Source organism: Methylobacterium currus, assembly GCF_003058325.1.
GTDB lineage: Bacteria > Pseudomonadota > Alphaproteobacteria > Rhizobiales > Beijerinckiaceae > Methylobacterium > Methylobacterium currus.
This window is the reverse complement of the sequence record NZ_CP028843.1, coordinates 4,928,312-4,984,709: the sequence shown is the minus strand read 5'-3', so window position 1 is coordinate 4,984,709 and position 56,398 is coordinate 4,928,312. Positions and strand designations below refer to the sequence as shown.

The following is a 56,398-nucleotide window of genomic DNA, read 5'->3' as shown; positions in this document are numbered from 1 at the left end:
GGCCGGATCGACCTCCATCTGCAGGAGCAGCGAGGTGGCCCGGGCGAGATCGGCATCCGTGATCTGGTCCGCCCGCGCCTGTCCGTTGGCACCCAATGCGACCGCGATGCGGTTGCGGCCGGCTGCGTCGATCCAGATCGAGGCGCAGCCCGTTGACGCCGCCACCGGGCGGACCCGCGTGATGTCGGCGCCCGCCTCGCGCAGGCCCGAGAGCGCCACCTCGGCCAGCGCATCGGCCCCGACCGCGCCGGCCATCGCGACCTCGGCCCCGTCGCGGGCCGCGGCCACCGCCTGGTTCGCCCCCTTGCCGCCCGCCTGCACCGCGAGGTCGTCGGCGAGCCGCGTCTGGCCCGAGCGCGGGATCTCGGGCAGGCGAAAGATCAGGTCGGCGTTGAGGGAGCCGAAGCAGACGATCACCGGGGCCTCCGCTCACACGGCGTCGCCGGGCAGGATCTCGCTTGGCAACGTCTTTCCCGGCAAGTCCTTGCCCGGCAAGACCTTGCCCGGATTCAGCATCCCGTCCGGGTCGAGGGCCGCCTTGAGGCGCCGCATCAGGGCGATCTCGGCCTCGGAGCGGACATGGCCGAGCCAGGGCTTCTTGGTCAGCCCGATGCCGTGCTCGGCCGAGACCGTGCCGCCGAACTCGCGCACGAGGCCGTAGACCACCTCCTGGATCACGTCCTTCGGCTGCGGGTGGGCGCCCTTCACCCCCGCCACGATGTGCAGGTTGCCGTCGCCGATATGGCCGTAGAACAGGGCGGTGATGCCGGGCAGGCGCTGGCCGAGTGCCGCCTTGCAGGCCCGCACGTAGTCGTCCATCCCCGCCACCGGCAGGCCGATATCGAAGGATTCGTGGGTACCCAGCACCTGCGGGAATTCCGAGCAGGCGTCGCGCACGCCCCAGAACGCCTTCACGTCCGCCACCGAGCGGGACAGGACCGCGTCGGCGAGCAGGCCCGCCTCGGTTTGCGCCTCGAGCCAGGCCTCGAAGCGCGGCCCGTCGAAGGCCTCGTCGGTGCCCTGCGCCTCGATCAGGCAATAGGCGGCGTGGCCCTGGGCTAACGGCACCCGCACGCCCGGCATCGAACTGACCGTCTCCCAGTAATCCGGCCACATCACCTCGAAGGCCGAGAGCATCGGGCCCAAGCCCCGGCGGGCCGCCGTCAGGAGGCCGACCACGGAGGCGTAGTCCGGCAGGGCGCAGAGCGCCGCGAAGGTGCAGGCGGGCTTCGGAAACAGCCGCAGCACCAGCCGGGTGATGATGCCGAGCGTGCCCTCCGAGCCGATGAACAGGTGCTTGAGGTCGTAGCCGGCGTTGTTCTTGATCATCCGGTTGAGGTTGGTGACCACGCTGCCGTCGGGCAGCACCACCTCCAGGCCGAGGATCATCTCGCGGGTCATGCCGTAGCGGATGACCCGGTTGCCGCCGGCATTGGTGGAGGCGTTGCCGCCGATGGCGCAGGAGCCCCGCGCCCCGAGATCGAGCGGGACCAGGAAGCCGGCCGCGTCGGCGGCCTCCTGCACCACCTGGAGCGGCGTGCCGGCCCGCACCGTCATGGTGGCGGAGGCCGGGTCGATCGCCTCGATCCCGGTCATCCGTTCGAGCGACAGGGCGACCGAGCCGGGGAGCGGCCGGGCGCCTCCGCACAGGCCGGTGAGGCCGCCCTGCGGCACCACCGGCACGCCGTGCCGGGCGCAGATCCGCATCGCGGCAGCGACCGCCTCGGTGGTGGCGGGTCGGATCACCGCGAGGGGGGCCTGCGGCCCGAGCGTGCTCCAGTCGGAAGCGTTGCGGGCCGGCCGCTCGGCGCCGCTGAGCACCGTCTTCTCGCCCAACTCCGCCACGAGGGCGGCCACCACCGCCTCGCCGCGGGACACGTCCGGCATCGCCGTCATCCGATGTCTCCTCCCGAAGGCGGCGTGAATCGCCGCTCGTCGCGGTGATCTACCAGAGATTACGCCGCCGCGGCGCGCGAGAGGCCGGCGAGATCGGCCGCGATGCGCTGGCCGGTCGCGGGATCCGCCGCGACCAGCGGCGGGCGCACCCGGCCGAAGGCGGGTTCGCCGGTCATCGCCGCCATGGCGGATTTCAGAACCGGCACGAAGGGCCCGCGGATCAGGCCGATCGCCGCCCGCATCGGCTCGGCGGCGGCGGGATCGGTGAACATCGCCCGCACGAGGTCGGGGACGAGGTTGGCCATGCCGCAGATCGTCCCGGTCCCGCCCTCGGCCAGCGCCCGGCCGATATCCGCCTCGTTGCCGACGCAGACCGCCACCTCGGGGGCCGCCGCCCGGAAGGCCTGGAACTGGGCGAAGTCGCCCGAGCTGTCCTTCACCCCGGCGACGAGCCGGCCGTAGCGCGCCCGCAAGGTGGCCACCGCGCCCGGGGGCAGGCCGACGCCGGAGGTCTGCGGGATGTGATAGAGCGTCGCCCGCAGGCGGTCGTCGCCGACGCCGTCGAGGAACGCCGCGAAGGCGTCGACGATCCCGGCCTCGGTCACGTCGCGGTAGAAGTAGGGCGGCAGCACCAGGACATGGGTGAGGCCGAGGCCCAGCGCCGCCTTGGACAGCGCCACCGCGTCGGGAATCGCCGGGGTGCCAGCGCCGAGCCCGATCCGCTCCGCCGGGATGCCGGCCGCGAGCAGCGCCTCGACCGCCGCGAGGCGCTCAGGCGCGGAGAACGAGGTGCCCTCGCCGGTGGTCCCGAACGGCACCACGCCGTCGCAGCCCCGCTCCATCAGGAACCGGACGTGGCGCACGAGGGCGCCGTGATCGACCGCGCCGGTCGCGTCGAGCGGCGTGGCGAGGGCGACCCACAGGCCGGTGATGGCGTTGGTCATGCGATCCTCCGAAGGGGCATCATGCTTGTGGCCCGGTTGAAACAGGGGTGGCGGACGCGTCGCGCCGATCGGCCTCCCGGCCGGTATCGAGGCCCAGCGCCCGGCGGCGCGAGGTGTCGAGGTGCCGGCGCAGGGCCGCCACCGCACCCTCCGCGTCGCGGTTCTCGACCGCCGCCAGGATGGCGGCGTGCTCGGCGAAGGCGGGGGGCAGCACCTCGGGCGAGAGTGCCACGCGGCTCTGCATGATGACCCGGATGCGGATGAGGTTCACCCGATGGATCTCCGCGACGAGGCCGTTGCCGAGATGGCCGACGATCGCATCGTGCAACCCCCAGTCGGTCGCTTGGGCCTCGGCGATCAGCGCCTCGGTGACGCCCTCCGCGGCTTGCGCGCTGATCCGCGCATGCGCGGCCCGCAAGGTCCCCACCAGGGAGGCGGGCGCGGTGCGGGCGAAATGCGCCACCGCCGCGGCCTCGATGATCTCCCGGAGCTGGAACGCCTCGTGCACCAGCCGCAGGTCGACCGACGCCACCTGGAGCCCGCGCTGCGGCAGGGTCGTGATCAGCCCGTCGGCCTCGAGCCGCGGGATCATCTCGCGCACCGCCCCGAGCGGCAGGCCGGTGAGGGCCACCAATTCGCGCTGCGTCACGAAGGAGCCCGGCGCGAGGCGACCGTCCAGCAATTGCTGGACGAAGGCGTCGTAGGCCTGGTCGCGCTGTTTCATGTCAGTGATCTCTCACTGACATGTCAGCTTGTCAATCGATGAAAGCTCGGAACGTCCGCGCCAAGGCCGCAGCGGCTCCGCCGCGGCGGCGAGCGGTCACGGGGCTTCGAGGCGGCTCGACCGCAGGGCGCCCCGGCTCTCCAGGATCGGGTAGGCGGCGCCGGCGACGAGGTGATCGTTGACCCGCTTCAGGTCGCGCACGAGGTCGGGATAGAGGGCGGCGGCCTCGGCCGGGACGGGGCCCGCAGCCGCGCCGGCCTCGCGCAGGCGGCGGAAATGCGCCTCGGTCGCGCGCGCCTCGAGATCGCGAAACACCGCCTTCTCGTCGGCGAGGCGCCGGGCGGCGCGGGGATCCTCGGTCAGGAAGGCGGCGCCCGCCGCGCTCAGGTTGGCCGAGAGCCGGCCCAGCAGCGCCTGCACCTCCGCCTTGCCCTCGGCCGAGAAGGTCAGCCCGCGCTTCAGGCGCTTGGCGGCGTGGGTCATCACGTTGCGCGAGAGGATGTCGCCGGCATGTTCCAGGTTGGTGGTGAAGGCCAGCAAGGCCGCGACCCGGCGCTCGTCGTCCTCGCTCAAGGAATCCGGATCGAGGCGGACGAGGTAGGCCTTGATGGCGGCGTTGAGCCGGTCGAGCGTGTCGTCCATGCGACGGATCTGCGCCACCCGGGTGCGGTCGCCGCCGGTCAGCGCCTCGCCGGCGCCGTTCGTCATCTCGGCGAGCACGTCGGCCATGCGCAGGGCCTCGCGGCCGGCGGCACCCAACGCCACCGGCGGCGTCTCCAGCGCCGCCTCGTCGAGATGGATCGGCCGGCCGGGATCATGGGCATCGATCCGCTCTGGCACCAGCCGGCGCAGCAGGGCCGCGAAGGGATCGAGGAGCGGCAGGACGATCAGCGCGAGGACGAGGTTGAAGGCGGTGTGGAAATCGGCCACGGCCCGCGACAGGTCGGGCTGCCAGGTCACCAGGAGCGGCCCGATCAGACCCAGGCAGGGCAGGGCGACGGCGCAGCCGAGCGCCCGGGTGATGAGGTTGCCGAGCGCCACCCGCCGCCCGGCGGCCTCGCCGTCCCGGGCGCCCTCCAGCACCGGGTTGAGGGCCGAGCCGAGATTGGCTCCGAGCACCAGGGCCATCCCGGCTTCCAGCGGCAGCACGCCGGCTTGGGTGAAGGACATCACCAGGAGAACGATCGCCACGCTCGCATGCGCCGCCCAGGTGAGCACCGCGCCGAGCAGGAGGGCGATCAGCCGGTCGGTCGCGACGGCCCCGAGCAGCACCCGCAGGGCCGGCACGTCCTCGTAGGGGGTGATGACCTCGACGAGGCGCGACAGCGCCATCAGCATCAGCCCGAGGCCGATCGCCGCCCGGCCGATGTCACGGGTGCGCGGCGCGGAGCCGCGGCGAAACAGGATCACGCCGACCAGCACCAGGACGGGGGCCGCCCGGGCGACGTCGAAGGACAGGATCTGCACGATCAGGGTGGTGCCGATATTCGCACCGAGCATCACGGCCAGCGCCGGCACCACCGCCACCAGCCCGGCGCCCGCGAAGGAGGCCACCATCAGGCCGGTGGCGGTGCTGCTCTGGAGGAGCGCCGTGACGCCGAGACCCGCCGCCAGCGCCTTCGCCCGGTTGCCGAGCGCCACCCCGAGCAGGCGGCGCAGATGCGGCCCGAGGGCGCGCTGCACCCCCGTCTGCACCATGTGGATGCCCCAGAGCAGCAGCGCCACGGCGCCGCACAGATCGAGCAGGGTGAGGGTTGTGTCCATGCGCTTGGGGCAGCCTCCGTCCGGTCCGGGTTCAGCATACAGATCCGGAGCATCCGGGTTCCGGGTCCCGATGCAAGTCTGCTGCCCATCGGCGCGGAGTGTTAGGGCTTCGGGCAGGCTGGATCGGCCGGGCGGGCGGCGCGGGTGAAGTCCAGGACCGCGCGCGTATAGGTCTCGACCACTTCCGAGAAGGGCTGCCGCTCGCCCGTGAACAGCACCGCGCGATGGCTGAACAGGTGCTCGGGCACGTCGAGCGTGCCGCAGGACGGGGCCGGGGGTGCCGCCTGGTCCCAGCCCTCGGGCAGGGGCTGCCAATGCGGCTCGGCGCCGACGGTCTGGCGGGTGGTGCCCAGCGCCGAGACCGCCCGGCCGAACGGCGTGTCCGTGGTCTCCAGCACCCGGTTCATCTCCGGGGTCAGGCGGGCGGGCACGTACCAGTTGTCGGCCTCCGACAGCACGTGATCGCCGCAGGCGAGCCGCACCCGGCGGTAGCGCAGGGGCTCGTCGGGCCCGACGGCGAGGCGCTTGCGGGTCTCAGGGCTCGCCGGCTTGTCGACGCCGCGCTCCAGCCGGGCGACGAGGCGCGGCGTCTCGGCCATGCGGTGGGCGGCGCACCAGCCTTCGAGGGTCGCGGTGGCGCTGCGGCTCGCCAGGAGAGCGGCGTTGAGGCTCTGCATCACCGCCGTCGCCTCGACGCGGGAGAGGTAGGTGTCGGGCCAGTCCGGCCCCGCGGCCCGGGCGGGAAGGGCGGCCGCCAGGCAAGCGAGGAGCGGTGCGAGGAAACGGGCGAGGAAACGGGCTTGCGACATGGTGGGGCGTCTCTCAGGACCGGCCCGTGAGCGGGGCCGTCGCGCAGGACTGCCCGGTCGGGCCCTGGGCCGCAAGCGGGGGCTGGCGCGGCCCTGCGGCCCGGCTATGAAGGCGCGGGTGCCGCCGATTCGCCGCTCGCGCGCGGCGCGGCTGGTCTTCGTCCTGTCGCAGGGTTTCGCCAGACCGGGCGCGCGGCGCGCCTGTCATGGCCGGTTGAGGGGAGACGACGATGTCGGGTGGTCACGGGGCGGTCGACGCCTCCAACAAGAAGGTCGCGCTGCTGATCTCGGTCCTGGCGCTCTTCCTCGCCCTCGGCGAGACCCTGGCGAAGAGCGCGCAGACCGACGCGCTCGGCGCCAACGTCGAATCCGCCAACCAATGGGCCTATTTCCAGGCCCGTACGATCCGCGCCACGGTGCTGAAGACCGCGACCGAGCAGGCCGCCCTCGATCCCGGCGCCGCCCCGGACGCCGTGAAGAAGCAGACCGAGGAGTGGGCCAAGACCATGGCGCGCTGGGAATCCGATCCAGCCTCCGGCGACGGCCGCAAGGAACTCGCCGCCAAGGCCAAGGCGGCCGAGGCCAAGCGCGACCTCTCGCTCGCCCGCTACCACCATTACGAACTCGGCTCCGCCGCCTTCCAGATCGGCATCGTGCTGGCCTCCGCCCAGGTCATCACCGGCATCGCGGCGCTCGCCTTCGCGGGCGGGGCGCTGGGGATTGCGGGGATCGCCATGCTGGCGGTCGGGCTCTTCGCGCCGCACGCGATCCATCTGGTGTGAGCACCGGCTGCGACAGCCGCCGGTCCCCCGGACATCGTCCGGTTCGTCCGACATCTCTTGCGTCGTCCCGGCCCCGCGCGAGCGGAGTCCGGGATCGGGACGTCATGCTCACTGTTGCAGGCGATGAAGAACGAGGCGAGATGTTTTCGGCCCGATCCTGAATAGCCGGAGGTTCCGGATCCCAGGCTCCGCTTCGCGGCGCGCAAGTGACGGGATGGGTGGAAATACGCTGCTCACGATCCGATCGTCTCTTCTTGCGTCGTGGGGAGATGCGATGATGTCGATCCATCTCCGCAATTTATGGATGTATCGCAACGTGGACACTTCGCCCTCGCGATGTTGCGCTTTTGTGTCGCAGAAACCAACGCTTGCCAGCCCAGCGGGCCGCACGCCTAACTGAACCCGTCAGTTCAGTTAGGCCTTCATGAGCGACGCCGTCCGCCAAGCCGATCGTCCCGAGGCCGATCGCCCTTCCATCGGTCGTGCCGCCGACCGTCCGCTCGATCCTAGACGCCGTCGCCGCATCCTCGAAGCCGGGATGGGGCTGTTCTCAGGGCTGCCCTACGCGGCCGTGCACATGGATGCGGTCGCGGCGGAGGCCGGTGTCGCCAAGCCCACGCTGTACCGCTACTTCCCCACCAAGGAAGCCCTGTTCATCGCCGGCCTCGCCTGGACGCTCGCCGAGCTGCGCGACGCGATCGGGGCGATCCGGGCGGTCGACGCGCCCGCGCGCCTGCGCGCCGCCGTCGGGCTGGTGCTGGAGCGGGTCAGTGCCCTCTCGCCGGCACTGACCGCGATCGAGGGAAGCGGCGCCGAGTTCGGCGAGCGCAGCCGGCGGGTCCTGCGCGAGGGCTTCGACGGGTTGCGCGGGGCGCTGGCCGACCTGTTGCGCGCCGGCGTCGACGCGGGCGAGCTGCACGTGCCCGACATCGACCTCGCCGTGCTGATGATCCTCGGCGGCATCCGCATGGCGGTGCACGGCACCGGCCGGCGCCCGCCGGCCTCGGCCGCGGTCACCGATTTCTTCCTCAACGGCCTCGGCGCGCGACCGGCGCCCCGCACTGGAGCCAAGCGATGATCCGCCTCCTCCTCGTCCTCCTGGTCGCCGTCGCGGCCGGGGCGGGATGGCTCGTGCAGCGCCACGGCGGCGACACCCGCGCCGCCTGGAGCACGGCCCGGGGGGCGCTGCCGGCCGATCTCGCCCGGTACCTGCCGGAGCACCTGCCGGTCGCCTACGCGCCGCCGGCGCCGCCGCTGCCCGCGAACCCCGCCGCGTCCCGTCCCGTCGTGACCACGGTCGCGGCCGGCATCACCGACCTCGCGCTCACCCGCTCGGCGGTGGGCTGGGTCGAGCCGATGGCGAGCGTCGTGGTGCGCCCGCGCATCGACGGGGTCATCACCGAGCAGCTCGCCCGCGACGGCCAGGTGGTGAAGGCGGGCGACGTGCTCTACCGCCTCGACGACCGCGAGATCCGGGCCCAGCTCGCCCGCGACGAGGCGGCGCTCGCCCGCGACCAGGCGACCCAGGTCCGCACCCAGAACGACGTCCGCCGCGTCGGCGAACTCCTGTCCCGCTCTTCCGCCTCGCAGGCGCAGTTCGACGTCGCCACCGCCGAGGCCAAGGTGGCGGCGGCGAACGTCGCGGCATCCCAGGCCGCCATCGAGGCCGACAAGGTCCGGCTCGACTACACCACCGTGCGGGCGCCGATCGCCGGCCGCCTCGGCACGGTGCGGGTCACCACCGGCAACCTCGTCAAGGGCAACGAATCGGCCGGCACCGGCCTCGTGACGATCACGCAGATGCGGCCCCTGCGCGCCACCTTCTCGCTGCCTGAGCGCGACCTCGACGGATTGCGGGCGGCGCTGGCGCGCCCCGGCACCGCGCCGGTGCGGGTCTATCCGAGCGGCGGCGAGGCGGTGCTGGCGACCGGCCGGCTCTCCTTCGTCGATTCGAGCGTCGACCAGGCCTCGGGCACCGTCACCGCCTGGGCGCTCTTTCCGAACGAGGACGATCGCCTGTGGCCCGGCCAGTATGTCCGGATCGAGGTCGATCTCGGCTCGCGGCCCGGCACCGTGACGGTGCCGCAGGCCGCGGTGCAGCCGGGCCAGGAGGGCAGCTTCGTCTGGGTGGTGCGGCCCGACCGCACGGCGGAGCGCCGCATCGTCGAGGTGCTGGCCTCCCGCGACGGCCGCGCCGCCCTGGCGCAGGGGCTGAAGGCCGGCGAGCGGGTGGTAGTCGAAGGCCAGTTCCGGGTCCGGCCGGGCCAGCCCGTCAGCGAGCGCCCGCAGGACGCGACCGAGGCGCAAGTTTCCGGCGAGCAAGCCGCGGGCCGCACGCCCCCCACCCGGATCGAGTGACCGCATGAACCTCTCGGCCCCGTTCATCCGCCGGCCCGTCGCCACGATCCTGCTCTCGATCGCGCTGACGCTGTCGGGGCTGTTCGCCTACCGCTTCCTGCCGGTGGCGGCGCTGCCGACCGTGGATTTCCCGACCATCTCGGTCACCGCGCAGCTTCCCGGCGCCTCGCCCGAATCGATGGCGTCCTCCGTGGCGACGCCCCTGATCAAGGAGTTCTCCACGATCCCGTCGATCGCCACGATCTCGGCGACGAACTACCAGGGCTTCACCTCGATCACCGTCGAGTTCGAGCTGTCGCGCAACATCGACCAGGCCGCCGCCGACGTGCAGGCGGCGATCACCCGGACCCTGCGCCGGCTGCCGATCGAGCTCACCATCCCGCCGAGCTTCCGCAAGCTCAACCCCGCCGACGCGCCGGTGATCCTCCTCGCCCTGTCGAGCGAGACCACCCCCCTGCCGACGCTCGACGCCTTCGCCCAGACGGTGATCTCGCCCTCGCTCTCCACCATCACCGGCGTCGGGCAGGTGCTGGTCTTCGGCAGCCAGAAATTCGCCGTCCGGGTGCAGCTCGATCCCAACGTGCTCGCGGCCCGCGGCATCGGCGTCGACGAGGTGCAGGCCGCGATCCAGAACGCCAACACCTCGACCCCGGTCGGCGTGGTCGAGGGCAGGGGCCAGAACCTCACCATCCAGACCAACACCCAGCTGATGAACGCCGACGGGTTCCGCGACGTGATCGTGGCGGTGCGCAACGGCCGGCCGGTGCGCCTCGGCGAGGTCGCCCGGGTCATCGACTCGGTCGAGAACAACCGCATCGCCTCGTGGAAGGACGGCACCCGCGGACTGGTCCTCGCCGTCCAGCGCCAGCCCGACGCCAACACGGTCGACGTGGTCGACCGCGTCCGCGCCATGCTGCCGAAGTTCCAGGAGCAACTGGGGGGCAGCGGTACCATCGACGTCGTCAACGACCGCTCGGTCTCGATCCGCGAGGCGGTGCACGACGTGCAGTTCACCCTCGTGCTCACCATCGTCCTCGTCGTCGCGGTGATCTACCTCTTCCTCGGGCGGCTGGCCGCGACGCTGATCCCGTCGGTCGCGGTGCCGATCTCGATCATCGCCACCTTCGGGGCGATGTACCTGCTCGGCTACTCGATCGACAACATATCGCTCCTCGGCCTCACGCTCGCGGTCGGCCTCGTCGTCGACGACGCGATCGTCATGCTGGAAAACATCGTCCGGCACGTCGAGGAGGGGATGAAGCCGTTCGAGGCGGCGCTGAAGGGGGCGGGCGAGATCGGCTTCACCATCCTGTCGATCACCATCTCGCTCATCGCGGTATTCATCCCTGTCCTGCTGATGGGCGGCGTCGTCGGGCGCATCTTCAACGAGTTCGCCATCGTGGTGACGATCGCCATCGTCGCCTCGGCGGTGATCTCCATCACGCTGACCCCGATGCTCGCCGCCCGCCTGCCGGCGGACGCCGCCGGCCACGGCCAGAAGAAGAACCTGTTCGAGCGCGGCTTCGCGCGGATGCAGGCAGGTTACGAGCGCGGCGTCGATCTCTGCCTGCGTTGGCCCTTCGCGGTGCTGATGGTGTTCTTCGCGAGCGTCGCGCTCACCGCCTGGATGTTCGTGGCGATCCCGAAGGGCTTCTTCCCGGCGGAGGATATCGGCCAGCTCCAGATCGCGACGGAGGCCGGGCAGGACGTGTCCTTCGACGCGATGAGCGCCCTCCAGCACGAGGCCGAGGTGATCCTCGCCCGCCATCCGGCCGTGGCCCATGTGGTGAGCCGGGCGGGCTCGAACGGCTTCTCCGGCACGCTCAACCAGGGCTCGTTCTTCGTCGAGCTGAAGGACCGCGACCAGCGTCCCCCCTTGAGCCGCACCATCACGGAGCTGCGCCGGGACCTCGCCACGGTGCCGGGCCTGACCTCGTTCATCACGCCGGTGCAGAACCTGCGCCTCGGCGGGCGCCAGTCGAAGAGCCAGTACCAGTACGTGGTGCAGGGGCTGAACCGCCCCGAGCTCGAGCGCTGGTCCGAGCGGCTCACCGAGGCCCTGGCCAAGGACCGTGCCACCTTCGCGGGCGTCACCAGCGACCTCCAGAACGCCGCGCTCCAGGCCAGGGTCACGGTCGATACCGACAAGGCGCAGGCGCTCGGCATCACCTCCGACCAGATCCGCCAGACGCTCTATACCGGCTTCGGCACGCGCCAGGTCTCGACGATCTACGGCACCGCCGACAGCTACCAGGTCATCACCGAGTTCGATCCGCGCCTGAACTGGACCGCCGACCGGCTCGACGAGATCCGCCTGCGCTCGTCCGGCGGCAAGCTGGTGCCGCTCTCGGCGGTGGCGAGCGTCACCCGTGTGCCGGGCCCGCTCTCGATCAACCAGCTCGGCCTCCTGCCGGCGGTGACGATCTCGTTCGACCTCGCCCCCGGCGTGGCTCTGGGCCAGGCGGTGAACCGCATCGCCGAGATCAAGGAATCGCTCGGGGTGCCGGGCACCATCACCACGACCTTCGCCGGCACCGCCCAGGTGTTCCAGGACGCGCTGGCCAACCAGGGCCTGCTCCTGGCGGCGGCGGTCATCACCATCTACCTCGTCCTCGGTATCCTCTACGAGAGCTTCATCCACCCGCTCACCATCCTCACCGGCCTGCCGGCGGCGGCGATCGGGGCGTTGGGTGCCCTCCAGCTCTACGGGATGGACCTGTCGGTCATCGCGATCATCGGCGTCCTGATGCTGATCGGCATCGTGAAGAAGAACGCCATCATGATGATCGACGTCGCCCTGGTGCTGCAGCGCGAGCAGAACTGGTCGCCCGCGGCGGCGATCCGCGAAGCCTGCGCCCTGCGGTTCCGCCCGATCATGATGACGACGGCGGCGGCCGTGATGGGCACCCTACCGATCGCCATCGGGCATGGCGCGAGCGCCGAGCTGCGCCAGCCTCTCGGCGTCGCGGTGGTGGGCGGGCTCCTGGTCTCGCAGCTCCTCACCCTGTTCATCACCCCCGTGCTCTACCTCTACATGGACCGCCTCGGCACCGGCGTGACCCGCCTCGTCCTGTCGCTGCGTCGCGGCCGCCTGCCGGCGAGCCGTCCGGACGGGGAGGCGGGCCGGCACATGCCGGCGGAGTGAGGGGAGGGGGCGCCGGTCCGGCGGATTTCCGTCTTCCCCGCTCCGAAGTCTGCGGGCCGGTCCGGGGATTTTCCGAGGCGAGAATGGCGCGGGTCTTTCCCCACACCCCGCGAGAGGTCGGTCTTGCCCGACTGCGTCCGTTGCTTGCAGATCCCGGGCAGGCCCGGGATCTGTCGGGGAGAGGAGGAACCCGCGCCTCTTGTCCTGGAGAGCCCTGCCACTGACGGGAGGTGAAACCCCTCACCGCTCGGCGCGCAGCATCCGCGCCAGCGCGTCCGACAGCCCGACGCTCTCGGTCGGCGGCAGCGTCGGGCGCGCCCCGGCGAGCCCCGCGGCGGCCATGACCGCCCGCGCTCCGGCCTCGACCGAGCAGATCACCGGCACATCGACCTGAGGCTGCACGCGCTCGGCCAGGCCCGCGAGCGCAGCGCCGCCGAGCACCACCACGTCGGCGCCGTCGATCTCGGCGCAGTCGCGGCAGGCGGCGGCCAGGCGGCCCAGAGCGGCGTCGGGGTCGCGGGCGATCTCGCCGCCGGTCGGCGCCACGGTGCGGATGCCGGCGAGGCGCTCGGTGAGGCCGAGCATCGCCACGAACTCGGTCAGCATCGGCTTCCACAGCACGCCGCCGGTGACGATGCCGATCCGGCGTCCCCTTGTGCAGGCGAGATGCAGCGCCCCCTCCGCCATGCCGACCACCGGCACGGGCGAGACCTCCTTGAGGGCAAGCAGGCCCGGATCGCCGAAGCAGGCGAGGTAGACCGCGTCGCATCCCGAGACGTTCGCTGCCAGCGCGTCCAGGGCGGCGTGGCCGGCGATCGCCGCGGCGGCACGGCTCGCGATGTAGCGGGCGCCGAACCGGCCGGTGGCCGGCACGATCTCGGCCGGGATCAGGCGCCGGACATGCGCCGCCGCCTGTTCGGTGACGGCTTGCGTGGTGTTGGGGTTGATGAGCAGGATGCGCATGCGGTCGGTCTCCCGGCGCATCCCGCCTATCACGCCGCTACTTCTCGACGAAGGCCTTCTCGATCACGTAGTGGCCGGCCTCGCCGTGGTTGCCCTCGATATAGCCGGCGCCCGCGAGCAGGTCGCGGGTGTCGCGGATCATGTCGGGGCTGCCGCACAGCATGAAGCGGTCGGCCTCCTTCGTCATCATCGGCAGGCCGATATCGGCGAAGAGCTTGCCCGACGTCATCAGGTCGGTGATGCGGCCGCGGTTGCGGAACGGCTCGCGGGTCACGGTCGGGTAGTAGATCAGCTGGTCGCGGACCATGTCGCCGATCAGCTCGTGGTTCGGCAGCGTCTCGGTGATCGTCTCGCCGTAGGCCAGCTCCTGGACCTGGCGGCAGCCATGGACCAGGATCACCTTCTCGAAGCGCTCGTAGGTCTCCGGATCCTTGATGATCGCCAGGAACGGCGCGAGGCCGGTGCCGGTGCCGAGCAGGTAGAGGTGCCGGCCGGGCAGCAGGTTGTCGAGCACCAGGGTACCGGTGGCCTTGCGGCTGACCACGATCGGGTCGCCGACCTTCAGGTGCTGCAGCTTCGAGGTGAGCGGGCCGTTGGCCACCTTGATGGAGAAGAACTCCAGCTCGTCCTCGTAATTGGCGCTGACCACGCTGTAGGCGCGCAGGAGCGGCTTCGCTCCCTCGCCCTTGAGGCCGATCATGGTGAACTCGCCGTTGCGGAAGCGGAACGACGGGTCGCGGGTGGTGCGGAAGCTGAAGAGCGAATCCGTCCAGTGATGGACGGACAGGACGCGCTCCTCGTTGAAGTTGCTCATCGTGCCAGGAATCCTGAAGGCGTTCGACGGGTCGACGGTTCTCGATTTGGGAGAGGTCATCTCGCAGGTGCGGCATCGCCGTCAAGGCGTCGCCGCACAAGCGGGGTCTGCGTGGCGGTCAAGCCGCAGGGACAACCGGCTGTTCTTCGGAATGCTTCCAGTGTGCTCGCGCCCCGGGCAGGCTCACGCCATCCCGGTGACGTCCGCCACGAGGTGCAGGGTGGCGCGCAGGCCCGTCATCAGCCCGGCCTCGTCGACGGTGAAGCGCGGCGAGTGGTTGGGCGCCGCATTCGCCGGATCGGTCCCCGGCGGGGTGATGCCGACGAGGTAGTAGAAGCCCGGCACCTCGCGGGAGAAGTAGGAGAAATCCTCGCTCGCCATCACCGGGTCGACCCGCACCGCCCGGTCGCCGACGAGCCGCGCCAGGGTCTGGGCCGAGCGGGCCGTCAGGCCGGCATCGTTCCGCACGGAGGGGTAGCCGTGTTTACCCCAGGTGACCTCGGCCTTGCCGTTCATGCCGGCCGCGATCGACTCGGCGATCTCGCCGACCCGGCGCCGGATGCGCTGACGCTGCGCCTCGTCGAAGGTGCGCAGGGTGCCCTCCATCTCGGCCTGCTGCGGGATGATGTTGTTGCGCACCCCGCCCCGGAACACGCCGACGGTGAGCACCGCGGGGCTGCGCACGATGTCGGTCTCGCGGCTCACCACGGTCTGGAGCGCGGTGACGATCGCCGCGCCGATGACGATCGGGTCGACGCCGTTCCACGGCATCGCGCCGTGGGTCTGGCGCCCGGTGACCCGCAGGGTGAAGCGGTCGCTCGCCGCCAGCGTCGGGCCCGGCCGGTAGCCGATCGAGCCGACCGGCAGGGCGCTCATGACGTGGAGGGCAAGGACCATGTCGGGCTTCGGGTCGCGCAGGGCGCCTTCCTCCACCATCAGCTGCGCCCCCGAGACCCCGTCCCGGGGTACCCCCTCCTCGGCGGGCTGGAACAGGAGCTTGACGGTGCCGGGCAGGCGGGCCCGATGGGCGGCGAGGACCTGGGCGGCCGCCATCAGGATGGCGACGTGGCAATCGTGCCCGCAGGCATGCATCACCCCGACCTGCTGGCCGCCCCACTCGGTCCGGACCTTCGAGGCGAAGGGCAGGTCGACCTCCTCGGTGACCGGCAGCGCGTCCATGTCGGCCCGGAGCGCGACGACCGGGCCGGGGCCGCCCCCGCCCTTCAGCAATGCGACGATCCCCGTATGGGCGACGCCCTCCCGCACCTCGTAGCCGAGGCCGCGCAGGTGCCGGGCCACCAGGGCGGCGGTACGGTGCTCCTGGTTGCCGAGCTCCGGATTGGCGTGGATGTCGCGCCGCCAGGCGATCATCGCCGCCTCGACCTCCCGCGCCGCGGCGTCGAGGACGTCGTGGACGGGCCGGGCCGGCGCCGGCACGGGCGCGTCCCCGATCTCCGCCGCTGCGTTCCGCGGCAGGAAGGCGAGGCCCGCGCAGGCGCAGGCGCCCTTCAAGAAGGTCCGCCGCGCGGGCCCGACCGCTCCGGCCGGGACATCCTCCGCCCGAAAACCCCTCGCCGCCCGCAATCCGATCCGAAGCATAGGACTTCTCCGCGAATCCCGCCCGCTCGCCGCGGCGCCGCCTCTGACGCAACGATAGCGCCGCTCGCCGGGTGCAGCCAAGTCCCGGCCAGTTGCGGGCCGGGTGCTGGCCTTGGGGGAACGCCGGCCGCCGAGGACGGCCTGTACCGCGCCCGGCCTGCCTCCATGACGGGCCGCCATGCTCCTCCCCTCCTTGCGACGAGGCCCGCATGATCGAAGCGGCCATGATCCGGGACGAGCCGAACAATCAAGTCGCACTGGGATCCGGAGATCGATCCGGGCTGGTCGCTCTTCGCCGACATGCTGGATTGCGCCGCGAAGGCCGTGAAGACGGAGGCGCCGCACCTCCCGACGGTGCTGGGCGGCATCTCGCCGATCGACCCGGCCTTCATCCGGATGCTCGACGGGAAGGGCCCCCTCGACCACGTCGACGTGGTGGCGGTGCACGGCGTCCCCCTCGACTGGACTCTCTGGCAGATCAACGAGTGGCCGGCGAAGCTCCCTGAGATCCGGGCGGTGACCTCGAGGCCGGTCTGGGTCACCGAGGTCGGCGTCTCGACCTGTGGGGCCGAGGAGGTGCAGGTCTTCGGGCTCGACCGCACCGCCGAATTGCTGGTCGGCCGGGCGCCGCGGATCCACTGGTACAGCCTCCACGACCTGCCGCAGGCCTTGCGCGCCACCACCCGGCACCGGGAGGCGGAGGGCTCCTCCTGTTACCGCCCCCTTTCTACATGGGGCTCCTGCACGATGACGGGACGCCGAAGCCGGCGCTCGAGCATGTCGCCCGCCACACGCCGGCGCTTGGCCTGTGCCAGTGGTTCCACTACCAGGATCACCGCCTCGGCGAGGCGGTGGCCTGGATGCGGCGGCTCGGGGTGACCTATTTGCGCACCGGCCTGTCCTGGGCCGATTCGTTCCGGCCCGATGCCCTCGACTGGTTCGACCGGCAGATGGAGGCCCTGGCGGAGTTCGACGTGACCGTGACCTTCTGCTTTACCCCCGAGCACCGCGGCATCGCCCCCCACCACACCAGCCCGCCGCTGGTGAAGGAGGAATTCGCCGAGTTCTGCGCCGCGATGGTCCGTCGTTATGCCGGGATGATGCGGCCCGGGCCGGCCCTCGGGCCGCAGCCGGCGATCTGACCGCGATGGTGGCGATCGCCCCGACCTCGCCGGCCGCCGAGCGGTTCCTGGCGGCCCTCGCGGACCCGGCCTGCGGGCCGGTCGCGGCCGAACACGTCGCGCTCGTGGTCGCCCATCCGGACGACGAGAGCATCGGCTGCGGCGCGCAGCTGCCGCGCCTTTCCGGCCTCACGGTGATTCACGTCACCGACGGCGCGCCCCGCGACGGACGGGACGCGGCGCGCCGCGGCTTCGCCGACCCCGCGTCCTACGCGACCGTCCGCGCCCGGGAGCTCGATGCCGCCCTGACCCTGGCACGCGTCGCGCCGGAGCGGCGCATCGCGCTGGGATATCCCGACCAGGGCGTGGCCGAGGGCATCGCGCCGCTCGCGAGGCAGCTGGCAGGCCTCTTCGCCGCGCGCGGCATCACGGTGGCGCTGACCCACGCCTATGAGGGCGGCCACCCGGACCACGACGCCGTGGCGCTCGGCCTGCGCGGCGCCCGCCGGCTGCTCGGGCCGGACCGCCTCGCGGTGATCGAGATGCCGTTCTACCATGCCGGGCCGGACGGGTTCGATGCCGGCAGCTTCCTGCCCGCCGATCCGCCGCGGCGGGCGATCGCGCTCCACCTCGATCCCGAGGATTGCGCCTTCAAGGCGGAACTCTTCGCTGCCCATGCGAGCCAGGCCGCGACCCTGAACCAGGTCCCGATCGCCCTCGAGCGCTTCCGCGAGGCGCCGGACGACGGTTTCGGGACCCTGCCGAATGGCGGGCGGCTGCTCTACGAATCCTGGACAGCCGGCATGACCGGCGAGCGCTTCCGGGCGCTGGCCGAGGCGGCGGGCCGGGAGATCGGCTGACGGATCAGTGCGCGCTGCCCGCCGGCATCGCGCGGTAGAACGCCACCACGTCGCGATAATCCTGGTCGACCGGCGTGACCGGCACGGCGAGGCGCAAGGACAAGCCCAGAAGGCCGGCGAGAAGGGCGAGGGCGAGGCAGGCGCGCAGCGACATGAGCGGGCGGTGCCAGAAATGCCGGCCCGCGTAAAGCGGCCTTCCCGGAAACGGGTACGGCCGGGCCGATCCACGGCCTTGAGCGGAGCGAGGGGGCGGAGCTCAACTCAAGGTCGCGGCCGGCCCGGCCGCATGTCCAGCAACCTACCGGATGAGTGATGAATGTCAATATTCGTCACTCGCCAGCGACGCCCGACCGGTGCCCGGTGTGCGCCAGCGCACAAAGTCGTTTCGCCGCCGTATCTGCCCGACATCTTGTTCTCGAATTGCCGCCGCCCTCGCAGAGCTCGATCGAAGAGGTGGTCGTGAGTGGAAACACCGCGATCGTCGCGGTGACGCTGCGGCGGGGACGATCCGGCATCGCACCGGCCGTCACGTCACGTGGCAGGCTTTCGCGAGGTCGGTCTACCGGCAGGTGCGGCGCAAGGACGTGACAACGGAACGGCCCTGCCGCGGCGACGCGGCAGGGCCTTTGTTCGATGTGCGGAGTTCCGGACGAACGTGAGTTCTTCGCCCCGTCAGGCTGCCTGGATCTCGCGCAGGAAGCCGTCGACCTCCTGCTTGACGGTGAGCGACTGCGTGGCGAGCTCGGCCGCGGCCACCAGCACCTGAGAGGCGGCGCTGCCCGTCTCGCCGGCGGAGCCGAGGACGCCGGCCATCGCGGCGGTCACGTCCTGGGTGCTCTGGGCGGCCTGCGAGGCGTTGCGCGAGATCTCGGCCGTGGCGGCGGTCTGCTCCGTCACCGTCGCGGCGATCAGGCCGCTGATCTCGTTGATCGTCGCGATGGTCTGGCCGATCTGCCCGATGGCACCGGCCGCCCGGCCGGTGGCCGCCTGGATCGCGTTGATCTGCCCTCCGATCTCCACGGTCGCCCGGGAGGTCTGGGCGGCCAGCTCCTTGACCTCGGCGGCGACCACCGCGAAGCCGCGGCCTGCGGCACCCGCCCGCGCCGCCTCGATCGTGGCGTTGAGGGCGAGCAGGTTGGTCTGGTCGGCGATGGCGGTGATCGTCGCGACGGCGGCGCCGATCTGGGTGGCGGCGGCGCTCAGGCTCGTCATGGCGGCGTCGGTCGCCGCGGCCTCGCGGGTGGCGTTGCCCGCGACCTCGTTCGAGCGCAGCACCTGCCGCTCGATCTCCTGGAGCGAGCCGACCATCTCCTCGGCCGCCGCCGCGACCATCTGGACGTTGGCCGAGGTCTGCTCGGCGGTGGTGCTGGAGGCCTGCGCCTGGGCGCTGGTGGTGTCGGCGACGCCCGTCATGGTGCGGGCCGTGGCGTCGAGCTCGGTCGCCGCCGAGGTGACGATCTCGAGCGAGCCCGCCACCCGCTGCTGGAAGCCCCGCACGAGCTGGTCGACCCGGTCGGCGCGGCGCTGGCGGGCGGATTGCTCGTCGCGCTGCTGCGCTTCCAGGGCCGTGCGGGCGATGGCGTTCTGGCGGAAGACCTCGACCGCCTGGGCCATCTCGCCCATCTCGTCGCGGGACTCGCGGGAGGGCACGGTCAGGTCGGTCTCTCCTTGAGCCAGCCGCTTCATCGCCGCGGTCATCCCGCCGATCGGCCCGACGATGCTGCGGGCGATCAGGACCGCGAGGCCGGCGCCGACGGACAGGGCGAGGGCGACCAGGACGAGCTGAATGGTCCGCGCCCGGGCCGTCATCGCCGCCGTGTCGGCGGCGATCTCGCGAACGGCGCCCTCCACCTTCGCCCGCACGGCCTTCGTCGTCTGGTCGATGGCCGTCACGCCCGTCTTGATGCCGGTGTCGTAGACACTCCGGCCCTCGCCCGCGGCGGCGTTGTAGGCCTGGAAGGCGGCGACGTAGGATCCGAGCGCCTGCTCGGTCGCGCGGATCGCCGGCGCGAAGGTCCCGGCGGTATCGGTCCCGCGCAGGGCCTTGAGGGCCGCTTCCGCCTTGCCGGCATTGCTCGCGAAGGTCGCCGGGCCGTTCGGGTCCTGGGTCGCCAGGAAGCGCCAGTTGGCGACCCGCACCAGCAGCACGGCGCTCTCGGCCGCGGCGGCCTGGAGGATCTGCGCCTCGCCGGCGCGGGCCCGCATCTCGGCCAGCATCGCGCTGGTCGCGCGGGTCAGCTCGTCGCCGCCCTTGAACAGCTTGTCCTTGGTCTCCGCCATGCTGCGCCCGGCCGCTTCCAGCCGCTGCAGGTCGGGCTTCAGGTCACGGGCCCGGTCGCGGATCGCGCCATAGAGCCGGCGGCGCTCCTCGGAGATCGCCCGGCTGGCCATCAGATCGCCCGCGGCCTCGATCGTCTGGCGCTCCCCGTCGATCCCCGCGATCAGCTCGGGCCGCGGCGAGAGCCGGTACTGCTCGGCCAGGCCCGACAGGGTGCTCGTCGAGACGGTCACGCCGAGCGCCGAGCGCGACAGGTCGTCGAGCAGCGCCCGCCGCTCGTATTGCTCGGTGAGGCCGGCCTGCTGGTAGATCGAGAGACCGCCCAAGCCGGCCGCGATGATCATCAACGACGCGAAACCGACATAGAGGCGGGATCGAACGGTCAGCCTGTGCAACATGTCATGAACCGAATGGGACGATACTCATCGTCCATGGTCTAATATTGTTGATGGCCGGTTAAGATTTCGCTCTGCGGCGGCGAACGATCCTATCGCGCACCAACGCTGCATGATCACCTCGATCCTCCTGGCGCCTCGATCCTCCTGGCACCTCGATCCTCCTGGCGCCTCGATCGTCCTCGAGGCGCGACGGCTCCGGACGGAGCGCGCAGGACGGCAGCCCGCTCGGCGCTGTCCCTACCCCGGCACCATGCCCTCCGGCAGCCCGATGGCGTGATCCGCGATCGCGCCGGCGCGGGTGATCCACACCTCGTCCCGGTGCTGCGCGAGATGCGCCAATGCCTGGCGCAGCGGCCGCAGCCGGTGCGGCTGGCCGACGAGGTAGGGGTGGAGCGCGATGCCCATCACCAGCGGCGCGGCGGAGGCGGCAGCGCGCATTTCCTCGAAGGTGTCGACGATCATCTCGGCGAACTGGGTGCCCGAATCCTTGCGCCCGACGATGGAGGGGATGTCGTTCAGCTCCTGCGGGTAGGGCACCGAGAGGATGCGTTTGCCGCCGCGGGCGGAGAACCAGGTCGGCTGGTCGTCGTGGCACCAGTCGAGGAGGTAGCGGTAGCCGGCTTCCGCCAGCAGGTCCGGGGTCGTGCGGCTCTGCGAGATCCAGGGGCCGAGCCAGCCCGCCGGCGGCTTGCCCTCCTCCCGGGCCAGGATGGCGGTAGCCTCGGCGATCAGCGCCCGCTCCTCGTCCTCCGGCAGGGTGCCCTGGCGCTCGGCATTGCTGCGGCCGTGCCCCACCACCTCGTCGCCGCGGGCCCGGAAGACGTCCATCAGGCCGGGGCACTCGCCGTAGATGCGGCTGTTGACCAGCACCGAGGCCGGCAGGGACAGCTCGTCGAACAGCTCGGCGAGGCGGAACACCCCGACGCGGTTGCCCCAGTCGCGCCACGCGTAGTTCAGCACGTCCGGTTGCGGCCCGCCCGGCGCCAGCTCGGCCCCGAGGCCGCCGCCGAACTCGAAGCACTCGACGTTGAGGGCGACGTAGACCGCGAGCCGCCTGGCCCCGGGCCATGCGTAAGGCGGGCGCTGCGGCAGGGGGCTGTAGGCGTAGCGGCCGTGCGGCTGTCCCTGCGGGCGGGCCTCGTCGCTCATCCGTGTCTCCGTATTCTGTTTCAAGGTTGCTTGACCGGCGGCGCCCCCGCCGGGGCGGCAGGCAGGAGGATGCCCGGGGCGACATTGCCCTCCGGGCCGTACTCGCCCGCCACCGCCCGGCAGGCGGCGTCCCGGTTCTGCATCATCTGGTTCGACATCAGGGCGAAGATCGTCTGCACCTTGGCCCCGAAGGGACCGCGGGGCGGCCGGACATCCTCGATCGACACCTGGTAGCGCGCGAGCAGGGCCTCGAACGGCGCGGTGCCGATGCGGTAGCCGCAGACATTGGCCGCCGCGAACACGTAGGCCGCCGTCTCCAGCGCCCGGGGCGGCGGGGCGTTGCGGATGCCCTGCGCACCGGCCGGGCGCGTGAGCACGCCGCCGGCGAGCGCCGCCAGGAGAGAGCCGGCGAGGGCGGGGAGCAGGGTCGGGCGCATGGCGGAAATCCTCCGGAGCGTGCCGCACGGTCTCGGGCCGGGCTTCGGCACAGCTCCGAACCTAAGCAGACTTGCGCGGGCAAGCCAACGCTTCGTCCGCGTAGGTTGTTGTTATGTCGCAGATTTTTGTCGCGAGACCGGCCACCGCTCCGGTGGGGCGTCGTCTGCGAGACTGCTTGATCCGCGAGGATGAATCGTAGCGAAACGTTCCCGCCCATCTGCGACCTCATCCTGAGGTATCGGTCGATCGTGATCGGCAGACCTCGGAGGAGATCTCCAGACGTCTCCGCGGTCCCTGGAAGCCTCCTTCGAGGCTCCGCGATCTCCGATCGCCCGCGATCACCGATCGCCAGCACTTGATGATGAGAATGCAGGGAGGAGACGCGTACGACATCGGCCGAACCGGCTGTGACGGAATGGACAGCGGTTCGTCGACGATGCTGTCTCCGTCGCCGCGCCGGTGCCGGGATCGGCGCGGAGGCTCGGTCCACGGGCGGCGGCGTCGCCGGCGATCGCGGAGGGCGAGCGTCCGGTCGGCGAGTGTCCGGTCAGCCGGCCATGCTCCGGGAGGCGTCGCGGAGCAGGCGGGCGGCGGCGTCGACCTTCCGGGTCGAGGCGGCGATCGCCCCGATGGTCCGGCTGATCTCGCCGACGGCCCCCGTCATGGGCCTGCATGCTGGCCGACATCTCCTGGGCCACGACGGCCTGATGCTCGCCCCGGCGCAGGGCCGCCCAGAACGCGCGGTAGGCGTCGCCGTCGCGCTCGGCGGGATCGACGAACATCGAGTGATGCCGCCCCCGGATCTTCTCCAGGCGGTAGCCCAGGGTGGCCAGGACGTGGGCGTTGGCGGTGATGACGGTGCCGTCCAGGTCGAAGTCCATCAGGGCCTGCGAGGCGTCCAGCGCGTTCAGCTTGGCCTTGAGGTGGGTGTGCCCCAGCAGCATCGTCGCCGCGATCCGCGAAATGGGGCAGTCACACCCCCGCCCTGACTTCGGGAAGACAGGTCTGGCCGCCCCTGCCTCGGACGGACGAGCCTTGCTCCTCACGCCGCAGCATGAATCAGGCAGACTGCCAGGGCCTCAACGGAAACCGCGAGAAACAGGCGTATGCCAAGATTCTTGACCCCGGTTTCCTGTCATTTCCGCATGTGGAAAGCGAATTCGGGCGGAGCTGAACGATTTGCTGTCATTGTATGGCAGATGACGGCTTTTGCTGAGGACGGAAGGCCGGCATACGTCCCCCTTACGCCAGTCTTCGATTCATTCAAGCTTTCATTAAGCGCTTGGATGGCACGAAATCATCCACCGTGACGGCCGGACGCGCCGCGTCGGACGAAGTGCCGGAGGACGAATGCCGACGCGTGCCCTGATGCAACCGCCCGCGACGCCTCATCCGGCCGTCGCCCCGCACGCCTTCTCCTCCCGCAACTTCCTCAAGCTCATCGAGGATACCGGCAAGGTCGGCTTCTGGTCCTCCGACCTCCGCTCCGAGCGGCTGACCGCCTCGCCCGGCCTCTACCGCATCCTGGGGATCGATCCGGCCACCGAGATGACCTTCGGCTTCGGGCTCGACATGATCCATCCGGACGACCAAGCCGCGCACCGCGACCAGATCGCGGTCCTCCGCTCCGGCCAGGCGATCAGCCGCGAGTTCCGCATCGTCCGGCCGGACCGGACCCAGCGCTGGATCCTCCACCATGCCGAGGCGATCCTCGGCCCGGACGGGGTCCCGTGCCAGGGCATGGGCGTGGTGTTCGACGTGACGGCGCAGCACGACGCGATGCGCGCCCTGCTGCAGCGCCACGACCGGCTGACCGCCCTGATCGCCGCGACGGCATCGGTGTTCTGGGTCAACAAGGCCAATGGCGAGCCGAGCGAGATGCCGCAATGGATGGCGCTGACCGGCCAGTCCCACGCCGAGATGCAGGGCCTGGGCTGGCTCGACGCCGTTCATCCCGAGGACCGGCCTCGGACGCTTGCGGCCTGGACGACGGCGATCGAGCACACGGCGCCCTACAACACGGATTACCGCGTCCTGTGCGCGGACGGGATCTATCGCTGGTTCAACGCCCGCGGCGCCCCGGTCCTCAACCGCGACGGCTCGGTGCGGGAATGGGTCGGGGTCTGCCTGAACGTCCCGGGCCGGACCCGCTACGGCGCGCCCCCGCCCGAGACGCCCGCCGCGGTGCCGAGCGCCGCGCCGGCCGCCGACGCCCTCGTCACGCCCGCCCAGATCCGCGCCGCCCGCGGCATGGCGGGCCTGTCGAAGGAAGACCTGGCCAAGCTGGCGGAGGTCTCGATCTCGACCGTCAACCGGCTGGAGGATTCCGGCTCCGCCGTCCGGCCGCGCCCCGACACCGTTCTGGCGGTGCGGCGCGCCCTGGAGAAGGCCGGGATCGTGTTCACCTTCGAGCCCGGCGTGAAGCCCGGCATCCGCGAGGCGTGACGCCGGGCCGCTCCGTCGCAAGGACGCCCTAGAACTTGTAGGTGATGCCGCCTCCCACGATCCAGGGATCGATGTCGACGCGGCCCCGGATCACGCCGGCGTTCAGCTTGACCTTCGTGTCGAGGACGATCTTCTTCACGTCGACGTTGATGCCCCAATGCTCGTCGAGCATGTAGTCGAAGCCCGCTTGCAGGGCGGGGGCGACGCTGTTCGTCAGGCGGAAGGCGGTGAAGCCGCCCCGCTCCTGCTCGCCGAAGAAGACCGAGTAGTTCACGCCTGCGCCGAGATACGGCTTCAACGGCCCGAGGCCGTCGAAGTGATACTGGAGGGTGAGGGTGGGCGGCAGGATCCACGTGGTGCCGATGCGGGTGCCCGCCAGGGCGCCGGCGCCGTGGATGCCGTGACGGGTCACGCCCAGGATCAGCTCGGCCGCGATGGCCTTCGTGAAGAAGTAGGTGATGTTGAGCTCGGGGATGACCGAGTCGGTGATGCCGACCTTCGCGCCCGCCAGCGGCACGCCCGCGGCCGAGAGGCGCGCGTCCGGATCGGGCAGGACGCCGAGGACGCGCAGGCGCACCAGCCACGGCGACCACGTCACCGGCACGAAATCCGGGGACGGGGCGGCTCTCGGCAGATCGGCGGCGTGGGCGCCGTTCGCACCGAGGACGAGCGCGGCGGCGAGGAGGAGGGTCCGCTTGAGTTTGGTCCTCTTGGACATGAGACGTCGTCTGATCCGGAGATAGGGAAAAGGGCACCGGCGAGGCCGGCGCGCCCACCTTCACGGTCCCGCCCACCCCGACCTTGATCGGGATCAAACTGCCGAGCTTGGTCCCGATGGGCCCGGCCCCGGCGGAAGAGTCCCGTCCTCGCGCCTTGCCGCAGGACACGGATGGGCGGCCGGCGCGCGGGCATGACGTGGCCTTCCTTGGAGGACGCCCCGACCTTGCGGTGGACCGCGATTCTCCTGCCGGTCGCCGCCTCGTGGTGCTTGGCCAGGGGTGACCCGGGCCGCACCCCGGGCTCGCCCTGCCTGATGAGCGTGCTGATCCTGCTCGCCTGTTCGGGCGTCGTCAGGCTCGCCCGGCCGCGGCGCTGAAAGCCCCCTGAGGCCCGCGGGCCGCAGCGCCGCCCGGTCGGCCCCGTCTGTTCCCGCCCGCTCCCCTCCGCTACAACGCGCCGGTGAACTGGGACGCGTTCGACTTCAAGCTGCTCATCGTGTTCGACGCGATCATGCGCGAGCGCCACGTGACGCGCGCCGGAGAGCGGCTGGGCCTGAGCCAGTCGGCGGTGAGCCACGCCCTGCAGCGCCTGCGCCGCGCCCTCGGCGACGAATTGTTCGTGCGTCGGCCGGAGGGCATGAGCCCGACACCCCGCGCCCTCGACCTGGCCGGGCCCGTGCGGCAAGCGCTGGCCGCGATCGAGGGCGCGCTGCACCAGGACCGGTTCGATCCGGCCTCGTCCACCGCGAGCTTCCGCCTGGTGCTCAACAACACCGCTGCCGTGGTCCTGGCCGCGCCGGTCGCCGAGTGGATCGGAAGCCGGGCGCCGGCCTTGCTCCTCCACATGAGCCCGAGCGGGACCGTGCGGGTCGACGACCTCCTGGACCGCGGGGATGTCGACCTCGCGATCGTCGGCGCCGGCCGGGTCGAGGGCGAGCGCTTCGGCACCAGGACGCTGATCCGGGACGGGTTCGCGGTCGTCGGCCGGCGCGGGCATCCGGCGCTCGACGAGCCGCTCACCTACGAGCGTCTCGCGGCTTTGTCGCACCTCGTCGTTTCCTCGACCGGCGACGATGTCGGCTTCCTCGACGCGATCCTGTCCCGGCGGGGCCTGGCCCCGCGCCGCGTCGCCATGGCAGCCCCGTTCCTGTCGGCGGCGCCGATCCTCGCCCGGTCCGACCTGGTGGCGGTGATGGCCGAGCGGATCGCCCGTACCCTCGCGACGGTGCATCCGGTCGCCTGCGCGGCCCTGCCGGCGGATCCGGACCTGCCGGTCACCCACTCGGTCCTGGTCTGGGCCCGGCGCGTCGAGCGCCACCCGGGCCATGCCTGGCTGCGCCGGCAGATCGCCGACTGTGCCCGCAGCCTCGCGGCTGGCCCGGAAGGCACGACAAGCAACGATGAGCGGCCAGATATTTGTGACGCAATCGATCGTCGGTAAGAAAAAATTATCGGCCCACTCGCATCAGTTGTGAACCGGAAAAGGTGCAACTGAGCTATGGACCAGACGGCCGTCACCGCCGCACAAGCCCGGCGCTTCGCCACCTTCGGCCTCACGGAGGACGACCTGACCCGCCTGCGCGGCCTCGCCGGCTTCGCGCGCGAGCGGCTGCCGGGTCTCCTCGCCGAGTGGAACGCCCGTTTCGGGGACTGGCCGGAGATCCAGGACGCCCTGCGCGACCCGCAGGTGCGCGCGGCCCGGGTGGCCCACTGGGTGCGGGTGGTGAGCGGCGATTTCGGCCCGGACTTCACGGCCTCGGCCGAGCGGCTGGCCTCGGTCTTCTACGCGCGGCGGGTGCCGGCCTACGCGGTCGCGATCTGCCACGCCACGGTGACGGCGGGGCTCGCCGAGGCGTTGGGCCTCGCCGGCCCGCACCGCCTGGTCGGGGGGAAGATCGGGGCGGCCAAGTCCCGGGCGGCGCTTCAGGGCGCCCTCACCCGGGCGGCCTGGCTCGACCTCGAAGTGCTGCTCGAGACCTACGCGGCCGCCGAGCAGGCGAGCCGCCGCAGCACCACCGCGGCCCTGGCCCAGGCCTTCGAGGAGCGGGTCGGGGCGGCGATCGGCGCGGTCGCCGACCAGGCCCGCTCCCTCGACGGCACCGTCGGCGCCCTGTCGCGCAACGCCGCCCGCTCGACCGAGGCGGCGACCGCCGTGGCGGCGGCGGTGATCGAGGCCTCGGCCGGGACCGAGCAGGTGGCCCGCTCCGCCGAGCAGCTGCGCGCGGCGATCGCCGAGATCGCCGGCGAAGTCGGCCGCTCCCACGCGGTGGCGCAGGACGCGGTGGAGCAGTCCGACGCGGTGGCGGCACGGGTCGCCTCGCTCGCCGGGGCGGTGACGCAGGTCGGCGAGGTGGTGACGCTGATCACCGGCATCGCCAGCCAGACCAACCTGCTGGCCCTCAACGCCACGATCGAGGCGTCCCGCGCCGGAGCGGCCGGCCGCGGCTTCGCGGTGGTCGCCGCGGAGGTGAAGGCCCTGGCGCAGCAGACCGCCCGGGCCACCGGGACGATCGTCGGGCAGATCGACGCCATGCGGGCGGCAGCGGGAGGCTCGGTCGAGGCCATCGCGCGCATCCGCGAGACGATCGGGCGCGTGAGCGAGAGCAGCGCGATGATCTCCGCCGCGGTCGAGGAGCAGAGCGCCGCCACCGCCGAGATCGCCCGCAGCACCCGCGACGTCAGCGCCGGCACCGACGAGGTCGCCCGCCTGATCGACCGCGTGCGCGAGGATGCCGGCGGCACCGCCGAGGCCGCCGCCCGCGTCACCGGCTCCACCCAGGATCTCGGGCGGCAGGCAGAGGCGATGAGCGCGGCGGTGGGAGCTTTCTTGAGCGAGGTCAGGGCGGCGTGACGCCGCCGATCCCCGCCCGCTTGAGAGTCCCGGCGAGAAGCTCGACCTGAGCGGCAATGCGCCCGAACGCCTCCGAATCCGCGCCTTCCGGCTTGGACGGCAGCCGCTCGCCGGCCGCGGTGCGGGCGAGCGCCTGATTCAGCCAGTCGCGCCAGGCGCGCCAGGCCGCGGCGTCGGGCCCCTCGGGCTCCGGCTCGTGGCGCAGGATCGCCAGACGGCCGGCCATGCGGCGCAGGGTGGCGTCGGCGACCATCGCGGCCTCGATCCGGGAGCGGCCGCGCTGGCGCGGCTCCTGGAGCGCGCGGGAGAGCGCCGCCTCGAGGTTGTTGCTGGCAAGTCCCGCCGCCCGGGCCGCGGCCTCGGCGGCGGCCGACGGGCCTTCCCCTAAGCGCTCCGCCACCACGGCCTCGGCGTAGCGGGCATGGGTCTGGAGTGCCGTGCGGAGCGCGTCGCGCACCCGGCCCGGCTCCCAGAGCGGCCACAGCAGGAGGCCGGCCAGCACCGCCACCGCGCCGCCCAGCACCGTGAACAGGGCCCGCATCCCGACGATCTCCCAGGAGGAGTGACCGGGCTCGACCAGCTCCACCAGCACCACGACGAGGGGCGTCAGGCAGGCGATGAAGGTGCCGTAGCTCACGCCCCGGGCGGCGAAGCCCAGCACGCTGAGCGGCACCATCATGGCGGCGAGGATCGGCGGCGAGGTGGCGTAGAAGGCCAGCACCGCCCCGATCACTCCGCCCAGGACCGTCCCGCCGATGCGCTCCAGCGCCCGCTGCCAGGTGGCGGCGTAGAAGGGCTGCATCGTCAGCACCACCGTGATGGTGAGCCAGTGGGTGAACGGGCCGGGCCACCAGAAGGTGACGGCCAGCGCCGGCAGCGCCACCACGGTCGCCCGCACGGCGTGGCGCAGGTTGGCCGAGGACCAGGTCAGGTTGGCGCGCAGCGGCTGCAAGACGGTCTCGCGCCAGGGCGGGGCCGGCGCGCCGGCGAGCCCCCCGCCGCCGGCCAGATCCTCCGGTCCCGACAGCTTGGCGCCGATCCGCACCCGGTCGAGGATGCGCTCGGCCATCCGGCGATAGGCAGGGTCGGCGTCAGCAGTCGGCTTCGCCCGGGCCAGCGCCCGCTCGATGCGCCGCAGGTCCACCGGCCGGTCGCGGCGGATCGCCCGGGACAGGATCTTCAGCGTCGGCGGCAGCAGGCGCAGGAGCCTGGCGGCGTCCGCCCGCTGCGCCGGGGTGGCGCGCTCCAGGTAGTCCGACAGGGCGATCATCACCCCGAACAGCTGCTCGGCGGCCTCCAGCCGGATCAGCGCCCGGGCGTTGCGCTCCGAGAGCCGGGCGCGGCTGCGGGCGAGATCCAGGACCAGGGTGCGGGCGGTCTCGATGGCGTCGCGCACCGCCCGGCGATGGCCGCGCGCATGCGCCTCCCAGACCGCGAGGTCGGCCGACCCGTGCGGGCCGGCCGAGAGCCGGCGCAGGTCGCGGGCGAGGCGCGACAGGCCGCGCCAGACGCCGCCGATCGCCGTATGGGCGGGCCGGTAGGGATGGAGCCGCCACACGACCAGGGCCAGGAAGGCGGCCCAGAGCCCGCCGGCCCAGAACATCGCGGCGACGACCGCGCCCTGCTCCACGCTCAACGCCCGGTCGAGAGCGAGGCAGAGCACCACCACCAGCACGTTGCCGACGGTCTGGGCCGGCACGCCCCAGACGCGTGCGAAGGTGCAGCCGAAGATGACGACGAGGGCCACCGGCAGCACCAGGGCCGGGCCGTAGCCCTCCATCACCCCGAAGGCACCCCAGAACAGGCCGCCGAGGCCCGCGAAGGCGAGGAGCGCCCGGAGCCGCGGCCGGATCGGCCCGCCGATGTCGCAGAAGCAGGTGAGGTTGGCGGCGAGTGCCATGGTGAGGAGCGGCGGCCAGGCCAGCCACCATTCGAGCAGGACGATGCTCGCGAAGGCGACCGCGGCCCGCAATCCCTCGGCTATGCTGATGCCGGTGAGGTCCGGCGCCACCGGCAGCCGGGCGAGGTCGGGCCCCGGCTCGCGCAGGGTCCCGCGGCGGATCGGAAAAGGCTTCATCGGATGGGAGCGGTCACGGGGCGCGGGTCCTGACAGGGCGCCACGAGCGTGGCAAGCCGCGTGCCCCGTGACCTGTTATAGGCGGCAGGGCTGCCCCGTGTACCGGTCAGGCCCCTGACTGCGCCGGATAGACCGGCCGGCCGTCGACCGGCATCGCGGTCCGGCGGCAGAAATAGACCTCCTCCTCCGGATGCGCCTCGATCCGGAAGCCGCAGGCCCGCAGCATCGCCTCGGTGCAGGCGCGGTTGGGCGCCCACCGGTTGGTCGGATCGCCCGCATAGCGCCGCTCGATGAGTGCAGCTTCGGACCGTCCGCCCCGAGCCCGAGGGCGTGGGCGATGACGAGCTTGATCACGTCGGCGTGGCTGACGAGGGCGAGGCGGGCCTCGCCGTAGCGGGCGCCCAGGTCCTCCAGGCCCCGCATCACGCGGCCTTGAGCCTCCAGCACCGTCTCGCCCCCCGGCGGCCGGGTGACGTGGCGGGCCTGGTTCCAGCCGGCCCGGGCCGGGTCGCCGTGCAGGGCGTCGAAGCTCTGCCCGGCCCGGGCGCCGAAACCGATCTCGTTCAGGGCCGGCAGGGTCCCGACCGCGAGCCCGGCCCGGGCCGCGATCGGGGCCGCGGTCTCCTGCGCCCGCTCGAGCGGCGAAGCGTAGACCGCCGCCAGCCCCTCGCCGGCCAGCCGCGCGGCCAGCGCCTCTCCTCGCGCCTTCCCTTCGCGCCCGGGCGTCACCCCGGGCATCCGCCCGCAGAGGATGCGGCCGAGCCGGCCATGGGCGGCGTGCCGCACCAGGAAGAAGGTCGTGGTCATGCGCCTCCGGCCGATCGGCGTCCGGGGCCAGATAGGCCGGGGCGCGGGGGCGGCCATGGGTCGGATACATACTGGAGGGTAGTTTTTTCGAACGAGGCAGGCGGAGCCGTGCGGCGGGCGCGCCCTGATGGCTCCTCGCCGAGTCCGCCACGCCGTTCTCGGGCCCGGACAGCGGCGGGCGCCGCGTCGGAGAGCGGTCCGTATCGTGTCGATGGAGCGCGAGCGGTCTACCGCGTGCCCCGGTCACGGTCCTGTCGCGTGCCGTCGCGCCGGGTGACCCGGCGCCGCCCGGAGGCCTGTCTCCGGCGACGGGGATGGCGGCTCGTCGAAGACGAAGCGGCACGATCGCGGCCGTTTCGTCGTCGACCCCGGACTTCCGGGCGGCGATGTGCCGGCGGGGGCACCCCGCCGGCCTCGGTGTCTCTCACAAAACTCGCGGTCACCCGTCGCTGCTCGCTCTGGCGTCGCCCGCGCAGCGGGAGTTTCGTGACGTGCACCTACAGCATCACCGGGTCGGCGCCCCAATAGGCGACGAAGGTGTGGTCGCGCACCGCGACGACGCCCGGGATGCCTTCCGCCATGGTCACCAGCGCGCGGCTCTCCGCCTCGTTCGCCACCGTGCCCCAGAGATGCACGACGCCGTCCAGCACCGTGACGTTGCCCTCGGCCTTGTCGGTCCAGGGCTGGCGGGCGATCTCGGCCAGCAGCAAGTCGCGGATGCGCCGGTCGGTGAGCGCCCGGTCGGTGGCCCGGTCGAGGGTGGCGGGAACCAGGGTCGCGAGCGCCCGCACGAGGTCGCCGCGGGTGACCATCCCGACCAGCCGCTCGTTCCCGTCGGGCCCGGCCTCGACGATCGGCACGCGACGGATATGCCGGCGCTCCATCAGCTCGACGATCTCGATGAGCGGCGCGTCGGGCGCCGCGGTGACGAGGGAGGTCGCCATCACGTCCCGCGCGAGCTGGCCGTGGGCGCTCCGGTAGGCGTTCGCCAGCGTCTCGATCGACGCGAAGGCGTCGAGCCAGCGGTTGCGCCGCCGCTCGGTGCCGAGCTCCTCGCGGTGGAGCAGGTCGGCCTCGCTGACGAGCCCGACGAGGCGTCCCGTTTCGTCCGTGACCGGAACGGCACCGAAGCGCTTCTCGACCAGCAGCCGGGCGATCGTCCCCAGCGGCGTCTCGGGCGTCACCGTGACGAGGTCGCGGTGCATGATGTCGCGTGCCAGCATGACAAGCCTCCGTCGCATCGTGTTGTCTTGGCCGTGATCTCCCGGCCGCGATCTCCCGGCCGCGATCTCCCGACGATGGCGGGGATCCTGCATCCGGATGCGTCGTCCCGAATTGATCCTGCTCAAGGGCCCTGCGGCCGGCTCCTGCGAGAGCCTTGCGGAGGTGCGGCGAGGGGAGGCGGCCATGGACAGGACATCCGCGACGAACGGGGCGGCCGGATGGGCGGCGGCCCTGCGCGGCGGGCTCGTGGCGCTGCCGCTCGTCGGGTTGAGCGGCGGTCTCGGCGCTCAGGCCCTCGGCCATCCGGGTGCCGCGACCCTGGCCTGGAGCCTCGCCACCCTGGCGGTCCTCGCCGTCCTGCTGGTCCAGGTGGCCACGAGCCTGGCGCGGGGGGATGTCGGGCTCGATCTCGTCGCCCTCCTGTCGATGGGCGGGGCGCTCGTGCTGTCGCAGCCGCTGGCCGGCGCCGTCATCGCGCTCATGTATGCCGGCGGCCAGTCCCTGGAGGCCTATGCCGCCGGGCGGGCGAGCCGGACGATGACCGCCTTGATCGCGCGCCAGCCGCGCACCGCCCTTCGGGAGGAGGGGGAGGGGTCTCGCGTGCAGGAGGTTCCGCTCGCGGCCCTGGCCCCGGGCGACCGGATCCTCGTGCGGGCCGGCGACGTCCTGCCGGTCGACGGGCGCGTCGCCGCGGGCCGGGCGGTCCTCGACCTGTCGAGCCTCACCGGCGAGTCGCTGCCCACCGTCTTCGAGGCGAACGCCGCCGTGCTCAGCGGCAGCCTCAATGTCGGCCAGGCCTTCACCCTCCTGGCCGACCGCCGGGCGGCGGAGAGCACCTATGCGGGCATCGTGCGGCTCGTCGAGGCGGCGCGGACCGCGAAGGCGCCGATGGCGCGCCTGGCCGACCGCTACGGCCTCGTCTTCCTCGCCGCCACGCTGCTCCTCGCCGGCGGTGCCTGGGCCGTCTCGGGCGATGCCTTGCGGGCGCTGGCCGTCCTGGTGGTGGCGACGCCCTGCCCGCTGATCCTGGCGGTGCCGGTCGCCCTGGTCTCCGGCCTGTCCCGGGCAGCCGGCACCGGCGTCCTGGTCAAGGGCGGGGGTGCCCTGGAGGCCCTGGCCAAGGTGGAGGTGCTGGTGGTCGACAAGACCGGCACCCTGACCCATGGCCGGGCGCACCTGACCTCCGTCGCGCCGGTCGGCGCGATCGCCGAGCGGGACGCCCTGCGTCTGGCCGCCTCCCTCGACCAGGCCTCGGGCCATCCGATCGCCCGGGCCCTGGTCGAGGAGGCGCAGGCGCGCGGCCTGGCGCTCGCACCGCCCCTGGAGGTCCGCGAGGCGCCCGGGGACGGCGTGACCGGCCTCGTCGAGGGGCGGCGCGTGAACGTCGGCGGCCCGCGCCTGATGCGCCAGCAGGGCATCGACTTCCCGCTCCCCGGCCCGGCAGCGGACGGGCAGGGCGGCGCCTCGGCCACGGTCCTGGTCGCGGTCGATGGAAGCCCGGCCGCGATCCTGCGCTTCGCGGACCCGCTGCGGCACGACGGCGGCGCCATCCTGGCGGAGCTGCGCGCCTGCGGCATCGCCCGGGTGGTGCTCGCGACGGGAGACCGGCGCGAGGTGGCGGAGGCGCTCACCGCAGGCCTGCCCATCGACGCGGTCGCGGCCGATCTCGACCCGGCGGACAAGACGAAGATCGTCGTCGAGGAGCGGCTGCGGGGCCCCGTGATGATGGTGGGCGACGGCATCAACGACGCGCCGGCCCTGGCGGCGGCGGATCTCGGCGTGGCCCTCGGCGCCCGGGGCGCCGCCGCCGCGGCGGAGGCGGCCGACGTGGTCCTGCTGGTCGACAGCCTGGCGCCGCTGCCGGGTGCGATCCGCATCGCCAGGCGGTCCCGCGCCATCGCGCTCCAGAGCGTGCTCGTCGGACTCGGCCTCTCGCTCGCCGGGATGATCGCCGCCGCCCTCGGCGCGCTCTCGCCGCTCCAGGGCGCCCTCGCGCAGGAGGCGATCGACGTCGCCGTCATCCTGAACGCGATGCGGGCCCTCACGGGGCCGACCGTCTCCCGCCGCGCCGCGGCCTGACCGCGGGCGGACCGGGGCAGGGGACCTCGCGCGCCTTACTCGACGAAGCCCCAGCCGGAGCGCAGGGCGCGCAGGTCGTGCTCGTCGAACGGCTCCCACTCCTCCGCCGCGGCCGGCGCGGGGGGTGCGGGCGCGTCCGGCCGGGGCTGCGCGGGGGCCGGCGCGGGCTTGTGCCGGATCGCCCGATGCCTGCGCGCAGCCCGGGCCAGGGTGGCTTCGGTCGGGTATCGCCGGATCATGGCGAGCCTCCCTTCGGTCAATGGGCCAGGAAGAGCGGGACGGGGGGGTTCTTCAGGAGCGAGCGGGTCGCGCCGCCGAACAGGAATTCCTGCGTGCGGGAATGCCGATAGGCTCCCATCACGATCAGGTCGGCCCGGACGACGCCCGCATGGGTCCTGAGCGTGTCGGCGATGCTGCCCGCCTGCGGCAGGTCGCTCACCGTGACGGCGACGCCGTGCCGAGCGAGGTGGCGGGCGAACTCGGCCCCCGGCACCGTCGTGAGCAGGTCCTCCGCGTCGCCGACCGACACGATGTCCACGGCCTCCGCCGCGCGCAGGAGCGGCATGGCCTCGTTGGCGGCGCGGGCCGCCTGCAGGCTGCCGTCCCAGGCCACGAGGATCCGCCGCCCGGCGAAGGCCTGATACGCCCGCGGCACGGCGAGGACCGGACGGCCGCTCGCCAGGAGCGTCGTCTCGATCGTCTCCCGGGACAGCACCTCGGTGACCGGGTCGAGGTCGAGGACCGTCAGGTCGTGCAGGCGGGCCTCGGCGGCCAGCCGGTGCACCACCTCGGGATAGGGCAGGCTGGGCGCCTCCCAGGTGCAGACCAGGCCCGCCTGCGCCGCCGCGCCGGCCGCTTTCTCGGCGAAGGCGCGGGCCAGGGCGTCGAGCCGGCGGTCGATGACGCCGATTCCCTCGTCGGTGGTGCCCTGAAGCCAGGCATCGCTGCCGACGAGGCACCACGAGGCCGACTGTATCGTCACATGGGCGCCGGCGGCCTCCGCCAGCGACAGCCCGTACCCGATCGCTGGCGGGATCGGATCGTGCTCGCCCTCCACGATGCTGCCGATCAGGATGTCGCGCAGGGCGGCGAGCGGGGAGGAAGGGAATCTGGACATGGCGGGTCGTCTCCGGTCTGAGCCGGCCACGATGGTTCGTCCAGGGACGGCAGAGGGCCTTGATCCAGCGCAAGCCGGGGGGTGGAGAGCGCACGGCGTCGGGCATCGGGGAGCCGCACCGCGCCGCGGTTTCTTCGGGCCGCCGCCCACCAGCGGCGACACCGGTGGCCAGGAACAAGCGACCTAACAAAAACGAATGCACCCGCTCGATCTTCTTGGCAGAACAGGGCCATCGCGGGCTTCGCGCGTCCGGCGCGCCCGCGCGGGTGAGAGCATCGGCTCCCGCCATACTGCCGATCGGAGCGTCGATGCCGCGCTTCTTCTTGCCCGTCGTCGATGGTAGCGGCCACGTCGATCCTCGCGGGAAGAGCGTTGCCCGCGTCGTCGTCGGTGTCGACCTTCGCCCTCCGGTCCATGGGCGAGGTGCTTCGGCACGATTGCGGTGAATCAAGGCTCGGGGGGCGGCCGGGCGCGAGAGTGATCCCCGCCGGGCCATCGGGCCCCGGCGCGGGAGATGGTCATGACGCTCTCCTCCATCCTGGTATCGGTCGATCTCGGCGCGCCTTGCGCCGACCGCATCCAGCTCGCCGCCGGCCTCGCCGCATCGTGCGATGCGCGGCTCGTCGGCGTCGCGGCCTGCCCGCCTCCCGGCCCGGCGCCGGCCGGCGACAGGCTCGAGGCCGAACGCCTCTACGCCCTCGAGGAGGAGCGGGCCCACGAGCGGCTGGCGGCCGCGCAGGCCGTGTTCGAGCGCGAGGCCGGCGCCGCCGCGAAGCGCGCCTGGCACGGCGCCCTGGCCTCGCCCTCGGCCTTCCTCGTCGAGCAGGCCTGCGCCGCCGACCTCGTGGTCGTCGGCCGGCAGGGGCCAGCCGACGGGGATCCGGGTCCGCTGGGCGTCTCCGCCGGCGCCGTGCTGATGGCGGCCGGCCGCCCGGTCCTGGTGACGCCGCCCGGACTCGAGCGGTTCGTGCCCAGGCGGGTGGTCGTGGCCTGGAAGAACACGCGGGAAGCCCGCCGTGCCGTCCACGACGCCCGTCCGTTCCTCGCCGGCGCCGAGCGGATCGCGATCGTGGCCGTCGGGCCGGACGCCCATCACGGCGGCGCCGAGGCGACGGCCCGGTACCTGGCGGGGCACGGCGTCGCGGCGACGACCCATCTGCTGCCGGGCTCGGGCCTGAACGCCGCGGAGGAACTGCTCCGCTTCGCCGAGCGCGAGGGCGCGGACCTCCTGGTGATGGGCGCCTACGGCCATTCGCGCCTGCGCGAATGGGTGTTCGGCGGCGTCACCCGCGACATCCTGCGCACCACCCCCCTCTGCTGCCTGATGAGCCATTGATGCGCACCCGGTCCCTCCTCGCGGCGGGCGCCGTCGCGCTCCTGTCCCTGCCCTTGCCGTTGCCCATGTCCCGGCCTGCCCGGGCCTGGGATCGGCAGGTCGATCAGGGCGGGAGGCTCGCCCGCACCCATTGCGCCCGCTGCCACGCCGTCGGACGCGCGGGCACCAGCCCTCTGCTCGCCGCGCCGCCCTTCCGCGACCTCCACGACCGCTATCCCGTCGAGGACCTGGCCGAGGCGTTGGCCGAGGGCATCCGCACCGGCCATCCGAGCATGCCCGAATTCCGGTTCGATCCGGACCAGGCGCAATCCCTCATCGCCTACCTCAAGTCCCTCGAACGCTGAACCGGGAGACCGACGATGTTCCTGCGCTGCCTCCTCGTCCCGACCGCGCCCGGCCTCGACGCGACCCGCCGGCTCGACGCCGCCCTGCGCCTGGGCCGGCGCCTGCACGCCCATATCGGCGTCGGCTTCATCGCCCCGGGGCCGGAGCAGGTGCTGGCGGCGCTCGCCGGCACGGCGCCGATCGCCAGCGCGACCATCGCCGCCATCCGGGAGGGCACGCGGGCGGCCGCCGCCGAGGGCCGGGCGGCGCTCCAGGCCTGGTGCGCCCGCGAGGCGGTGCCGTTCATGCCGGAGGTCGAGCGGCTGGACGCCACCTTCGCCACCTGGACCGAGTGGTCCGGCGAGGTCGAGCGCGTCCTGACCCTGGCCGGCCGGGTGAACGACCTCGTCATCGTCGACCGGCCGGACCCGGACGAGCCCTTCAGCGGCCGTGCCCTCGACACCGCCCTGTTCTCGGTCGGCCGTCCCGCGCTGATGGTGGGCGAGACCGTGCCCCACGATCTCCTGGAGCACGTGGTGATCGCCTGGAACGGCAGCCTGGAGGGGACGCGCCTCGTCGGCCAGTCGATCGCGCTCCTGCGCGCGGCGAGCCGGGTCACGGTGGTGCAGGCGCGGACCGGACGCGCCGAGGAGGCGAAAGCCGCGGATCTCTGCGCCTATCTGCGCTGGCACGGCATCGTGGCCCAGGCCAGCATCCTGACGGTCGGGGAGGGGGCGTCGGTGGGAGCCGCCATCCTGGCGGCGGCGGAGCGCCAGGACGCCACCCTGCTGGCCCTCGGCGCCTACACCCACAGCCGGGTGCGCGAATTCCTGCTCGGCGGTGTCACCCGCCAGGTGATCGAGTCCGCGCGCATGCCGGTCCTGATGGCGCATTGACGTCAGGGCGGCGCCGGCCTGCCGGCCGGAACACGGTCACGGCGGCGCAGCCGGCGGAAGCACGGCTTCCCGGCCGGCTTGAGCCTCGCCGCCGCGCTCGCGCCCGGCGGCCCCGGGCAGGATCGCCTTGCGGAAGGGTCTGCGGAACGACTTCTTGCCGTGCAGCGGCCAGTAGCGCTCCATCGCCAGATAGGTGAAGGAGGCGGACCAGCCGATCAGCAAGAGACCGTTGAGCGCCTCGACCCCGGTCAGGAGCCTCGCATGGCCGAGGGGCGCGTGGTCGCCGTAGCCGAGCGACGTGTAGGCGACGACGGAGACGAACAGGCAATCCTCGAAGGACTCGACCGGCACGCCCGAGAACGCGCCGAGCCCGAGCCGGAGCACCAGCAGCCAGTAGGCGCCGGCATAGATCCACACCGCCGCCGTGTGCCCGACGAAGGCCGCGAGCACCACGACGATGATCCGCGTGCGGGGCGGCACCGGCAGGTCGGCCAGGTGCTCCGACGTCAGCCGCAGGGTCTCGTAGAGCACCAGGATGGTGACGGCCACGAGGACGATGCTGGTGGACAGGACGACGAGCATGGTTCGGCCCTGCTGCGGAGCTTCACCCCGCCATCGGCGATTCCGGCGCTCGGCGGACTTGCGTTGGCAGGCCCGCGCTGCGTCCGCGTGGATTCTTGTCATGTCGCGGATTGTCGCCGCAAAACCGGCCGCCACGTTCGCGAGATCTGCTCAGAGGACGATCCGGATAAGGCCGGTCACCAGGAGGGCCGCGCCGATCGCGGCGACCAGGGCCGCGCCGCTGCCGATCGTCCGGTAGCGGGAGATGTCCTCGACCGTCGCCCCGTCTTCGATCACGGGCGCCGGCCGGGCCGTGCCCCTCGGCATGCCGACATGGCGCAGGCCGACCCCGTCCGCAGCTTTCGCGACCATCGTCATCACCGTCTCCCATGGCTGGATGCGGGTGCCATGATGGCCGCGTCCGCGGTGGGGGCCTTGATCCAGCGCAAGGCGGACGGGGCGTCAGGTGCGGTCGCGCTTCCCGATAGCGTCCCGCGTTCTCGGTCCTGGTATCGATGTCTGGCACGCGGCCGACCGGCCTTGCGCCTCCAGCCCCGAGATCGGCTATGCCTGTCGCGCCGGGCGATCCGTGTCGGTCCCGACAGTCTAGTCCCGAGAGTTGACGAGCCATGAACGACGATCCGCGCAGCCACGGCCTCTGGGAGCGCTCGGCTCCGCCGGCCCCGCCGACGACGCCCCTCGACGGGCGGATCGCGGTCGACGTGGCGATCGTGGGCGGCGGGTTCACCGGCTTGTCCGCGGCGCTCCACCTCGCGCAGGGCGGCGCCCGCGTCGCCCTCCTCGAAGGGGTCGAGATCGGGTTCGGCGGCTCGGGCCGGAATGTCGGGCTCGTCAATGCCGGGATGTGGGTCATGCCGGACGACCTGCCGGGCGAACTTGGCGAGCGCTACGGCTCACGCCTCCTCGATCTCCTCGGCGAGGCGCCCGCTGCCGTCTTCGACCTCATCGAGCGGCACGGCATCGCCTGCGAGCCTGAGCGCCGGGGCACGCTGCACTGCGCCGTCGGCCGGACGGGTCTCGCCGAGTTGCAGGAGCGCGCCCGGCAATGGCAGGCGCGGGGCGCCCCGGTCCGGCTGCTCGACGCCGAGGAGACGGCGCGGATGGTCGGGACCCGAGCCTATGCGGGCGCGCTCCTCGACGCCCGGGCCGGCACGATCCAGCCGCTCGCCTATGCGCGCGGCCTCGCCGCGGCGGCGATCGCGGCCGGCGCCCGGATCCACACGGCAAGCCCGGTCGTCGCCGTGACCGCCGAGGGCGGGGGCTGGCGCCTCGACACCCCGCAGGGCCGCGTCGAGGCGGCCCACGTCATCGTGGCGACCAACGCCTATACGAGCGTGGTCTGGCCGGAGATCCGGGCGGAGCTCGTCCATCTGCCGTATTTCAACATGGCGACCGCGCCGCTGGGCGACAATCTGCGCCGCTCGATCCTGCCCGAGCGCCAGGGCGCCTGGGACACGAAGAGCGTGCTGAGCTCCTTCCGGTTCGACCGCCAGGGCCGGCTGGTCTTCGGCAGCGTCGGCGCCCTGCGCGGACCGGGCCTGGCGATCCACCGCGACTGGGGCCGGCGGGCCCTCGCCCGGCTGTTCCCGCAACTCGCAGGCGTGCCGTTCGAGACCGAGTGGTACGGCCAGATCGGCATGACCACCAACAACCTGCCGCGCTTCCATCGCCTCGGGCGGAACGTGATCTCGTTCAGCGGCTACAATGGAAGAGGCATCGCCCCCGGCACCGTCTTCGGTCGCTGCCTCGCCGGGCTCGTCCAGGGCGCGATCGGCGATGACGACCTGCCCCTCCCGGTCACCGACCCCGTCCCGGCGCCGCGCCGGCGGTTGAAGGAGGCCGTCTACGAGATAGGGGCCCAGCTCGCGCACCTGACGGATGCGCGTGTCTGACCGCCGTCTCTGCGGGGCGGACGGGCATCCGTCGCATCACGATCTCGTCCCCACGCATCCTTCAAATGAGGGATAAAGTCTCATTTAACCGCAATATCGATTGTGCATCCATGCCGATTGTGCGCGGAATGGTTGCAAATAACATTGTGAAGCGCTATAGTTGAATAAAGATACGATCTTGCCGCAGAAATCAAGAATATTTATAGAAACAATAGGCAGGAAGCCACATGAAAAATCATTTTTATTTAATGTGATTTGTATTAATTTCATTTCCCAAGTCTGTATTTTTTATATCGCATCGCAGGACGTTTTTAAGGGCGGGCGATTTCGGGCGTTATTTTTCAGATCATGAATCGTTCGCAGAACAACGCAAGGATCATGTCGCCCCCGACTGACGTGTGAGCGGCCCTGTACCTGCACGCCATGCCGCCCGTGTTCGCTCGGAGCGGGCCGGCAGCCTTGGACGGAGGGCCGATCTCGCGCATGCGGCGTCCGGTCGGGCGGCCGTCGGGTGTCGCGCCAGGACGTTGCGTGCGCAGCGCCGGCCGCGCGCGGGAAGGATGATCGAGCTCGACAACGGCAAGCTCGACGACAGGGAGGACGTGACATGCGCAAGAGCTTCTGCGGGTGCGAGCCCGAGACGCGCCGGGCCGCGATCGCCGTCTGGTCGGATTTCTGCGCGGTGGCCCCGAGCCCCGAGCTGAGGGACCGGCTCAAGGCGGAACTCGCCCAGCTCCGCTCGAGCGGCGCGCCGCTGGCGGGAATCCTCGCGCTCAGCCGCCTGCCGCGCAAGCTCGGCTTCAACGACGGCGTGATCATCCCGCCCGAACAATTCCCCCTGGGCACGCCGCAGCGGGCGGTCGCCGCCGCCGCGCTGGAGCGTGCGCCGCTGCGCGGCACCGTCCGGGTGATTGTCGTCCTCGTCGACTATTCGGACAAGCCGATGGCGCAATCGGCCGACCATTTCCGCGACCTGTTCTTCTCGACCGGCTCCCTGCCGCATGGCAGCGTCAAGGAATACTACCGCGAGGTCACGGGCGGCCTCGTCGACCTGGCCGGCGAGGTGGTGGGACCGTTCCGCCTGCCGCAGACGCTGGCCTGGTACGCCAACAACAATTTCGGCATCGGCCGACCCTCCGGCGAGGCCCGGGCCAACGTGATGGCGAACGACGCCGCGGCGGCGGCCGACGGCTCGGTGAATTTCGGCCTCTACGACAATGACGGCAACGGGTTCGTGGACGCCTTCATCGTGGTCCATGCCGGCGGCGGCGGCGAGCAGACCGGTCATCCCGGCGACATCTGGTCCCACAAATGGACGCTCCCGAGCGCTCGCCCCGCGGACGGCAAGCAGATCTTCGCCTACCTGACGATCCCGGAGGATTGCCGCATCGGCGTCTGCGCCCACGAGCTCGGCCACCTGCTGTTCGGCTTCCCGGACCTGTACGACACCGACGACACCTCCGAGGGCGTCGGGAACTGGTGCCTGATGGGCGGCGGGTCCTGGAACGGCGGCGGCGACATCCCCGCCCACCCCTCGGCCTGGTGCAAGATCCAGCAGGGCTGGGCCACCACCACCAACGTCACGGCCGCCGGCACGGTGACGATTCCGGACGTGAAGGCCAGCCGCAACGTCCACCGGCTGTGGAAGGATGGCGGCGGCGGCCCGGAATACTTCCTGCTCGAGAACCGCCAGCGCACCGGATACGATGAAGGCCTGCCGGGGGCGGGCCTGCTGATCTGGCACATCGACGAGAGCCAGACGAGCAACACCGACGAGTCGCATTACAAGGTCGGCCTGGTCCAGGCCGACGGCAAGCGCGACCTCGAACGCGCGGCAAATCGCGGCGATGCCGGGGACCCCTATCCGGGCGGGGCCAACAACACCGCCTTCACCGGCAGCAGCGCGCCCAATTCCAACTCCTACGGGGGGCAGCCGACCCTGGTCTCGGTGACGAGCATCTCCGCCGCCGGCCCGACCATGTCCGCGGTGGTGCGGGTCAGCAGCAAGGGCATCCTCAAGGAAACGATCAAGGACAACAAGGAAACCGTCAAGGAATTCAAGGATGCCCGCGACAAGACAGCCGTCAAGGAACACAAGGACGGCAAGGAGCACGTCAAGGAGATCAAGGATGCCCGCGACAAGACAGCCGTGAAGGATTCCAAGGATCGCAAGGAGAGCATCAAGGATACAAAGGATCTGCGGGAAAAATCCGTCGTCAAGGACGCGCGCGACGTCCCGGTCTCGCCGCAGGGCCCGGATCGGGGAGCCGGCAGCATGGGGGCGGGCACCGCTGCGCCGGGCGGCGGGGAGGACGCGCTGCTCACCGCCCTGTTGGCGATCGAGCAGCGGCTCGAAGCCCTCGAGGCGGGCCTGGGCGCGTCCGGCGGGGCCGAGCCCTTCATCGGCGCGGACCGGCGCCCCGACCTTCCGGGCGGGGCCGATCACGGGATGCCGTCCTCCGCCTCGCCGGGGCCGCTGCACCACGGCGACCGGACGGCGAAGTTCGCCCTCGACGCGCCGCAGCCGTGACGCCCGACTTCCTCGTCCTCGCCGAGGCGGGCGACGCCGCCGCCGGCGCGGTCGCCGCCGCGCTGGCGGGGCGCTACGGGGCGGGGCGGGTCGTGCAGCTCACCGCCGGGCACCTCGTGCAGGGACGCTGGCGGCACGGCGTGGCGCCCGACGGCGCGGTGCAGACCCTGCTCGCGCCTCCCGGCGGCGCGGTGATCGACTCCCGTCAGGTGCGCGGCGTCCTCGACCGGGTGCTCGCCCTGCCGCCGCTGCCGCGCTTCGCGCGCTCGTCCCCGAAGGACCGCGACTACGCCGCCGCCGAGCTCCAGGCCCTGCTGGCGAGCTGGCTGGCGGGTTTCGGCCCGCGGCTGGTCAACCCGGCCGGGCCCTGGACCTGGCTCGGCGGCCCGCGCCCGCTTCGCGCCTGGATGCGGGATGCGGCGGCCCATGGCCTGCCGGTCCCGCGGGACGCCCACGCGACCGCGGGGCGGCTGCTGCCGGCGGATGCGTCGTCGCGGGGCTTCGTCACAAGCCCCGCCCTTCCGGGCCTGCCGGCCTCCCATGATCCCCTGGCGGGAGGCGGTCCGACCCTCGGGCGGGTGCTGGTCGCCGGGACCTTCATCGGCGGCTCGCTCGCCGGCACCTTCGGCGAGGCCTGCCGCCGGCTCGGCCGTTCCGCCGGCTACCGGCTGGCCGAATTCGTGTTCGCGCGGATCGACGGCCGCCCGGTTCTGTCGGACGTCGACACGGTGCCGGCCCTCTCCGACGCGGCGGAGGTCGAGGCCGTGGTGCGGCTCCTGGCCGAGATCGCCGCGGGCGCCGGAGGCCCCCCGTGATCCTCGTCTTCGGCCGGCGCGACGACGCGCCCATCGCCCTGGTGCTGGAGGCCCTGCAGGCGCTCGGCGCCGATTACGCCTTCATCGACGACCGCCACCTCGACCGCGAGGACATCGTCACCACCCTGGGGCCCGGCGGGCTGGACGGGCTCGTCGTCGTGGCCGGTCGTGCGATCCCGTTGGGGTCGGTCGCGGGTGTCTATGCCCGGATCCTCGGGCTGCCGCCGGCGGTCGAGCGTTACGCGGGGCAGCGGGCCCGGGCCTTCCAGGCGATCTTCCTGGAATGGCTCGATCTCACGCCGGCTCTCGTCGTCAACCGGCCGCGGGCGATGGCGTCGAACGCCTCGAAGCCGTTCCAGGCGCAGCTGATCGCGCGGGCCGGCTTCGCGACGCCGGACACCCTCGTGACGAACGACCCCGCAGCGCTGGAGGCGTTCCGCCGGCGCCACGGCCGCGTGGTGTTCAAGTCGACCAGCGGGGTGCGGTCGATCGTCGAGGAACTCACCGAACGCCATGCCGCGCGGCTGGGCTTCCTGCGCGACCTGCCGACGCAGTTCCAGGCCTGGGTGCCGGGCATCGACGTCCGGGTCCATGTGGTGGGCCGGGAGGTGTTCGCCACCGAGATCGAGAGCGAGGCGACGGATTACCGCTACGCCGTCCGCAGCGGGGCCGCGGCGGTGCTGCGCCCGGTGGAGGCGGAGCCGGCTTTGCGCGAGCGCTGCCTGGCGCTCGCCGAATCCCTGTCCCTGCCGCTCTGCGGCATCGACCTGCGGCACCGGCCTGAGGGCGGCTGGGTCTGTTTCGAGGCGAACCCGATGCCGGCCTTCAGCTATTATGAGGCGGAGACCGGCGCACCGATCAGCGAAACCCTCGCCCGGATGCTGGTGCGCGCCTCCGCGCCAGGAGGGTAGAGCGGACATGATCCAGGCTGTCGAGAACCTCACGACCATCGTGGGCACCATCCTGGGGCTCGCGAGCCATCCGGGTCTGCCGGGCTACGGCGTTGTGACCCTACGGCTCGAAGAGGCCCGGCCCGTGGAGGGCAAGGCCGACCTCATCTCCAACCAGCTCGGCCGGGACATGCAGGTCACCGTGCGCTCCGAGCTGCTGGGCGGGGCCCGGCCCGGCGCCCGGCTGCGCTGCCGCGCGCGCCGGACGCCGGACGGCGCGATCTGCGAGCCCAACCCCGAGGCGGGGGGATTCGAGATCGCGCCATGACGTCAGTCGTCAGGCCGCGTGGTGCGTGTCGGCCAGCGCGTAGACCGGCGTGTCCAGCCCCTCCATCCGCGCCTTGAGCTGCAGGGCGAGGTAGAGCGAGTAGTGGCGCGACTGGTGCAGGTTGCCGCCGTGGAACCACAGGGCCTCCTGCCGGGTCGGCTTCCACATGTTGCGCAGCTCGCCCTCCCAGGGGCCCGGATCCTTGGTGGTGTCCGAGCCGAGGCCCCAGCACTTGCCGACCCGGTCGGCGACCTCCTGGCTGATGAGCTTGGCCGCCCAGCCGTTCATCGAGCCGTAGCCGGTGGCGTAGACGATCACGTCGGCGGGCAGCCGCGTGCCGTCCTCCAGCACCACCGCGTCCTCGGTGATCTCCTTGACCTTGCCATGCGCCAGCTTGATCTTCCCGTCGGCGATCAGGTCGGAGGCGCCGACATCGATGTAGTAGCCGGAGCCGCGCCGCAGGTACTTCATGAACAGGCCCGAGCCGTCATCGCCGAAATCGAGCCGGAAGCCGGCCTTCTCGAGCCTCGCGTAGAAGTCCGCATCGCGCCTCTTCGCTTCCTCGTACACCGGCACGTGGAACTCGTGCATGATGCGGTAGGGCACCGAGGCGAAGAGCATGTCCGCCTTGTCGGTGGTGATCCCATTGGCCAGCGCCTCCTCCGAGTAGAGGCCGCCGAGCGCCAGCTCCATCAGCGTGTCGGACTTGACGATGTGGGTCGAGGAGCGCTGCACCATGGTGACGTCGGCGCCGTTCTCGTAGAAGTCGGCGCAGATGTCGTGGGCCGAGTTGTTGGAGCCGATCACCACCGCGCGCTTGCCGCGATAAGCCTCGCCGCCCGGATGCCGGCTCGAATGGTGGCTCTCGCCCTGGAAGCGCTCCATGCCCGGATAGGTCGGCAGGTTCGGCACCCCCGACATGCCGGTGGCGAGCACGAGCTGCTTCGGGCGTAAGCTCAGCCGCTCGCCGTCACGGGTGAGGTCGACCTCCCATTCGCCCGCCGCCGCGTCGTAGCGCGCCGCATGCACCTCGGTCTTCGACCAGTAGTTCAGCTCCATGACCTTGGTGTACATCTCCAGCCAGTCGCCGATCTTGTCCTTGGCGGCGAAGACCGGCCAGTGATCGGGGAAGGGCAGGTAGGGCAGGTGGTCGTACCAGACCGGGTCGTGCAGGTGCAGCGACTTGTAGCGGCTGCGCCACTGGTCGCCCGGCCGGTCGTGCTTGTCGACGATCAGGGCCGGAACGCCGAGGCGCTTCAGCCGGGCGCCGAGCGCGATGCCGCCCTGGCCGCCGCCGACGACCAGCGCGTAGGGCTGCCGGGTGCGGCCGAGTTCGGCCTCCTCGTCGCGCCGCCGCTCCGACCACGAGCGCCGCCCGGGCTCGACGCCGTGATGCACGCCGCGCTCGCGGCGCGGCCCGCCCGGCTCCTCGAACCCCTTCAGTTCCCGCGCCGCGGTGAGCAGCGTCCAGGCCTCGTCGTCCTTCAGGCGCAGGTAGCCGCGCCCGCGTAAGGCCCCGGTCTCGAAGGCGATCCAGGCCTCGGTGACGCCGTCCGTTTCGCTGGCCGCCTCCTCCAGGGTGAAGCTCCCAGGCGAGACCGCGCCGAGCTGAGTCCGGAGCATGTCGCGGATCGCCCCGCGCCCCTCCAGCGTGGTGATGTTCCAGGTGAAGGCGACGAGGTCGCGCCAGAAGCAGGTCTCGGCGAACAGCGCCGCGGCTCCTGCGGCGTCGCGCGCCTTCAGGGCGGTCTCGAACCGGTCGAGCCAGGCGATCACCCGCGCATCGGCGGGCGACAGGCGCTCGACGTCACGAACCATGGCGTCCATCGGGGTTTCCTCCTTGTGTTATACGGGGGAGGTTGCGCAAGCGGTGTGCCAAGCCGAGGCTGAGCCGAAATCTCGTTCCCTCTGCCGACCGGTCCAGATCAATCGACTACTGATCCCATCCGTGATCTCGTCCCGATGTGTGAAGCGATCGAAGATCGCGGAGCCTCGAAGGAGGCGTCAAGAAAATGCCGTGATCCCTGGAGGGCTCCTTCGAGGCTCGTTTCACTCGCGCCGCAGGATGAGGTTGCGGAGAGGAGGTACGATGTCTGCGCGTCGTCTCCACGATTTCGATTGCCGGATGGTCACCACTCGCCGGCCTTCGACGGCAGAAGCGACCGCCGTCCCATCTGTGGCGCCACACCTGTCGCGTGAGACAAGCCCCTGCAACAGGTGTCGCGCCCCTCAACCCCCGTGGTTCGGCGAGACGAGGCCGAGGCGGCGCATGCGCCGGTGCACGGTGGAGCGATCGAGCCCGAGATCGCGCGCGACCGCCGAGACGTTCCAGGCGCGCCGGCGAAGGGCCGCGGCGAGGGCGTCGTCTCCCCTGGAGGCCGTCTCGGCCGGAGCAGCGTCGGCCCGTCCCGCCAGCACCGTGGGCGGCAGGTCGTCGAGGCCGATCTCCGGCCCCTCGGCGAGGGCGCAGCCGTGATCGAGCACGCTCACCAGCTCCCGGACGTTGCCGGGCCAGGAATGGCGGGCCAGCGCCGCCGTGGCCTCGGCCGAGAGGCGAGGGGAGCCGGGCCGTCCCGCCAGCAGCCGCGCGACCAGGACCGGGAGGTCGGTGCGCTCGCGCAGGGGCGGCAGGACGAAGCGGGCGCCGGCCAGGCGGTACAGCAGATCCTCGCGAAAACGGCCCTCCCGCACCAGGGCCGCGAGGTCGCGATGCGTCGCGGCGATCACCCGGATGTCGACCGCCTGCGGCGTGGTGGCGCCGAGCGCCGTCACCTCGCGCTCGGCCAGCACGCGCAGGAGGCGGGTCTGTGCCGTGAGCGGCATGTCGCCGATCTCGTCGAGGAACAGGGTGCCGCCATCGGCCTGCTGCACCAGGCCGGTCCTGCCCTTGGCGGCCGCCCCCGTGAAGGCGCCCGCCTCGTGGCCGAACAGCTCGGATTCGATCAGCGTCTCGGGCAGGGCCGCGCAATTGACCGCGACGAAGGGCTTGGCGGCACGCCCGCTCGCCCGGTGCAGCGACTTGGCGAAGAACTCCTTGCCCGTGCCGGTCTCGCCGCCGATCAGCAGGCTCACGCCGGCGGCGAACAGGCGCGCGGCCTGCCGGGCCGTCGCCGCGAGGGCGGGATCGGCGAAATCGGGCGGCGGGGGCGGGGCGCTCGGCCGCGCGGCCGGCGCCGGGGGGGCCGCCGGCTCCAGCGCCAGGGCGTAGAAGCGTTCGCCTCCGCGCAGGCGCAGCACGCGCCGCTCGACCGGCACCGCCCGGGTGAAACGCGGCAGGTCGTCGACCGAGGCCTCGAACAGGGCGTCGAGGCGCAGGCCCAGCCCGGCATGCGCTAAGTCGGACGGCCCGGGCGGACGATGCAGCGCGCGGTCGATCAGCGCCCGCGCCCGGCTGTTGAAGCCGAGGATCCGCCCGCCCGCATCGACCGCCAGCGCCAGTTCGGGCTCGATGTCGGCGAATTCCGGCGAGCGCGACAGGTGGAGAATCCACTCGCGCCGGAAGCCGTTATGCAGGCTCGCGGTCTCGATGCGGTGGGCGAACGAGGTGACGAGCTGGAGGGCGAGGTGCTGGCTCGCCTTCGGCGCCGGGGCCTGGAGCGCCGAGATGTCGAGCACGGCGGCCAGCGTCCCGTCGGCGGCGTAGACCGGTGCCGCCGTGCAGGTCAGCCCGATATGGTCGCCGGCGAAATGGTCGTCGAGATGGACCGACAGCGCCTCGCCGGTGGCGATGCAGGTGCCGACCGCGCAGGTGCCGGCGAGGTGCTCGTTCCAGTCCGAGCCGCGATAGAGACCCGCGCGGCGCAGGTCGCCGTCGCGGCTCGCATCGCCGATGAAGTCGACGGCGACGCCGCGCGCATCGGCCAGGATCAGCACGTAGCCGAGGCCCGAGACCTGCCGGTACAGGGCCTCGACGCCGAAGCGCGCCACCCGGATCAGGTCGTCGAGGGCGTCGCGGTGCTCGCGCAGGCGCGCTTGGCTGTGGATGTAGGCACGCCGGGGCGCTGCGGGGTCGAGGCGGTACTCGGCCATGCAGCGCTGCCAGGACTGGCTGATCAGCGGATCGCGCGCGCCGCCGCCGTCGCTCGCGGCCCGCACGAGCTCGTCGATATGCGCCATCACGGCAGAGCGCATCGCGTCCTCCCCGATCTTTTCGCCCATTCTGCGCGGGAATGGCGGGCAGGAAAAGACCGGGGCGACAGGCGTTCGGGTTCAGGCCGGGCTGGAGCCCGCGGGGCCCGGCGGCACCGGCCGCGGGCGCCGGTTCTCGTCGATCGCCACGAAGGTGAAGAGCGCCTGCGTGACCTTGATGGTCTCCTCGCTCTCCCGGGCGCGGCGCCAGGCCTCGATCTGGATGCGGATCGAGGAGCGGCCCACCGAGACGATGTGGGCGTAGAGACTGACCTCGTCGCCGACCACCACCGGCTGCAGGAAGGTCATGCCCTCGACCGCGATGGTGGCGCAGCGCCCCCGCGCCCGGCGCGCCGCGACGTTGCCGGCGGCGAGATCCATCTGCGCCATGAGCCAGCCGCCGAAGATGTCGCCGGCCGGGTTGGTGTCGGCCGGCATGGCGATGGTGCGGATCACGGGAGGGCCCCAGCTGGCGTCGGGGGCGGGCGAAGGGGCGGTCATCGGCGGGATCGCTCGCGTGAGGGGAGGTGGGACGTCACCTTAGAGCGTTTCTCACCCTGGGTCAGCGCGGACCTGCGCCGGCCGGGCGCAGGTCCGCGGGCCGGAGCCGATCGTCAGGCGATCCAGCGCAGCACGACCAGCACGGTCGTGACGGTGACGGCGCCGCCGATGCGGGTCGCGATCTGGGCGAAGGGCATCAGCTGCATGCGGTTGGCGGCGGTGAGGATGGCGACGTCGCCGGTGCCGCCCTGGCCCGAATGGCACGCATTCACGATCGCGGCCTCGATCGGATACATGCCGAGGCGGCGGCCGACGAAGGCGCCGGTGACCATCAGGGTGAAGACCGTCGCGATGATCGTGATGAGGTTCGGGACCGTGAAGGCCGACATCAGCTTGTCCCAGGGGGTGAGCGAGACGCCGATGGCGAAGAGCAGCGGGTAGGTCATGCCGGTCTGCACGAACTTGTAGACCACGAAGCCGCCGGCCTGCAGGTGGGGCGAGACGGCGCTGGAGAGCTTGGCCAGGACCGCCAGGAACAGCATCGCGACCGGGGCCGGCAGGCCGATGACGTGGTGCAGCATCACGCCGAGCAGGTAGAGGGTCACCGCGGTGAGACCCGCCGCCGCGATGGTGGAGACGTCCATCTGCCCGCCCTTCTCGGCGGTCACCGCCTCGTCCTTGGGGTCCATGTCGTCGTGCTCGCCCGGCTGCAGCCGGCCCTCGCCGGTGAGATGCGGGTACTTCTTGCCGACGAAGTTCAGGATGCCGGAGAACACGATGGCGGTGAGGCTGCCGAGCATGACCGGGGGCAGCACCTGGGCGAACAGGTCGCCCTGCGAGGCGCCGAGGATCGCCGCGTAGCCGATCGAGAGCGGGATCGCGCCCTCGCCGACGCCGCCGGCCATGATCGGCACGACGATGAAGAAGAAGGTGTGGTAGGCGCCGAGCCCCAGCGCCATCCCGACCAGCGTGCCGACGATGCCCGCCGCGATCGAGCCGATGCCGAGCGGCACGAAGATCTTCAGGAAGCCCTTGATCAGCACGCCCCGGTCCATCCCCAGGATGCTGCCGACGATGATCGCCGCGATGTAGAGGTAGAGGAAATTGGTGAATTTGGTGAAGTCGATGATCGACTTCTCGATCTGCGGCGGGATCAGCTTGTAGTAGGCCAGCGCCGAGGGGATGAAGGTGGCGAAGATCGCGCCGGCGCCGATGTTGCGCAGGATCGGCAGCCGCTTGCCGATCTCGGCGCAGGTGAAGCCGCCCAGCACCAGGACGGCGATCATCGTCGGCGCGTCGGCCTTGATCTCGCGCTCGAAGGTCAGGATCGTCAGGAGCGCGGCCAGGATCAGGTAGACCGGGATCGGGATGATGCCGATCTTGATGTCCATCAGGCGCCACCAGCCGTGCGGCCAGAACTTGCCGGAAGCCGGAGTCATCGTTTCTTTCGTCGGCGCCGTCTCGTGAGACTTGGCGAAGTCTGCGGTCCCTAAGGCCATCGCGGTATCCTCCCAGATGATGTTCTTGCTGAGTGATGATTTTGCCGGCGCAGCCCGCGATCGGCGCGGATGGTCCGGTGAGCGTCGTGTCGCCGAGGTGAGGGGCGCCGGTCCCGTGGACCGCCCGCCATCCGCGTCGGGGGAGGCCCGCAACGAGGAGCCGTCCGCGGGAACGTCCGCTTGCGGTCGGGCCGCGATGCGGCGGGGCGAGCCGGAAGAAATCTGCCGATCGCAGCCGGATCGCGCCTTACGGGATGCCCGTGGCCTGCATCGTTCCCTCCAGGATTCGTTGGTCGTTGCGCTAGCGGGCGAACCTGTCAGGAACCTGTCACGGATCCGGGCTCCTGGATCGTCCCGTCCGGTCTCACCGCCCTTCGATGGCCCGCCGCCATTGGCGCAGGGTGCGGGTGCGCTTGATCTGGTCGAGGGAGGTCAGGAGTTCCGGCCCGACCGGGATCGGGCGCAAGGCGGTGGAGCGGCTCGCGGGATCGTCGGGGGCGCGGGCCTCGGCCCGCACGGGCGTGACCGAGCGGGCGGCGAGCAGCGCCTGGCCTTCCCGGGAGAGAAGGTAATCCAGGAAGAGCCGGGCCGCCGCCTTGTGCCGGGCCGCCTTCGGGATGAAGGCGATGCGCGAGGTGACGAGCGTGTAGTCGCCAGGCAGCACCACCCCGAGGGCCGGGTCCTGCTTGGCCCGCTCGAGCGCGTAGGAGCCGAGCACGTCGTAGGCGACCAGCGTCTCGCCGGCGGAGACGCGGTCGAGCATCGTGGCGGTCGCGGTGTAGAGCTTCGCGCCGACCTGGCCCAGCGCCCGGACCACGTCCCAGGTCCGAGGCGTCACGTCGAGGTTCTGGGTGAGGAACAGGAAGCCGACGCCGCTGCGCTCGGGGTCGTAGGTCGCGACCTTGCCCTGCCATGCCTCGGGATGCCGGGTCAGGGCAGCGAGGAACTCGGCATGGCTGCGCGGCACCCGCGCCTCCGGCAGCAATCTGCGATTGTACGCGAGGGCGACGGGCTCGGCGGTGATGCCGTAGGCCTCGTTGCGCCATACCGCCCAGGCCGGCCATCCGCCCGTCTCCGGCGAGACGTGGCGCTCGGCATAGCCGTCGTTCACGAGCTTGATCTGGAGATCCATGGCCGAGCTCCAGAGGATGTCCGCTGTGCCCCCGCCCGACGCGGCCTCGGCCAGGAACTCGTCGTAGAGCCGCGACGAGGTCATCTTGGCGTAGGAGATCGCAACACCTGGAAAGCGCCGCCGGAAGCCCGCGAGCAGGGCGGAGGCCTCCGCCTCGTCGGTCGTCGCGCGGACCACGACCATGCCCTCCCGCCCCGCCTCGCCCTCGATCGGCGCGACGGGCTCGATCTGCGCCAGCGCGGGGCCGAGGAGGAGGGCGAGGCCCAGGAGGCTGGCCGCCAGCGTCTTCACGGTCCCAAACCCCTTCGTGCCCCAAGGTTTCCGGTTGCCCGCGGCTCGCGTCGCGGCGAGGATCGCAGGCTACAGGCTCGGCCGGCGAATCCAAGCTCGCGGAGGTGTCGGCCGCGGCGGCCGGCATGCGCCCGCTCGCGAGGAGCTTGGCTGGAAGAGGGGCGGGCGGGATGCGGGTGCTCGTCGTGGAGGATGACGCGGCTCTGGCCCGGGGCCTCGTGGCGTCGCTCCGGATCGCCGGGTTCGCGGTCGATCACGAGCCGGACGGCGCGGTCGCGGCCCGGGTCGCCCTGTCGGAGCCCTACAGCCTGATCGTCCTCGATATCGGCCTGCCGGGCCTGTCCGGCTTCGAGGTGCTGCGGCGCATCCGGGCGGCGAGCGCCGTCCCGGTGCTGATCCTCACGGCCCGCGACGCCATGACCGATCGGGTGCAGGGGCTCGATCTCGGGGCCGACGACTACCTGGCGAAGCCCTTCGCGCTGCCGGAGTTCGAGGCGCGGGTGCGGGCACTGATCCGGCGCGGCCAGGGACTGCGCAGTCCCGTCCTGCAATGCGGGGCGCTCGTCCTCGACCGCTCGTCGGGGACCGTCACCCTCGACGGCGCGGTCCTGCCCCTGCGGCGCCGGGAACTCGCCGTGCTGGGCGTGCTGATGGCGAAGGCCGGGCAGGTTGTGCCCAAGGAGCGGCTGTCCGGCGAGGTGTTCGGGTTCGACGATGCGGTGGCGCCGAACGCCCTCGAGCTCTACGTCGCGCGCCTGCGCAAGAAGCTGCAGCCGAACGGGCCGGAGATCCGCACGATCCGCGGCCTCGGCTACCTCCTCGACGCCCGATGAGCCGCCGCCCGCCTTCCTTGCGGCGCGGGCTGCTGCTGCGGATGTTCCTGCCCGCCGCTTCCCTGGCCCTGGTGCTGGGCCTCGGCGGCGCCCTCGTCATCCGGGACGTGGTCGAGACGACGCATGACCGCCTCCTCGACGGCTCGGTCCTCGCCATCGCCGAGCGCGTGGCGCTGGACGAGGACAACGAGGTGACGGTGGACCTGCCGCGGGTGGCGCTGGGCATGCTGGAGAGCCAGTCGCAGGACCGGGTCTATTACAGCGTCAGCTATCGGGACCAGCTCGTCACGGGCTACCGCGACCTGCCCCGCCCCGATGGCGAGGTGGAGCCCGGCCCCACCCGGCACCGGGACGCCGTGATGCGGGGCGCGCCCGTGCGGATCGCCGCGCGGGCGCGGCCGGTCTATGGCAAGCCCGGCGCGGTGCTGGTGCAGGTGGCGGAGACCCGGGACGCGCGCCGGAGCCTGGAATGGCGGCTCCTCGCCGGGCTCTTCCTGCTCGAAACGGTCCTCCTGGCCCTCGTCGGGGTCCTGACCTGGTACGGGATCGGCCGCGGCCTCTCACCCCTCGACCGGCTGAGCGCCGAGATCGCGGGTCGCGCCGCTCCCGGCGCGGTGAGCCTGAAGCCCCTCGACGCCTCGCAGGTGCCGGTGGAGGCCCGGGCGCCGGTGCTCGCCTTCAACACCCTGCTCGGGCGCCTCGACGCGGCGATGGGGGCTGTGCGCCGCTTCACCGGCGACGCGTCGCACCAGATGCGCACGCCGCTCGCCGTCCTGCGCATGCATGTTGATCTCGCCCGCCGCCACGGCGCCGGCGTGAGCCCCGAGGGCCGTGCCGCCCTCGACGACATCGAGGGTGCGGCGCGCCGCCTGGAGCATCTGCTCGCGCAGCTCCTGGCGCTCGCCCGCGCCGACGAGGATCCGGGCGCGATCACCCTGACGGAACTCGATCTCGCCGGGCTCGCCGCGACGGTGCTGGCCGACCACGTCCCGCGGGCGCTCGCTGCCGGCGTCGAGGTCGAGTACGAGGGGCCGGACGGGCCCGTGATGGTGATGGGGCACCCGACCCTGATGGGCGAGATCCTGGGCAACGTCATCGACAACGCGATCCGCTACGCCAGACCCGGCGCCCGGGTGGTGGTGCGGGTCGCGGACGGGGCCGAGGGTGCCTTTGCCGAGATCGAGGATGACGGACCGGGCATCGCGCCGGAGCACCGTGAGAAGGTCTTTTCGCGGTTCTACCGGATCGCCCGGAGCGGCGGACCGGAGGGCAGCGGGTTGGGTCTTGCCGTCGTCCGGGCCCTCGCCGACCGGATCGGCGCCGCCGTGACGCTTCATGACGGTGAGCGGGGCGGGCCGGGACTGCGGGTCAGGATCGGGTTTCCGGTGGCGCCGGTGCGATCAGCCGATTCTCACGAAAGCTGACGCATCGCCGTCCGCCTGATCCGATCGAATAATACCGCCGCGCCTTCGAACGGACTCGTTCGAAGGCGCTGGCTAAGCCCGAATGGGCGCCGGCGCTGATGCGCCGGACGCTTTCGCATCGACGTGTCGATGCGACAGCGCGATGGTATAAAGGTCAAGCGCGCCCCCCCTCTCCCATACGGGAGAGGGGGGGCGCGCTCTATTTCAACGAGGTCGATCAGGTCGAGGGTGGATCACTCCTTCGCCAACGCGTCCGCGAAGGCTGCGATGCGGTTGCGGGCGTAGGTCGGCAGGCCGGCGCTGATCGAGGTGCCGGTGTTGAAGGAGGAATTGCCCATCAGCACCTGGGCCGGCAGCAGGTTGCGCAGCACCGGCACGCGCTCGTACTCCTTCTTGCGGTCGAGCACGTCGGCCTTGATGCCGAGCGTCATGTAGGCGGTGACCACCGTCTTGTTCGGGTCGCTCCCCACCGGCTGCATCACCGCCAGGAACTTGCCGAAGCGCAGGATCTGGTTGACCCAGAAGATGTTCTGCTCCATCGCGCCGGCCACCGGCGCCTCGATCCTGGTGAGCTGCACGAGCTGTCCCGCCTCGTCGGGCGGCAGCACCCTGAGTTCGCTCTGGAACGAGACGAACTCGGCGATCTTCTTGCCGCCGTCCTCGAGCTTGTTGGCCAGCTTCACCCCGAGCGGCAGCTTACCCTCCAGGTCGTAGCGCGACTCGATGCAGGTGGTGTCGGGCGCTTCGCACCACGGCCGGTCGGGACGGCGGGCGAAGGCGGCGGCCGGGTCCTTGGTCGGGGTGGCGTCCGCGGGGCTCAGGGCCTTGTGCTTGATCGCCGGGTCCATCCGCGACAGGAACGGGATCGTGGCGAAGCGCTTCAGGTCGATGCGGTCGGCGCTGCGCGGCACGATGAACCGCGCCTCGGCGACGTAGACCTTCAGCACCTCGTGCCGGGGCTTCGCGACGCCGTTCACCGTCTGGACGTAATCCGGCTCGGCATAGGCCGGATGGGGGGCGAGCAGCGCCTTCTGCGCCGGGCTGCGCTTGCCCCACTCGGTGAAGGGCACGAGGCCGCTCTCCGGGCTCGCCGGGTTGTCGCGGTGATCGGTGAACGCGATGGTGTTCGGCGCGATGGTCGCCGGGTCGAGGCCCGTCACCGCCGGCACGTCCTTGGTGCGGTACTCGGCGAGCGCCGGGGAAGCCGCAAGCGTCGAGGCCGCGAACGCTGCGGCGAGCACGAGCGGAACGAGGCGCGGGCGCGCCGTCAGGCTGTCAGGCACGGGAAATGTCCTGTCTGGGGGTCAGTAAGTCGGGTCGTCGCCGAACGGGTAGTCGGGGTCGCGCCGGCGCGGCCGGCGGATGCCTTCGTCGTCGTCGCCGAAGGGCGAGCGGCTGCGCGCCCCGGGCCAGTACGGCTCGGGCGGCGGCACCGGCTGGGCCCGGCGGGCATAGGGGCGTGGCTCGGGCCGGCCGAACAGGGAGCCGAACGGATCGTAGCGGTCGGAATCCGGGGCCTCGTCGGGCATCCGGCCCGGATTCTCGCCCGGGAGACCGCCCTCCAGCGCGTCGCCGTCCTGCTCGCTGTCGGGCCGCATCGCGTAGATCTGCTCCTGCGGCACCAGGCGGAAGCGGG

48 protein-coding genes and 2 pseudogenes (2 of these 50 cut by a window edge) are annotated in these 56,398 nt (G+C 72.1%); 21 read left to right on the top strand and 29 right to left on the bottom strand.

Annotated features, from left to right (window positions below; translation table 11 throughout):
• From DA075_RS23090 to DA075_RS23065, 6 genes are all read right to left on the bottom strand, one after another.
• On the bottom strand, window positions 1-417 hold the beginning of the coding sequence (locus DA075_RS23090; RefSeq protein ID WP_099955213.1) for a ribokinase. 468 nt of this gene lie to the left of the window's left edge; only the first 417 of its 885 coding nucleotides appear in the window; its start codon is at window positions 415-417; the stop codon falls past the left edge of the window.
• A gap of 12 nt (window positions 418-429) precedes the next feature.
• The gene (locus DA075_RS23085; RefSeq protein WP_099955212.1) at window positions 430-1,896 is read right to left on the bottom strand and encodes an FAD-binding oxidoreductase; all 1,467 of its coding nucleotides are present in this window, start codon (window positions 1,894-1,896) and stop codon (window positions 430-432) included.
• A gap of 59 nt (window positions 1,897-1,955) precedes the next feature.
• Window positions 1,956-2,840, bottom strand: coding sequence for a dihydrodipicolinate synthase family protein (locus DA075_RS23080; protein ID WP_099955211.1), 885 nt, complete (start codon window positions 2,838-2,840; stop codon window positions 1,956-1,958).
• A 19-nt stretch (window positions 2,841-2,859) separates the two neighbouring features.
• On the bottom strand, window positions 2,860-3,564 hold the full coding sequence (locus DA075_RS23075) for a GntR family transcriptional regulator (RefSeq protein WP_099955210.1): 705 nt from the start codon (window positions 3,562-3,564) through the stop codon (window positions 2,860-2,862).
• Between the two features lie 96 nt (window positions 3,565-3,660).
• On the bottom strand, window positions 3,661-5,328 hold the full coding sequence (locus DA075_RS23070; protein ID WP_099955209.1) for a Na/Pi cotransporter family protein: 1,668 nt from the start codon (window positions 5,326-5,328) through the stop codon (window positions 3,661-3,663).
• 101 nt (window positions 5,329-5,429) lie between these two features.
• Entirely contained in the window at window positions 5,430-6,137 is a 708-nt protein-coding gene (locus DA075_RS23065; RefSeq protein WP_099955208.1) for a hypothetical protein, read from the bottom strand.
• 230 nt (window positions 6,138-6,367) lie between these two features.
• On the opposite strand from DA075_RS23065, the gene DA075_RS23060 reads away from it, so the two are divergent.
• The 4 genes from DA075_RS23060 to DA075_RS23045 all read left to right on the top strand — a co-directional run bounded on the left by DA075_RS23060 (window position 6,368) and on the right by DA075_RS23045 (window position 12,422).
• Window positions 6,368-6,919, top strand: coding sequence for a DUF4337 family protein (locus tag DA075_RS23060; protein WP_099955207.1), 552 nt, complete (start codon window positions 6,368-6,370; stop codon window positions 6,917-6,919).
• A 424-nt stretch (window positions 6,920-7,343) separates the two neighbouring features.
• Entirely contained in the window at window positions 7,344-7,997 is a 654-nt protein-coding gene (locus DA075_RS23055) for a TetR/AcrR family transcriptional regulator (protein ID WP_244936297.1), read from the top strand.
• Window positions 7,994-9,277: an efflux RND transporter periplasmic adaptor subunit gene (locus tag DA075_RS23050; protein ID WP_099955206.1), complete on the top strand. Its 1,284-nt coding sequence runs from the start codon at window positions 7,994-7,996 to the stop codon at window positions 9,275-9,277. Before DA075_RS23055 ends, DA075_RS23050 begins: the two co-directional genes overlap by 4 nt.
• Window positions 9,278-9,281: 4 nt before the next feature.
• Entirely contained in the window at window positions 9,282-12,422 is a 3,141-nt protein-coding gene (locus tag DA075_RS23045) for an efflux RND transporter permease subunit (RefSeq protein WP_099955205.1), read from the top strand.
• Window positions 12,423-12,662: 240 nt separating this feature from the next.
• Here DA075_RS23045 and DA075_RS23040 read toward each other — a convergent pair whose 3' ends face one another.
• The 3 genes from DA075_RS23040 to DA075_RS23030 all read right to left on the bottom strand — a co-directional run bounded on the left by DA075_RS23040 (window position 12,663) and on the right by DA075_RS23030 (window position 15,798).
• Window positions 12,663-13,385: an aspartate/glutamate racemase family protein gene (locus DA075_RS23040; RefSeq protein ID WP_099956748.1), complete on the bottom strand. Its 723-nt coding sequence runs from the start codon at window positions 13,383-13,385 to the stop codon at window positions 12,663-12,665.
• Window positions 13,386-13,422: 37 nt separating this feature from the next.
• Window positions 13,423-14,199, bottom strand: coding sequence for a ferredoxin--NADP reductase (locus DA075_RS23035; RefSeq protein WP_099955204.1), 777 nt, complete (start codon window positions 14,197-14,199; stop codon window positions 13,423-13,425).
• Between the two features lie 183 nt (window positions 14,200-14,382).
• Window positions 14,383-15,798, bottom strand: a complete 1,416-nt coding sequence (locus DA075_RS23030; RefSeq protein WP_099955203.1) for an amidohydrolase — start codon at window positions 15,796-15,798, stop codon at window positions 14,383-14,385.
• 209 nt (window positions 15,799-16,007) lie between these two features.
• On the opposite strand from DA075_RS23030, the pseudogene DA075_RS23025 reads away from it, so the two are divergent.
• A pseudogene (locus DA075_RS23025) lies at window positions 16,008-16,940 on the top strand (glycoside hydrolase 5 family protein).
• Window positions 16,941-16,945: 5 nt separating this feature from the next.
• Window positions 16,946-17,779, top strand: a complete 834-nt coding sequence (locus tag DA075_RS23020; RefSeq protein ID WP_099955202.1) for a PIG-L deacetylase family protein — start codon at window positions 16,946-16,948, stop codon at window positions 17,777-17,779.
• Between the two features lie 4 nt (window positions 17,780-17,783).
• Here DA075_RS23020 and DA075_RS36745 read toward each other — a convergent pair whose 3' ends face one another.
• The 5 genes from DA075_RS36745 to DA075_RS38200 all read right to left on the bottom strand — a co-directional run bounded on the left by DA075_RS36745 (window position 17,784) and on the right by DA075_RS38200 (window position 22,986).
• A complete protein-coding gene (locus DA075_RS36745) occupies window positions 17,784-17,933 on the bottom strand; it encodes a hypothetical protein (protein ID WP_164712464.1) in 150 nt (49 codons plus the stop codon).
• A 518-nt stretch (window positions 17,934-18,451) separates the two neighbouring features.
• Entirely contained in the window at window positions 18,452-20,455 is a 2,004-nt protein-coding gene (locus DA075_RS23015) for a methyl-accepting chemotaxis protein (RefSeq protein WP_244936295.1), read from the bottom strand.
• 237 nt (window positions 20,456-20,692) lie between these two features.
• Complete coding sequence (locus DA075_RS23010; protein WP_099955200.1) at window positions 20,693-21,604, bottom strand: polysaccharide deacetylase family protein; 912 nt, start codon at window positions 21,602-21,604, stop codon at window positions 20,693-20,695.
• Window positions 21,605-21,624: 20 nt separating this feature from the next.
• The gene (locus tag DA075_RS23005; RefSeq protein WP_174800111.1) at window positions 21,625-22,041 is read right to left on the bottom strand and encodes a hypothetical protein; all 417 of its coding nucleotides are present in this window, start codon (window positions 22,039-22,041) and stop codon (window positions 21,625-21,627) included.
• Window positions 22,042-22,380: 339 nt separating this feature from the next.
• Window positions 22,381-22,986, bottom strand: coding sequence for a PAS domain-containing protein (locus DA075_RS38200; protein WP_099955199.1), 606 nt, complete (start codon window positions 22,984-22,986; stop codon window positions 22,381-22,383).
• Window positions 22,987-23,392: 406 nt separating this feature from the next.
• On the opposite strand from DA075_RS38200, the gene DA075_RS22995 reads away from it, so the two are divergent.
• The gene (locus DA075_RS22995) at window positions 23,393-24,487 is read left to right on the top strand and encodes a PAS domain-containing protein (protein WP_232387382.1); all 1,095 of its coding nucleotides are present in this window, start codon (window positions 23,393-23,395) and stop codon (window positions 24,485-24,487) included.
• Window positions 24,488-24,515: 28 nt separating this feature from the next.
• Here the strand turns inward: DA075_RS22995 and DA075_RS22990 are convergent, their stop codons facing one another.
• The gene (locus tag DA075_RS22990; RefSeq protein ID WP_099955198.1) at window positions 24,516-25,205 is read right to left on the bottom strand and encodes an OmpW/AlkL family protein; all 690 of its coding nucleotides are present in this window, start codon (window positions 25,203-25,205) and stop codon (window positions 24,516-24,518) included.
• A 192-nt stretch (window positions 25,206-25,397) separates the two neighbouring features.
• Here DA075_RS22990 and DA075_RS22985 point away from each other — a divergent pair, with 192 nt between their 5' ends.
• From DA075_RS22985 to DA075_RS22975, 3 genes are all read left to right on the top strand, one after another.
• A complete protein-coding gene (locus tag DA075_RS22985) occupies window positions 25,398-25,583 on the top strand; it encodes a hypothetical protein (RefSeq protein WP_123834403.1) in 186 nt (61 codons plus the stop codon).
• Between the two features lie 83 nt (window positions 25,584-25,666).
• Entirely contained in the window at window positions 25,667-26,647 is a 981-nt protein-coding gene (locus DA075_RS22980) for a LysR family transcriptional regulator (RefSeq protein ID WP_099955196.1), read from the top strand.
• Between the two features lie 57 nt (window positions 26,648-26,704).
• On the top strand, window positions 26,705-28,057 hold the full coding sequence (locus DA075_RS22975; protein ID WP_099955195.1) for a globin-coupled sensor protein: 1,353 nt from the start codon (window positions 26,705-26,707) through the stop codon (window positions 28,055-28,057).
• Here the strand turns inward: DA075_RS22975 and DA075_RS22970 are convergent.
• From DA075_RS22970 to DA075_RS22960, 3 genes and pseudogenes are all read right to left on the bottom strand, one after another.
• Window positions 28,044-30,134, bottom strand: a complete 2,091-nt coding sequence (locus DA075_RS22970; RefSeq protein ID WP_099955194.1) for an FUSC family protein — start codon at window positions 30,132-30,134, stop codon at window positions 28,044-28,046. The two genes, DA075_RS22975 and DA075_RS22970, sit on opposite strands and share 14 nt — an antisense overlap.
• A 106-nt stretch (window positions 30,135-30,240) precedes the next feature.
• A pseudogene (locus tag DA075_RS22965) lies at window positions 30,241-30,941 on the bottom strand (histidine phosphatase family protein).
• A gap of 497 nt (window positions 30,942-31,438) precedes the next feature.
• Window positions 31,439-32,164, bottom strand: a complete 726-nt coding sequence (locus tag DA075_RS22960; protein ID WP_099955192.1) for a CBS domain-containing protein — start codon at window positions 32,162-32,164, stop codon at window positions 31,439-31,441.
• A 184-nt stretch (window positions 32,165-32,348) separates the two neighbouring features.
• On the opposite strand from DA075_RS22960, the gene DA075_RS22955 reads away from it, so the two are divergent.
• The gene (locus DA075_RS22955; RefSeq protein ID WP_099956745.1) at window positions 32,349-34,244 is read left to right on the top strand and encodes a heavy metal translocating P-type ATPase; all 1,896 of its coding nucleotides are present in this window, start codon (window positions 32,349-32,351) and stop codon (window positions 34,242-34,244) included.
• A 35-nt stretch (window positions 34,245-34,279) separates the two neighbouring features.
• Here DA075_RS22955 and DA075_RS22950 read toward each other — a convergent pair whose 3' ends face one another.
• Both DA075_RS22950 and DA075_RS22945 read right to left on the bottom strand, forming a co-directional pair.
• Window positions 34,280-34,483: a hypothetical protein gene (locus DA075_RS22950; protein WP_099955191.1), complete on the bottom strand. Its 204-nt coding sequence runs from the start codon at window positions 34,481-34,483 to the stop codon at window positions 34,280-34,282.
• A gap of 17 nt (window positions 34,484-34,500) precedes the next feature.
• Entirely contained in the window at window positions 34,501-35,361 is an 861-nt protein-coding gene (locus tag DA075_RS22945) for a universal stress protein (protein ID WP_099955190.1), read from the bottom strand.
• Window positions 35,362-35,881: 520 nt separating this feature from the next.
• On the opposite strand from DA075_RS22945, the gene DA075_RS22940 reads away from it, so the two are divergent.
• Genes DA075_RS22940 through DA075_RS22930 form a run of 3 tightly spaced genes read left to right on the top strand, consistent with a single transcriptional unit; the run spans window position 35,882 to window position 37,917 of the window.
• Window positions 35,882-36,697, top strand: a complete 816-nt coding sequence (locus tag DA075_RS22940) for a universal stress protein (RefSeq protein WP_099955189.1) — start codon at window positions 35,882-35,884, stop codon at window positions 36,695-36,697.
• Window positions 36,697-37,041, top strand: a complete 345-nt coding sequence (locus DA075_RS22935) for a c-type cytochrome (RefSeq protein ID WP_099955188.1) — start codon at window positions 36,697-36,699, stop codon at window positions 37,039-37,041. The genes DA075_RS22940 and DA075_RS22935 overlap by 1 nt, the downstream gene beginning before the upstream one ends.
• 15 nt (window positions 37,042-37,056) lie before the next feature.
• Entirely contained in the window at window positions 37,057-37,917 is an 861-nt protein-coding gene (locus DA075_RS22930) for a universal stress protein (RefSeq protein ID WP_099955187.1), read from the top strand.
• A 36-nt stretch (window positions 37,918-37,953) separates the two neighbouring features.
• Here the strand turns inward: DA075_RS22930 and DA075_RS22925 are convergent, their stop codons facing one another.
• On the bottom strand, window positions 37,954-38,499 hold the full coding sequence (locus DA075_RS22925) for an ion channel (RefSeq protein ID WP_232387389.1): 546 nt from the start codon (window positions 38,497-38,499) through the stop codon (window positions 37,954-37,956).
• A 150-nt stretch (window positions 38,500-38,649) separates the two neighbouring features.
• Entirely contained in the window at window positions 38,650-38,856 is a 207-nt protein-coding gene (locus DA075_RS22920) for a hypothetical protein (protein ID WP_099955186.1), read from the bottom strand.
• Between the two features lie 251 nt (window positions 38,857-39,107).
• On the opposite strand from DA075_RS22920, the gene DA075_RS22915 reads away from it, so the two are divergent.
• From DA075_RS22915 to DA075_RS22895, 5 genes are all read left to right on the top strand, one after another.
• On the top strand, window positions 39,108-40,391 hold the full coding sequence (locus DA075_RS22915) for an NAD(P)/FAD-dependent oxidoreductase (protein ID WP_099955185.1): 1,284 nt from the start codon (window positions 39,108-39,110) through the stop codon (window positions 40,389-40,391).
• A gap of 607 nt (window positions 40,392-40,998) precedes the next feature.
• Window positions 40,999-42,921: a M6 family metalloprotease domain-containing protein gene (locus DA075_RS22910; protein ID WP_099955184.1), complete on the top strand. Its 1,923-nt coding sequence runs from the start codon at window positions 40,999-41,001 to the stop codon at window positions 42,919-42,921.
• Window positions 42,918-43,736, top strand: coding sequence for a hypothetical protein (locus DA075_RS36740; RefSeq protein ID WP_164712462.1), 819 nt, complete (start codon window positions 42,918-42,920; stop codon window positions 43,734-43,736). Before DA075_RS22910 ends, DA075_RS36740 begins: the two co-directional genes overlap by 4 nt.
• The gene (locus DA075_RS22900) at window positions 43,733-44,647 is read left to right on the top strand and encodes an ATP-grasp domain-containing protein (protein ID WP_099955183.1); all 915 of its coding nucleotides are present in this window, start codon (window positions 43,733-43,735) and stop codon (window positions 44,645-44,647) included. Before DA075_RS36740 ends, DA075_RS22900 begins: the two co-directional genes overlap by 4 nt.
• A gap of 7 nt (window positions 44,648-44,654) precedes the next feature.
• Window positions 44,655-44,954, top strand: a complete 300-nt coding sequence (locus DA075_RS22895) for a hypothetical protein (protein WP_099955182.1) — start codon at window positions 44,655-44,657, stop codon at window positions 44,952-44,954.
• Between the two features lie 9 nt (window positions 44,955-44,963).
• Here the strand turns inward: DA075_RS22895 and DA075_RS22890 are convergent, their stop codons facing one another.
• The 5 genes from DA075_RS22890 to DA075_RS22870 form a co-directional block, all read right to left on the bottom strand.
• On the bottom strand, window positions 44,964-46,772 hold the full coding sequence (locus tag DA075_RS22890; RefSeq protein WP_099956743.1) for a flavin-containing monooxygenase: 1,809 nt from the start codon (window positions 46,770-46,772) through the stop codon (window positions 44,964-44,966).
• A gap of 411 nt (window positions 46,773-47,183) precedes the next feature.
• Complete coding sequence (locus DA075_RS22885; protein WP_099955181.1) at window positions 47,184-49,085, bottom strand: sigma-54-dependent Fis family transcriptional regulator; 1,902 nt, start codon at window positions 49,083-49,085, stop codon at window positions 47,184-47,186.
• A 78-nt stretch (window positions 49,086-49,163) separates the two neighbouring features.
• Window positions 49,164-49,583, bottom strand: coding sequence for an acyl-CoA thioesterase (locus tag DA075_RS22880; protein WP_099955180.1), 420 nt, complete (start codon window positions 49,581-49,583; stop codon window positions 49,164-49,166).
• A gap of 113 nt (window positions 49,584-49,696) precedes the next feature.
• Complete coding sequence (locus DA075_RS22875; RefSeq protein WP_099955179.1) at window positions 49,697-51,022, bottom strand: 2-hydroxycarboxylate transporter family protein; 1,326 nt, start codon at window positions 51,020-51,022, stop codon at window positions 49,697-49,699.
• A gap of 424 nt (window positions 51,023-51,446) precedes the next feature.
• Window positions 51,447-52,505, bottom strand: coding sequence for an ABC transporter substrate-binding protein (locus DA075_RS22870; RefSeq protein WP_099955178.1), 1,059 nt, complete (start codon window positions 52,503-52,505; stop codon window positions 51,447-51,449).
• 170 nt (window positions 52,506-52,675) lie between these two features.
• Between DA075_RS22870 and DA075_RS22865 the strand changes: the two genes are divergently transcribed.
• Together DA075_RS22865 and DA075_RS22860 are read left to right on the top strand one after the other, a co-directional pair.
• Window positions 52,676-53,338: a response regulator gene (locus DA075_RS22865; RefSeq protein ID WP_099955177.1), complete on the top strand. Its 663-nt coding sequence runs from the start codon at window positions 52,676-52,678 to the stop codon at window positions 53,336-53,338.
• Window positions 53,335-54,762, top strand: a complete 1,428-nt coding sequence (locus DA075_RS22860) for a sensor histidine kinase (RefSeq protein WP_099955176.1) — start codon at window positions 53,335-53,337, stop codon at window positions 54,760-54,762. Before DA075_RS22865 ends, DA075_RS22860 begins: the two co-directional genes overlap by 4 nt.
• A 233-nt stretch (window positions 54,763-54,995) precedes the next feature.
• On the opposite strand, the gene DA075_RS22855 is transcribed toward DA075_RS22860, so the two are convergent.
• Together DA075_RS22855 and DA075_RS22850 are read right to left on the bottom strand one after the other, a co-directional pair.
• Window positions 54,996-56,045, bottom strand: a complete 1,050-nt coding sequence (locus tag DA075_RS22855) for a hypothetical protein (protein ID WP_420813074.1) — start codon at window positions 56,043-56,045, stop codon at window positions 54,996-54,998.
• 21 nt (window positions 56,046-56,066) lie between these two features.
• Window positions 56,067-56,398 carry the 3' end of a penicillin-binding protein 1A gene (locus DA075_RS22850; protein WP_099955175.1) on the bottom strand. The gene runs 2,662 nt beyond the window's last position, so the window shows 332 of its 2,994 coding nt (coding positions 2,663-2,994); its start codon lies off the right edge, out of view — the gene reads right to left on this strand; it ends in the stop codon at window positions 56,067-56,069.

Bases quoted from the DNA above. Each gene is read 5' to 3' on its own strand.
- DA075_RS22940 (WP_099955189.1), top strand. From the start codon at position 35,882: ATGACGCTCTCCTCCATCCTGGTATCGGTCGATCTCGGCGCGCCTTGC.
- DA075_RS23060 (WP_099955207.1), top strand. From the start codon at position 6,368: ATGTCGGGTGGTCACGGGGCGGTCGACGCCTCCAACAAGAAGGTCGCG.
- DA075_RS22955 (WP_099956745.1), top strand. From the start codon at position 32,349: ATGGACAGGACATCCGCGACGAACGGGGCGGCCGGATGGGCGGCGGCC.
- DA075_RS23085 (WP_099955212.1), bottom strand. From the start codon at position 1,896: ATGACGGCGATGCCGGACGTGTCCCGCGGCGAGGCGGTGGTGGCCGCC.
- DA075_RS22860 (WP_099955176.1), top strand. From the start codon at position 53,335: ATGAGCCGCCGCCCGCCTTCCTTGCGGCGCGGGCTGCTGCTGCGGATG.
- DA075_RS23010 (WP_099955200.1), bottom strand. From the start codon at position 21,604: ATGAGCGACGAGGCCCGCCCGCAGGGACAGCCGCACGGCCGCTACGCC.
- DA075_RS22880 (WP_099955180.1), bottom strand. From the start codon at position 49,583: ATGACCGCCCCTTCGCCCGCCCCCGACGCCAGCTGGGGCCCTCCCGTG.
- DA075_RS23070 (WP_099955209.1), bottom strand. From the start codon at position 5,328: ATGGACACAACCCTCACCCTGCTCGATCTGTGCGGCGCCGTGGCGCTG.
- DA075_RS23080 (WP_099955211.1), bottom strand. From the start codon at position 2,840: ATGACCAACGCCATCACCGGCCTGTGGGTCGCCCTCGCCACGCCGCTC.
- DA075_RS22945 (WP_099955190.1), bottom strand. From the start codon at position 35,361: ATGTCCAGATTCCCTTCCTCCCCGCTCGCCGCCCTGCGCGACATCCTG.
- DA075_RS22995 (WP_232387382.1), top strand. From the start codon at position 23,393: ATGCCGACGCGTGCCCTGATGCAACCGCCCGCGACGCCTCATCCGGCC.
- DA075_RS22990 (WP_099955198.1), bottom strand. From the start codon at position 25,205: ATGTCCAAGAGGACCAAACTCAAGCGGACCCTCCTCCTCGCCGCCGCG.
- DA075_RS23005 (WP_174800111.1), bottom strand. From the start codon at position 22,041: ATGCGCCCGACCCTGCTCCCCGCCCTCGCCGGCTCTCTCCTGGCGGCG.
- DA075_RS23065 (WP_099955208.1), bottom strand. From the start codon at position 6,137: ATGTCGCAAGCCCGTTTCCTCGCCCGTTTCCTCGCACCGCTCCTCGCT.
- DA075_RS22930 (WP_099955187.1), top strand. From the start codon at position 37,057: ATGTTCCTGCGCTGCCTCCTCGTCCCGACCGCGCCCGGCCTCGACGCG.
- DA075_RS22960 (WP_099955192.1), bottom strand. From the start codon at position 32,164: ATGCTGGCACGCGACATCATGCACCGCGACCTCGTCACGGTGACGCCC.
- DA075_RS23055 (WP_244936297.1), top strand. From the start codon at position 7,344: ATGAGCGACGCCGTCCGCCAAGCCGATCGTCCCGAGGCCGATCGCCCT.
- DA075_RS22975 (WP_099955195.1), top strand. From the start codon at position 26,705: ATGGACCAGACGGCCGTCACCGCCGCACAAGCCCGGCGCTTCGCCACC.
- DA075_RS36745 (WP_164712464.1), bottom strand. From the start codon at position 17,933: ATGTCGCTGCGCGCCTGCCTCGCCCTCGCCCTTCTCGCCGGCCTTCTG.
- DA075_RS22885 (WP_099955181.1), bottom strand. From the start codon at position 49,085: ATGCGCTCTGCCGTGATGGCGCATATCGACGAGCTCGTGCGGGCCGCG.
- DA075_RS23045 (WP_099955205.1), top strand. From the start codon at position 9,282: ATGAACCTCTCGGCCCCGTTCATCCGCCGGCCCGTCGCCACGATCCTG.
- DA075_RS38200 (WP_099955199.1), bottom strand. From the start codon at position 22,986: ATGCTGCTGGGGCACACCCACCTCAAGGCCAAGCTGAACGCGCTGGAC.
- DA075_RS22875 (WP_099955179.1), bottom strand. From the start codon at position 51,022: ATGACTCCGGCTTCCGGCAAGTTCTGGCCGCACGGCTGGTGGCGCCTG.
- DA075_RS22920 (WP_099955186.1), bottom strand. From the start codon at position 38,856: ATGACGATGGTCGCGAAAGCTGCGGACGGGGTCGGCCTGCGCCATGTC.
- DA075_RS23035 (WP_099955204.1), bottom strand. From the start codon at position 14,199: ATGAGCAACTTCAACGAGGAGCGCGTCCTGTCCGTCCATCACTGGACG.
- DA075_RS22895 (WP_099955182.1), top strand. From the start codon at position 44,655: ATGATCCAGGCTGTCGAGAACCTCACGACCATCGTGGGCACCATCCTG.
- DA075_RS23030 (WP_099955203.1), bottom strand. From the start codon at position 15,798: ATGCTTCGGATCGGATTGCGGGCGGCGAGGGGTTTTCGGGCGGAGGAT.
- DA075_RS23075 (WP_099955210.1), bottom strand. From the start codon at position 3,564: ATGAAACAGCGCGACCAGGCCTACGACGCCTTCGTCCAGCAATTGCTG.
- DA075_RS22985 (WP_123834403.1), top strand. From the start codon at position 25,398: ATGACGTGGCCTTCCTTGGAGGACGCCCCGACCTTGCGGTGGACCGCG.
- DA075_RS23050 (WP_099955206.1), top strand. From the start codon at position 7,994: ATGATCCGCCTCCTCCTCGTCCTCCTGGTCGCCGTCGCGGCCGGGGCG.
- DA075_RS22935 (WP_099955188.1), top strand. From the start codon at position 36,697: ATGCGCACCCGGTCCCTCCTCGCGGCGGGCGCCGTCGCGCTCCTGTCC.
- DA075_RS22950 (WP_099955191.1), bottom strand. From the start codon at position 34,483: ATGATCCGGCGATACCCGACCGAAGCCACCCTGGCCCGGGCTGCGCGC.
- DA075_RS22865 (WP_099955177.1), top strand. From the start codon at position 52,676: ATGCGGGTGCTCGTCGTGGAGGATGACGCGGCTCTGGCCCGGGGCCTC.
- DA075_RS22915 (WP_099955185.1), top strand. From the start codon at position 39,108: ATGAACGACGATCCGCGCAGCCACGGCCTCTGGGAGCGCTCGGCTCCG.
- DA075_RS22890 (WP_099956743.1), bottom strand. From the start codon at position 46,772: ATGGTTCGTGACGTCGAGCGCCTGTCGCCCGCCGATGCGCGGGTGATC.
- DA075_RS23020 (WP_099955202.1), top strand. From the start codon at position 16,946: ATGGTGGCGATCGCCCCGACCTCGCCGGCCGCCGAGCGGTTCCTGGCG.
- DA075_RS22970 (WP_099955194.1), bottom strand. From the start codon at position 30,134: ATGAAGCCTTTTCCGATCCGCCGCGGGACCCTGCGCGAGCCGGGGCCC.
- DA075_RS23040 (WP_099956748.1), bottom strand. From the start codon at position 13,385: ATGCGCATCCTGCTCATCAACCCCAACACCACGCAAGCCGTCACCGAA.
- DA075_RS23015 (WP_244936295.1), bottom strand. From the start codon at position 20,455: ATGTTGCACAGGCTGACCGTTCGATCCCGCCTCTATGTCGGTTTCGCG.
- DA075_RS22925 (WP_232387389.1), bottom strand. From the start codon at position 38,499: ATGCTCGTCGTCCTGTCCACCAGCATCGTCCTCGTGGCCGTCACCATC.
- DA075_RS22910 (WP_099955184.1), top strand. From the start codon at position 40,999: ATGCGCAAGAGCTTCTGCGGGTGCGAGCCCGAGACGCGCCGGGCCGCG.